The 57,671-nt window shown below is 60.1% G+C and carries 52 protein-coding genes (1 of these 52 running past the window's edge); 17 read left to right on the plus strand and 35 right to left on the minus strand.

What is annotated here, in order from left to right; translation table 11 throughout:
* The first annotated feature begins 631 nt into the window (after positions 1-631).
* Entirely contained in the window at positions 632-3,025 is a 2,394-nt protein-coding gene (locus tag FB598_RS18515; protein WP_183405896.1) for a P-loop NTPase fold protein, read from the plus strand.
* Between the two features lie 203 nt (positions 3,026-3,228).
* On the opposite strand, the gene FB598_RS18520 is transcribed toward FB598_RS18515, so the two are convergent.
* From FB598_RS18520 to FB598_RS18530, 3 genes are read right to left on the minus strand one after another with little or no spacing between them, the layout of a single operon-like run.
* Complete coding sequence (locus FB598_RS18520; RefSeq protein WP_141917488.1) at positions 3,229-3,819, minus strand: dihydrofolate reductase family protein; 591 nt, start codon at positions 3,817-3,819, stop codon at positions 3,229-3,231.
* A gap of 29 nt (positions 3,820-3,848) precedes the next feature.
* Positions 3,849-4,325, minus strand: a complete 477-nt coding sequence (locus tag FB598_RS18525) for an SRPBCC domain-containing protein (RefSeq protein ID WP_141917490.1) — start codon at positions 4,323-4,325, stop codon at positions 3,849-3,851.
* On the minus strand, positions 4,315-4,683 hold the full coding sequence (locus FB598_RS18530; RefSeq protein ID WP_141917492.1) for a helix-turn-helix transcriptional regulator: 369 nt from the start codon (positions 4,681-4,683) through the stop codon (positions 4,315-4,317). The genes FB598_RS18525 and FB598_RS18530 overlap by 11 nt, the downstream gene beginning before the upstream one ends.
* Before the next feature lie 295 nt (positions 4,684-4,978).
* On the opposite strand from FB598_RS18530, the gene ribA reads away from it, so the two are divergent.
* The 3 genes from ribA to FB598_RS18545 all read left to right on the plus strand — a co-directional run bounded on the left by ribA (position 4,979) and on the right by FB598_RS18545 (position 9,920).
* Positions 4,979-5,662, plus strand: a complete 684-nt coding sequence (gene ribA, locus FB598_RS18535) for a GTP cyclohydrolase II (protein WP_141917495.1) — start codon at positions 4,979-4,981, stop codon at positions 5,660-5,662.
* Positions 5,663-5,794: 132 nt separating this feature from the next.
* Positions 5,795-6,958, plus strand: a complete 1,164-nt coding sequence (locus FB598_RS18540) for a GTP-binding protein (protein WP_141917498.1) — start codon at positions 5,795-5,797, stop codon at positions 6,956-6,958.
* A gap of 127 nt (positions 6,959-7,085) precedes the next feature.
* Positions 7,086-9,920 carry an EAL domain-containing protein gene (locus FB598_RS18545; protein WP_141917501.1) on the plus strand — a complete coding sequence of 945 codons (2,835 nt, stop codon included), beginning with the start codon at positions 7,086-7,088 and terminating at the stop codon, positions 9,918-9,920.
* A 47-nt stretch (positions 9,921-9,967) separates the two neighbouring features.
* On the opposite strand, the gene FB598_RS18550 is transcribed toward FB598_RS18545, so the two are convergent.
* Together FB598_RS18550 and FB598_RS18555 are read right to left on the minus strand one after the other, a co-directional pair.
* A complete protein-coding gene (locus FB598_RS18550; RefSeq protein WP_141917504.1) occupies positions 9,968-10,903 on the minus strand; it encodes an AEC family transporter in 936 nt (311 codons plus the stop codon).
* Between the two features lie 88 nt (positions 10,904-10,991).
* A complete protein-coding gene (locus FB598_RS18555) occupies positions 10,992-11,696 on the minus strand; it encodes a GntR family transcriptional regulator (RefSeq protein WP_141917506.1) in 705 nt (234 codons plus the stop codon).
* A 230-nt stretch (positions 11,697-11,926) separates the two neighbouring features.
* On the opposite strand from FB598_RS18555, the gene mnmC reads away from it, so the two are divergent.
* Both mnmC and FB598_RS18565 read left to right on the plus strand, forming a co-directional pair.
* Positions 11,927-13,900 (plus strand): FAD-dependent 5-carboxymethylaminomethyl-2-thiouridine(34) oxidoreductase MnmC, encoded by a 1,974-nt coding sequence (gene mnmC / locus FB598_RS18560; protein WP_141917509.1) that lies wholly within the window; start codon positions 11,927-11,929, stop codon positions 13,898-13,900.
* Between the two features lie 229 nt (positions 13,901-14,129).
* Positions 14,130-15,737, plus strand: a complete 1,608-nt coding sequence (locus FB598_RS18565; RefSeq protein WP_141917512.1) for an NAD(P)/FAD-dependent oxidoreductase — start codon at positions 14,130-14,132, stop codon at positions 15,735-15,737.
* A gap of 129 nt (positions 15,738-15,866) precedes the next feature.
* On the opposite strand, the gene phaP is transcribed toward FB598_RS18565, so the two are convergent.
* From phaP to FB598_RS18590, 6 genes are all read right to left on the minus strand, one after another.
* Complete coding sequence (gene phaP / locus FB598_RS18570) at positions 15,867-16,436, minus strand: TIGR01841 family phasin (RefSeq protein WP_141917514.1); 570 nt, start codon at positions 16,434-16,436, stop codon at positions 15,867-15,869.
* Between the two features lie 244 nt (positions 16,437-16,680).
* Positions 16,681-17,907: a patatin-like phospholipase family protein gene (locus FB598_RS18575; protein WP_141917517.1), complete on the minus strand. Its 1,227-nt coding sequence runs from the start codon at positions 17,905-17,907 to the stop codon at positions 16,681-16,683.
* A gap of 156 nt (positions 17,908-18,063) precedes the next feature.
* On the minus strand, positions 18,064-18,276 hold the full coding sequence (locus tag FB598_RS18580; RefSeq protein WP_050468602.1) for a DUF3717 domain-containing protein: 213 nt from the start codon (positions 18,274-18,276) through the stop codon (positions 18,064-18,066).
* 70 nt (positions 18,277-18,346) lie between these two features.
* Positions 18,347-18,499 carry a hypothetical protein gene (locus FB598_RS20810; RefSeq protein ID WP_183405900.1) on the minus strand — a complete coding sequence of 51 codons (153 nt, stop codon included), beginning with the start codon at positions 18,497-18,499 and terminating at the stop codon, positions 18,347-18,349.
* A 15-nt stretch (positions 18,500-18,514) separates the two neighbouring features.
* Positions 18,515-19,726, minus strand: coding sequence for an MFS transporter (locus FB598_RS18585; RefSeq protein WP_141917519.1), 1,212 nt, complete (start codon positions 19,724-19,726; stop codon positions 18,515-18,517).
* A gap of 84 nt (positions 19,727-19,810) precedes the next feature.
* A complete protein-coding gene (locus FB598_RS18590) occupies positions 19,811-21,583 on the minus strand; it encodes a hybrid sensor histidine kinase/response regulator (protein WP_141917522.1) in 1,773 nt (590 codons plus the stop codon).
* A 114-nt stretch (positions 21,584-21,697) separates the two neighbouring features.
* On the opposite strand from FB598_RS18590, the gene FB598_RS18595 reads away from it, so the two are divergent.
* From FB598_RS18595 to FB598_RS18625, 7 genes are all read left to right on the plus strand, one after another.
* Complete coding sequence (locus FB598_RS18595; protein WP_141917524.1) at positions 21,698-22,318, plus strand: response regulator transcription factor; 621 nt, start codon at positions 21,698-21,700, stop codon at positions 22,316-22,318.
* 114 nt (positions 22,319-22,432) lie between these two features.
* Positions 22,433-23,806: a hypothetical protein gene (locus FB598_RS18600; RefSeq protein ID WP_141917527.1), complete on the plus strand. Its 1,374-nt coding sequence runs from the start codon at positions 22,433-22,435 to the stop codon at positions 23,804-23,806.
* A 92-nt stretch (positions 23,807-23,898) separates the two neighbouring features.
* Positions 23,899-25,299: a surface lipoprotein assembly modifier gene (locus tag FB598_RS18605; RefSeq protein WP_141917530.1), complete on the plus strand. Its 1,401-nt coding sequence runs from the start codon at positions 23,899-23,901 to the stop codon at positions 25,297-25,299.
* Between the two features lie 185 nt (positions 25,300-25,484).
* Entirely contained in the window at positions 25,485-26,732 is a 1,248-nt protein-coding gene (locus FB598_RS18610) for an SfnB family sulfur acquisition oxidoreductase (RefSeq protein WP_141917532.1), read from the plus strand.
* A gap of 50 nt (positions 26,733-26,782) precedes the next feature.
* Positions 26,783-28,051: an SfnB family sulfur acquisition oxidoreductase gene (locus tag FB598_RS18615; RefSeq protein ID WP_141917535.1), complete on the plus strand. Its 1,269-nt coding sequence runs from the start codon at positions 26,783-26,785 to the stop codon at positions 28,049-28,051.
* Positions 28,052-28,127: 76 nt separating this feature from the next.
* Entirely contained in the window at positions 28,128-29,498 is a 1,371-nt protein-coding gene (locus FB598_RS18620) for an LLM class flavin-dependent oxidoreductase (protein ID WP_141917537.1), read from the plus strand.
* Positions 29,499-29,733: 235 nt separating this feature from the next.
* Positions 29,734-30,573 (plus strand): MetQ/NlpA family ABC transporter substrate-binding protein, encoded by an 840-nt coding sequence (locus FB598_RS18625; RefSeq protein WP_141917540.1) that lies wholly within the window; start codon positions 29,734-29,736, stop codon positions 30,571-30,573.
* A 13-nt stretch (positions 30,574-30,586) separates the two neighbouring features.
* Here the strand turns inward: FB598_RS18625 and FB598_RS18630 are convergent, their stop codons facing one another.
* The 4 genes from FB598_RS18630 to FB598_RS18640 all read right to left on the minus strand — a co-directional run bounded on the left by FB598_RS18630 (position 30,587) and on the right by FB598_RS18640 (position 34,787).
* A complete protein-coding gene (locus tag FB598_RS18630) occupies positions 30,587-32,041 on the minus strand; it encodes an aspartate/glutamate racemase family protein (RefSeq protein ID WP_141917542.1) in 1,455 nt (484 codons plus the stop codon).
* A 203-nt stretch (positions 32,042-32,244) separates the two neighbouring features.
* Positions 32,245-32,385 carry a hypothetical protein gene (locus tag FB598_RS20815; protein WP_183405895.1) on the minus strand — a complete coding sequence of 47 codons (141 nt, stop codon included), beginning with the start codon at positions 32,383-32,385 and terminating at the stop codon, positions 32,245-32,247.
* Positions 32,386-32,400: 15 nt separating this feature from the next.
* A complete protein-coding gene (locus FB598_RS18635; protein ID WP_141917545.1) occupies positions 32,401-34,221 on the minus strand; it encodes a TonB-dependent receptor domain-containing protein in 1,821 nt (606 codons plus the stop codon).
* Positions 34,222-34,250: 29 nt separating this feature from the next.
* On the minus strand, positions 34,251-34,787 hold the full coding sequence (locus FB598_RS18640; protein WP_183405894.1) for a TonB-dependent receptor plug domain-containing protein: 537 nt from the start codon (positions 34,785-34,787) through the stop codon (positions 34,251-34,253).
* 466 nt (positions 34,788-35,253) lie between these two features.
* Between FB598_RS18640 and FB598_RS18645 the strand changes: the two genes are divergently transcribed.
* Positions 35,254-36,183, plus strand: a complete 930-nt coding sequence (locus FB598_RS18645) for a DMT family transporter (RefSeq protein ID WP_141917549.1) — start codon at positions 35,254-35,256, stop codon at positions 36,181-36,183.
* Positions 36,180-37,490 carry a DUF2863 family protein gene (locus FB598_RS18650; RefSeq protein ID WP_141917552.1) on the plus strand — a complete coding sequence of 437 codons (1,311 nt, stop codon included), beginning with the start codon at positions 36,180-36,182 and terminating at the stop codon, positions 37,488-37,490. Before FB598_RS18645 ends, FB598_RS18650 begins: the two co-directional genes overlap by 4 nt.
* A 26-nt stretch (positions 37,491-37,516) precedes the next feature.
* Here the strand turns inward: FB598_RS18650 and FB598_RS18655 are convergent, their stop codons facing one another.
* From FB598_RS18655 to FB598_RS18670, 4 genes are all read right to left on the minus strand, one after another.
* Positions 37,517-37,846 (minus strand): hypothetical protein, encoded by a 330-nt coding sequence (locus FB598_RS18655; RefSeq protein ID WP_141917554.1) that lies wholly within the window; start codon positions 37,844-37,846, stop codon positions 37,517-37,519.
* Between the two features lie 200 nt (positions 37,847-38,046).
* Positions 38,047-39,579, minus strand: a complete 1,533-nt coding sequence (locus tag FB598_RS18660) for an aldehyde dehydrogenase family protein (protein WP_141917557.1) — start codon at positions 39,577-39,579, stop codon at positions 38,047-38,049.
* Positions 39,580-39,598: 19 nt separating this feature from the next.
* A complete protein-coding gene (locus FB598_RS18665; protein WP_183405899.1) occupies positions 39,599-40,636 on the minus strand; it encodes a DUF1338 domain-containing protein in 1,038 nt (345 codons plus the stop codon).
* Between the two features lie 7 nt (positions 40,637-40,643).
* Positions 40,644-41,825, minus strand: a complete 1,182-nt coding sequence (locus FB598_RS18670) for a saccharopine dehydrogenase C-terminal domain-containing protein (RefSeq protein WP_141917561.1) — start codon at positions 41,823-41,825, stop codon at positions 40,644-40,646.
* Between the two features lie 395 nt (positions 41,826-42,220).
* Between FB598_RS18670 and FB598_RS18675 the strand changes: the two genes are divergently transcribed.
* Positions 42,221-43,063 (plus strand): transporter substrate-binding domain-containing protein, encoded by an 843-nt coding sequence (locus FB598_RS18675; protein WP_141917563.1) that lies wholly within the window; start codon positions 42,221-42,223, stop codon positions 43,061-43,063.
* A 61-nt stretch (positions 43,064-43,124) separates the two neighbouring features.
* On the opposite strand, the gene FB598_RS18680 is transcribed toward FB598_RS18675, so the two are convergent.
* The 14 genes from FB598_RS18680 to istA form a co-directional block, all read right to left on the minus strand.
* The gene (locus FB598_RS18680) at positions 43,125-44,258 is read right to left on the minus strand and encodes a hypothetical protein (protein ID WP_141917565.1); all 1,134 of its coding nucleotides are present in this window, start codon (positions 44,256-44,258) and stop codon (positions 43,125-43,127) included.
* A 67-nt stretch (positions 44,259-44,325) separates the two neighbouring features.
* Entirely contained in the window at positions 44,326-45,081 is a 756-nt protein-coding gene (locus FB598_RS18685) for an outer membrane lipoprotein-sorting protein (protein ID WP_141917567.1), read from the minus strand.
* Positions 45,078-46,298, minus strand: a complete 1,221-nt coding sequence (locus FB598_RS18690; protein ID WP_141917569.1) for an ABC transporter permease — start codon at positions 46,296-46,298, stop codon at positions 45,078-45,080. Before FB598_RS18690 ends, FB598_RS18685 begins: the two co-directional genes overlap by 4 nt.
* Before the next feature lie 4 nt (positions 46,299-46,302).
* Positions 46,303-46,959: an ABC transporter ATP-binding protein gene (locus tag FB598_RS18695; RefSeq protein ID WP_221292531.1), complete on the minus strand. Its 657-nt coding sequence runs from the start codon at positions 46,957-46,959 to the stop codon at positions 46,303-46,305.
* Positions 46,956-47,654 (minus strand): tetratricopeptide repeat protein, encoded by a 699-nt coding sequence (locus tag FB598_RS18700; RefSeq protein ID WP_141917572.1) that lies wholly within the window; start codon positions 47,652-47,654, stop codon positions 46,956-46,958. Before FB598_RS18700 ends, FB598_RS18695 begins: the two co-directional genes overlap by 4 nt.
* A 24-nt stretch (positions 47,655-47,678) precedes the next feature.
* Entirely contained in the window at positions 47,679-48,986 is a 1,308-nt protein-coding gene (locus FB598_RS18705) for a GNAT family N-acetyltransferase (RefSeq protein ID WP_141917575.1), read from the minus strand.
* Entirely contained in the window at positions 48,973-49,821 is an 849-nt protein-coding gene (locus FB598_RS18710; RefSeq protein ID WP_141917577.1) for a carbohydrate kinase family protein, read from the minus strand. The genes FB598_RS18705 and FB598_RS18710 overlap by 14 nt, the downstream gene beginning before the upstream one ends.
* Positions 49,822-49,849: 28 nt before the next feature.
* The gene (locus FB598_RS18715) at positions 49,850-50,800 is read right to left on the minus strand and encodes a hypothetical protein (protein ID WP_141917580.1); all 951 of its coding nucleotides are present in this window, start codon (positions 50,798-50,800) and stop codon (positions 49,850-49,852) included.
* Positions 50,797-52,008: a beta-ketoacyl synthase N-terminal-like domain-containing protein gene (locus tag FB598_RS18720; RefSeq protein WP_141917582.1), complete on the minus strand. Its 1,212-nt coding sequence runs from the start codon at positions 52,006-52,008 to the stop codon at positions 50,797-50,799. Before FB598_RS18720 ends, FB598_RS18715 begins: the two co-directional genes overlap by 4 nt.
* Before the next feature lie 12 nt (positions 52,009-52,020).
* On the minus strand, positions 52,021-52,509 hold the full coding sequence (locus FB598_RS18725) for a 3-hydroxyacyl-ACP dehydratase FabZ family protein (RefSeq protein WP_141917585.1): 489 nt from the start codon (positions 52,507-52,509) through the stop codon (positions 52,021-52,023).
* Positions 52,510-52,523: 14 nt separating this feature from the next.
* The gene (locus tag FB598_RS18730) at positions 52,524-52,772 is read right to left on the minus strand and encodes an acyl carrier protein (protein ID WP_141917587.1); all 249 of its coding nucleotides are present in this window, start codon (positions 52,770-52,772) and stop codon (positions 52,524-52,526) included.
* Positions 52,773-52,790: 18 nt separating this feature from the next.
* The gene (locus FB598_RS18735) at positions 52,791-53,129 is read right to left on the minus strand and encodes an SDR family oxidoreductase (RefSeq protein ID WP_141917590.1); all 339 of its coding nucleotides are present in this window, start codon (positions 53,127-53,129) and stop codon (positions 52,791-52,793) included.
* Positions 53,130-53,286: 157 nt separating this feature from the next.
* Positions 53,287-54,039: an IS21-like element helper ATPase IstB gene (istB, locus tag FB598_RS18740; protein ID WP_141917593.1), complete on the minus strand. Its 753-nt coding sequence runs from the start codon at positions 54,037-54,039 to the stop codon at positions 53,287-53,289.
* 2 nt (positions 54,040-54,041) lie between these two features.
* Complete coding sequence (gene istA / locus FB598_RS18745; protein WP_183405893.1) at positions 54,042-55,574, minus strand: IS21 family transposase; 1,533 nt, start codon at positions 55,572-55,574, stop codon at positions 54,042-54,044.
* 392 nt (positions 55,575-55,966) lie between these two features.
* On the opposite strand from istA, the gene FB598_RS18750 reads away from it, so the two are divergent.
* Positions 55,967-56,908 (plus strand): hypothetical protein, encoded by a 942-nt coding sequence (locus tag FB598_RS18750; protein ID WP_144770342.1) that lies wholly within the window; start codon positions 55,967-55,969, stop codon positions 56,906-56,908.
* A gap of 28 nt (positions 56,909-56,936) precedes the next feature.
* Here FB598_RS18750 and FB598_RS18755 read toward each other — a convergent pair whose 3' ends face one another.
* Positions 56,937-57,191 carry a type II toxin-antitoxin system Phd/YefM family antitoxin gene (locus FB598_RS18755; RefSeq protein ID WP_141917601.1) on the minus strand — a complete coding sequence of 85 codons (255 nt, stop codon included), beginning with the start codon at positions 57,189-57,191 and terminating at the stop codon, positions 56,937-56,939.
* A gap of 182 nt (positions 57,192-57,373) precedes the next feature.
* On the minus strand, positions 57,374-57,671 hold the 3' portion of the coding sequence (locus FB598_RS18760) for a hypothetical protein (RefSeq protein WP_141917604.1). Its footprint extends 308 nt past the window's final position; 298 of the gene's 606 nt are visible here — the last part of the coding sequence; the start codon falls outside the window, past its right edge; it ends in the stop codon at positions 57,374-57,376.

Below are 57,671 nucleotides of genomic sequence, written 5' to 3' on the forward strand. Positions count from 1 at the left end.
CACCGCAGGCTACGCTGCCGGCAACAACCCCAGCACCACTGCGGCTTGCCGCTTAGACTAACTTTAAGTCTGGACCAGTTGTTTCAGGCCGGTCAACGATGCGAAGCCAGGCACAAGAGACGGGCGGACTCTGAGAGATTCGTCTCGTGCATGGCTCTTTAGCGCCTTGCTTTGGTGTGACGCAGAGAATGCGGAAACTCGAAAACTCGCGATCTTTCACGTCTCGGAGAATCAAGAGTCTTACTATGCAGTTCGATATTGGATAGTCGTTGCATGTTATCGGCAACGAGTTACATATCTTTCAGAGATTCTTGATCTCGCAAGAGATGATTCGACGGCAACAGTTCGGTTATTAGTACAAGTCATTCTTGAGCAGCGGAGTCGTGATTTTATTCGTGAATGGACGGAATATTTCGAATCTAAAGATTACGAGATCATAGACGCGATGTTGTGGGCGCTGCGGATAGTGCCTGTTTTTGATCTGATTCCCGCCATTTGCACCGTGATTGAAGTCCGATCATTTCGCGACGACGCAATTAGGAATGCCTTCTTTGCCTTGTCGTATCCAAGATCTCCACAGATTGCTATACCAATACTTTTACAGTCCCATACCCTCTCTGAAATTTTGCGCTTGGCCATCAACTCCCTTGCGAAGCCAGAGCCTCGATCCGTAGAACATCTTTCCTATTTTCTAAGCCATCTAGATCAGAAAGAATTGCTCTCAGCGCTTCGTGATTATAAGAATAATGGCACCCATAGCAATATCACGGAGCTTCTTCTCGCACGCATCTTCCCAGAAGTTAACGGCGAGCGCGATCTTGTTGCTGGTTACGCATCAGATTCGATCAATGTTAGTTCTGACAGGCTTGGCATTTCGATGGAGGTTGGTGTGTTGACAGCCATCATGATGGCAAAAGCTGTCAAGCCTCCGCTAGCAATTGGCCTATTTGGGAATTGGGGAACGGGGAAAAGCTTCTTCATGCAGTCGATGAAGCTACGTGCTAAGCAGCTGGAAGCAAAAGCAAAGAAAAATGAGAGTTCAAATTTTTGCTCAAAGATTGTGCAAGTCGAATTTAACGCATGGCACTATGTTGATACCAATCTATGGGCAAGCTTAGCGACCTTTATTTTGGATAGCTTAGCTCGAGAAGTAAAGGAGCCGGGAACGGAAGAGGACAGCGAGGCGACGTTGTTCTCTAGTTTAGAGCTGGCAAAAAGTGATAAAGATATTGCTCAAAAAGAAAGCGATGTGGCTACTAAGCGGTTAGAGGAAAATGAAAAAAGCCTGCTATCACTTCGAAATGAGAAAATGGCTAAAGAACTGAGCCTGGCTGACATACAGATAAAGGATTTCATAGATCAAGTTGCAAAAGATGAATCTGCTCAAAAAATTAAATCTGCACTAACTGACCTTGGCATTTTTACTACTTGGAAAAATGTCGAAGAGTTCGAATCCGCTATTGCGAATGCGCGAAGCACTGGTGGAAGAATTTGGGCATTGGGGAGTGCATTGACTGTACGTCCCAACTTTTTCTCGCGTACTACATTCATCTTACTGTTGATCTTTGTCATCCCCGCTCTACTCTACTTCGGTCTACAGTTCGTATCGATCGACGTATTTGCAAAAAAGGTTTCTGCTATTGCAGCGCAGGTTAGTACTATATTTATTGGCCTAACACTTTGGTTGAAAAAAGGCATAGATTTCGTCAAGGGAAATCTTAAAAAAATTGAAGAGGCGAAGGAGAAATTTGATAAGCAGGTCGTTAAGTTTAGGGAAAAATTAACGCAAGAGGAGCAGATCCTCTTAAATGAGATCGATACGCTCAAAGCTCATGAACAGGTTGCTCTAGCCAGGGTTGGCGCTGCCACCAGTAAAGTATTAGAAATTGAGACACGACTATTAGAGTTGGAAAAACAGAAGAGCTTGACTCATTTTCTTAAAGAGAGAACAGAATCTGAAGACTATAGGAAGCATCTCGGGTTGGTTTCGACCGTCAGAAAAGACTTCGAGGCATTGGCAACAAAATTAAGCATGGAGAATGCCGTAGTCAAAGTTGATCGCATAATTCTTTATATTGATGATCTTGATCGGTGCCCAGCAGATAAAGTCGTAGATGTATTGCAAGCTGTACATTTGCTGTTGGCCTATCCGTTGTTCGTGGTGGTGGTAGGTGTAGATTCACGTTGGCTACTTCGTTCACTTAGACTTCATTTCCAAGAACTAGGATTTGAAGAAAAGAAGAACGAGTGGGCTGCTACGCCGCAGCACTATCTCGAGAAGATATTTCAGATTCCTTATTCACTTCAGCAGATGAGTAATAAAGGATATGTTTCGTTAATTGAGCAATTAATGGCAAATCCGAATAACGTAGATTCCACGCAAAATGAACGAGAATCGAATTTGCACCACGCCCCTGGCGTTAAAGAAAACGGTGCACCGAATAAAGCAGAGACTAAAAATATTGGCAGAGATCCTACAGGCGAATTATCTGACCATACATCAAACGATCGTGATTTTGCCGCGCAAGATGAAGCGGAGGATGACTTTGTGGTTGAGGAAAATGCATTGATCATCAGGGAATGGGAGATGTCATTTGCACAACAGCTAGGAAATTTTATCCCGTCGCCGCGTGCTGCTAAGCGGCTGTCGAATCTTTATCGAATTCTAAAAGCTCGGGTATCCTTGGCAGATCTAGGCAAGTTCGAAGGGAGTGCTGAGACCAAAGGTGAATTTCAGATCCCGATGTTATTGCTGGCTATTCTCATCAAGGATTCATACGCTGCCGCAATGTGGTTCCCTATGCTGGAAAAGAAAGCAAGAAGAGTTGAATCCATGCGGGAGGTTTTTTCTGAGGTAGCGGGTGAATTTCAGCTTATCTCCGCAACATTGCGAGACGATGTGCTAGATATCATCGATTCTTCTGACGTGTCGGATAGTCCAGACCTCTTGACGGAATGGATCCCTTTTGTCAAAAGATTCTCTTTTGATCAATATGATGCAATGGGCAACATATTCGAAAGATAGATACTCCATATGGCGATGAAGTCCTTGAAGAGCTTCTTTCCAGTTTTCGAAAGCAATTGGAGGCTACGCGCTCGCAAAACAAGTCTCATCATCTTGTATAAGAAATCTCAGTTACTTACAGAAATTTTCTTTCTCGGTACGTAGAAAATCTCAACATCTTCTTTTCTTCACAAGCGGCGATCCCATCGCCGGACGCGGCCGGGCTATTCCGGCCGCGCGTAATGCAGCAGGACCACGCCGCATGAGAATGGCCTGGCATCGACCAGCCGCAGTGGAATGGCGCCGCCGATGTCCTTGAGCATGCCGCGGCCGTTGCCGAGCACGGCCGGATTGACCAGGAAGTGAAATTCGTCGATCAGTCCGGCAGCCGCCAGCGCCGAAGCGAAAGCCGGCCCGCCGTAGGCGAGCATGTCCTTGCCCGGCTGGCGCTTGAGGTGCATCACTTCTTCCACCAGATCCCCTTTTGCCAGCACCGTATCCGGCCAGCGCGACTGCGGCAGCGTATGCGTGAACACGACCTTGCGCATGGCGACAATCTGCCGGGCGAACGCATTGCGCGCGTCGCCGGGCTGCTCTGCGACTTGCTGCCAGTGCGCGTAGAAGCCTTCTTCCGCCATCACCCGGCTGAGCAGGAGCGTATCGGCCGATGCGGTCAGCTCTTCGTGATGCCGGCGCAGCGCCTCGTCCCAGCGCCAGGGTTCGCCCCAGTTCCACGTCATCCAGCCGGTGTCGCCGTTGGCGTCGGCGGTGAAGCCGTCGATTGAAACCTGCATTTCCAGTTTGAGCTTTCTCATTCGAGTCTCCTTGTCGCAACCGCAGCGGTTTATCGGGCGCTCCGTCCGCCGAGTTCGCCGAGCAGCGCGCCCAGCCGCTCGAAGCCCTGGCTCCAGCCGCCTTCATGCCCGTCGCGCGAGGCATCGGATGTGAAACCTTCCTGGCGGAAAGTCATTTCAGTCTTGCCATCGAGATCCTTCAACACCACCGTGACCAGGGTTGGCGGCCCGGGTTGGCCATCCTGGTCGTCCCAGGCATGGGTGAACACGAGTTTCTCTCCGTGCACGATCTCGCGGTAGACGCCGCCCAACCACAATTCGGCGCCGTCCGGCGCGATCATGCATGCGCGCCAGGCGCCGCCGGGGCGCAGCTCGCCGCTGCTGTGGCTGATGTGGAAACCATGCGGCGCCGACCAGCGTTTCAGGTGTCCGGGATCGGTCCAAGCCGCGAACACGAGATCGCGCGGCGCATCGAATACGCGCGTGATGGTCAGCACGCGGCTGGCGGGGGCGGTTTCATTTTCCATGCGGTTTTCTCCGTTGCGGCAGGTGTCCTTTCTGGTCCTGTTGCAATTGCTCCAGGTATGCGTCGAGATTGTCGAAGCGCTGTTCCCAGTAGAGGCGATATTGTTCGATCCAGTCGCAGGCTTCTTGTAGCGGCTGCGCCGCCAGCCGGCACGGCCGCCGCTGCGCGTCGCGCCCGCGCGTGATCAGGCCGGCGCCTTCGAGCACCTTGAGATGCTTGGTGACGGCCGGCAGGGTCATGTCGAACGGCGCCGCCAGTTCGTTGACCGTCGTTTCCCCCAAGGCGAGCCGGGCGAGGATGGCGCGCCGCGTCGGATCGGCGAGCGCTGCGAACGTGGCGCTGAGCTGGTCGGTAATCATGTTTTATACTAATTGGTTAATTTACCAAAAGGTAAAATAAAAAAGAGCGGTCGTCAACCGCAACCGTACCGGTTTCCGGCTCCCGCATATTGCAAAACCGCAGAGCTGCCTTCATGTGCATGCTTTCAGGCATTCCCGGCCGCAAGCGCGGCGGGGGACTTTTGTCCGCCACCCGTTCCATTTCCTTGCATATGCCCTTTTGCACCCCCTCAACGACCGTCGGGCCGCGCTGAAATAAACCCGGCAGCAGGGTAAGATACGCGGTTCACCGCATCCGTATTGAAAGCAGGTTGTCATGTCGTCACCGATTGAGCCCGGCGCCGTGCCGGAAGAAAAACTCGAATTCGTCAGCTCGTGCAAGTTGCCCACGCCGTGGGCGACGTTTGAACTGCATGCTTTCTACGATGAGGTTTCCGACAAGGAACACCTGGCGCTGGTCTTGGGCGATGTCGGCAACGGCGAGCCGGTGCTGGGCCGGGTGCATTCCGAATGCCTGACCGGCGACGGGTTGTTCTCGCAGCGCTGCGATTGCGGCGCCCAGCTGGAAGCGGCATTGAAGAAGATCGCCAAGGAAGGCCGCGGCGTATTGTTCTACCTGCGCCAGGAAGGGCGCGGCATCGGCTTGTTGAACAAGATCCGCGCCTACCATCTGCAGGACCAGGGCGCCGACACTGTCGAGGCCAATGAGCGCCTGGGTTTCCCGGCCGACATGCGCCGCTACACCATCGTGCTGCCGATGCTGGCGCACCTGAAGGTCACCAGCCTGCGCCTGATGACCAACAACCCGCGCAAGGTGAAGGCGCTGGAAGACAACGGCATCCCGGTGGCCGAGCGCATCCCGCTGATCGCCAACCACAATCCGTTCAACATCGGCTACCTCGGCACCAAGGCGCGCAAGCTGGGCCACCTGCTGCCCGGCGTGGGCAAGGCCGGAGAAGCGCCCGCCAAGGTGCCGCTGGACGCGCACGACAACGAGTAGGAGCGCCGCAAGACGGACCGCGCGCGGTCCGTTTTTCATGGCGCGCAGTCCTCCGCAGTCTTCTTGACGCATCGGTTAGCATGGAGGTTCTCGCGCCGATTCCGCCCCCTATTTCTTCCCGAGCATGCCATCATGAACCCATCCGTACCCGCCGGCGATGCGCCGATTCCCGTTTCCCTGCTGACCGGTTTTCTCGGCAGCGGCAAGACCACGCTGCTCAATCACCTGATCGCCCAGCCGGAGATGAAGGACACCCTGGTCATCATCAACGAGTTCGGCGAGATCGGCCTGGATCACCTGCTGGTGGCCCACAGCCAGGAAGACACCGTGGTCGAGATGAGCAGCGGCTGCCTGTGCTGCACCATCCGCGGCGACCTCAAGAAGACGCTCAAGGACATCACCTGGCGTTTTGCCGAAGGGGGCCAGCGCAAGTTCAACCGCGTGGTGATCGAGACCACCGGCCTGGCGTCGCCGGTGCCTATCCTGCATACGCTGATGACCGATGTCTTCATCGCTTCGCGCTACCGGCTGGACGGCGTGATCGTCACGGTCGACGCCGTCAATGGCATGGCCACGCTGGATAACCACGTTGAAGCGGTGCAGCAGGCCGCCGTTGCCGACCGCCTGCTGCTGACCAAGAGCGACCTGGCCGACGCCGCCCAACTGGCGCAATTGCGCGAGCGCCTGCGCGCGCTCAACCCGGGGGCGCGGCAACTGCTGCCGCAGCATGGAAAGATTTCGCCGTCCGAACTGCTGGATGCGGGTTTGTTCAAGCCGGGCGAGAAGATGCCCGATGTGGCGCGCTGGCTCAACGAGGAGGCCTTTGCCGGGAAGACGGCGCACGATCATCATCACCATGATCATGGGCACGCCCATGGTCATGACCATCATGATCACGGCCACGACCACCATGACCATGCGCACGACGTGAACCGCCACGACGACCACATCCGCGCCTTCTGCTTCACTTTCGACGAGCCGATCGATCCGGCCCTGTTCGACGAATGGCTGAGCTTGCTGGTCGGTTTCAAGGGCCCCAACATCCTGCGCATCAAGGGCATCCTCAACCTCAAGGGGGACGACAAGCCGACCGTGATCCACGGCGTGCAGCACATCTTCCATCCGACCGCGACGCTGCCCGAATGGCCGTCCGGGGATCGCCGCAGCCGCATCGTCTTCATCACCCGCGATATCGAACGCGCCACCATCGAACGCTCTTTCGATGCCTTCATGCAGGCGCAGGCGATCGAGCAGGAAGAACGCAAAAAACAACAATCGGCGCCATACGGCTACTGAACCGGGACGGCGGCGGGCCGGCCGTTCATTCCGGCATCGGCCGCCGATAAAAATAAATCTGGTGTTTTTAATAATTTGACGAAGACCAGATTATTATCGGTATCGTTAAAAAGATAACGATTCGGTTATGCGGCGTGTGATCAACAAGCTGGGGGCAACGTTGTCGGCATCGCTTACGCTGATGCTGGGACTGTGCGCAACCACGTTGGTGTTCATCGCCACCAGCCACCTGGAAGACGACGCCGTCAGCCTGGATTTCGACCGCCGGGCGGCCTTGCGCACCTTCACCGTGCAGCGCGGCCTGGAAGAGGCCGTGCAGGTGTTGTCGACGATCAACCATTTCTACGCCACCGTCGGCGATCCCACCCGCCAGCAATTCCGCAACTTCACCGAGCCGCTGCTGGAGCGCTATCCGTATGTGCGCGCCTTCGCCGTCCACCGCTTCGTCGCCGACGACGACCGGCAGGTGTTCGAAGCCTTGCGCCAGGGCATTGCCCCCGATTTCCAGATCACCACCCTGGCCGACGGCAAGCAGGAGCGGGCGCCCCAGCGTCCGTTCTACCTGGTGGTCGATTACATCGAGCCGGTCAGCAGCAACCGGTCCGCGCTGGGCCTGGACATGAGCGCCAACCAGACCTTCAGGCAGGCATTGGAAACGGCGCTGGCCAGCGGCCGTCCGGCATCGACGCTGCCGATCCGCCTGGTCCAGCTGGGGGCCGACGAACGCGGCCTGCTGTTGTTGCAGCCGGTCTACCGCGGCGGCATCCAGCCCAACAATGTCGATGAGCGGCGCGCCATCATGATCGGCGACACCGCCGCCGTGCTGCAGGTGACCGAATTGGTGAGCAAGATCCTGGACGGCGCCGGTTTGCTGGGCGACGAGCAGATCGGCCTGCGTATCTTCGTCGGCCCGCAAGCCGATGAGTCCAGCCTGGTGTACCGCCATGACAGCGCGATGGTGCAAAGCCATGCGCAACTGGCGGCGCTGGGCAACCTGTTCCGTGAACCGTCCAGCATCATGACCAGCTTCGACATCGCCGGCCAGACCTGGCATGTGGAAATCAGCACGCCCCCGCGTTCGGTGTTTTCCGACCATTACGGCTCGCTGCTGATCTTGCTGGCCGGCATCATTTCCTCCCTGCTGGGCGCGGCCTACCTGCGCGCGCTGGCGCTGCGTTCGGATCGCGTGCAGCGCCTGGTCGAGGAAAAGACCGCCGAGCTGCGCCACACCAATGCGCTGCTGTCCGACGATATCAAGGCGCGCCGCCTGGCCGAGCGCGCCCTGCAACTGCGCCACCAGGCCATCGAAGCCAGCGCCAACGCCATCATCATCCTCTCCGCCCAGGAACCGGATTACCCGATCGAATACGTCAACCCGGCGTTCGGCCGCATCACCGGCTACAGCCCGGCCGAAGCCATGGGCCGCAGCATCCGCTTCCTGGAAGGACGCGACAGCGACCCCGGCGGCTTCGAAGCCGTGTGGAACGCCATGCGCGAGCAGCGCGAGTACAACGTGGTGCTGCGCAACTACCACAAGGACGGCTCGGAGCTGTGGAACGATTTCTACATCGCGCCGGTGAGGGACGACAACGGCGCCGCGACGCACTTCGTGGCGGCGCTCTACGACATCACCTCCATGAAACGCTACGAGGCCGAACTGGAATTCCAGGCCAGCCGCGATACGCTCACCGGCCTGATCAACCGCCACATGCTGCGCCACCACCTGGACCAGGCCATCGGCAACGCCGAACGGCAGAAGCAGGCGCTGTGGCTGGTGTTCGTCGACCTCGACCGTTTCAAGTTCGTCAACGACACGTTGGGCCACAAGGCCGGCGACACCCTGCTGCGCACCGTGGCCGGGCGCCTGCGCGCGGCGGTGCGCGAGGCCGACACGGTGGCGCGCCTGGGCGGCGACGAATTCATCATGATCCTGCCCGAGCAGGACGAGCTCACGCTCGACACCCGCAGCCTGCAACGCATCATGGATGCGGTGGCCGCGCCCATCGCGCTGGGCGGCCATACGCTGTTCATGACCTGCAGCATCGGCGTGGCCTGCTACCCGGCCGACGGCATCGACGGCGAGACCCTGATCAGGCACGCCGACATCGCCATGTACCGCGGCAAGCAGACCGGGCGCAACAACTTCCAGTTCTACACGCCGGCCATGAACGAGCAGGCGCTGGAACGCCTGCGCATCGAAGCCGACCTGCGCGGCGCGCTGGAGAACAATGAGTTCCTGCTGCATTACCAGCCCAAGGTCGACCTCGCCAGCGGCCGCGTCGTCGGCAGCGAGGCGCTGATCCGCTGGCAGCATCCGCAACTGGGCATGGTCTCGCCGGCGCGTTTCATCGGCCTGGCCGAAGAGACCGGGCTGATCCTGCCGATCGGCGCCTGGGTGCTGCGCACGGCCTGCGTCCAGTGCCGCCGCTGGCAGCTCGGCGGGCATGACGACATCAGCGTCTCGGTCAACCTGTCGGTGGGGCAATTCCTGCAGAAGGACTTGGTGACCTCGATTGCCGAGGTGCTGGAAGACACCGGCCTGCCGCCGGCCTCGCTGGAACTGGAATTGACGGAAAGCCTGATGATGACCGATGTCGAGCACGCCATCGGCATCCTGGGGGGCCTCAAGGAGCTGGGCGTGCGCCTGTCGATCGACGACTTCGGCACCGGCTATTCCTCGCTGGCCTATCTCAAGCGCTTCCCCATCGACGTGCTCAAGATCGACCGCTCCTTCGTGCGCGACATCACCATCGATGCCGACGATGCCGCCATCACCGCCTCCATCATCTCGCTGGCGCGCCACCTGAAGCTGCGCGTAATCGCCGAAGGCGTGGAAACCGACGAGCAGCTGGATTACTTGCGCCACTACGGCTGCGACGAGATCCAGGGCTACCTGTTCAGCCCGCCGGTGCCGGCCGAGAAATTCGAGCAGCTATTGAGGCAGGAGCGGGCCGTGGTCTGAGCGGCGCGGGCAATGGCCCGCCGGCCTTTTGCCTTGGACGGCCCGCTTCAATGGCGACCGATCCACGCCAGGATCAAGGCCACGGTCGGCAATGACAAGGTAGTGGATACCAGGATCGCGCGCGACATCCCGGCCACCTCGCGCTGATATAACTCGGCCAGCATGAAGGGGCCGGTGCCGATCGGCATGGCCGCCAGCAGTACCGCGCTGTCGGCCCACAGGCGCGGCAGCGGAAACACCCAGTACGCCAGCACCGCCGTCACCGCCGGCTGCAGCAGCAGCTTGAACACCACCAGCAGCGACACCGAAACGCCTTCGTCGTGGCGCACCGGCTGGGCCAGGAACAAGCCCAGCGACACCAGCGCGCAAGGGCTGGCCGCGCCGCCCAGGATCTTGAACAGCTGCTGCACGCCGCTGGGAATGGCCAGGCCCGACAGCGCCACCGCGATCCCGGCGACCGGCGCGATCATGATCGGGTTGCGCACCAGCGAACGGCCCACCTTGAACACCGTTTGCCCCAGGCCGGCCCCGGCATGCAGGCAGGTTTCCAGCAGCACGATGGCGACTGCGAACAGCAGGCAGGCGGTCATCACCATGGCGATCACCGACGGCGGCAGGCCATCGTGACCGAACGCCAGGTAACACAAGGGAATGCCGATGAAGCCGACATTGGCGTAGGACGCGCCCAGGCTGTCGATGATGAGATCGGCCGCGGGGGCTTTCTGGCGTGCGCGTATCCAGCCGGTCAGCAAGAATACGATGGCCACCCCGGCGGCGAACACGCCGATGAAGCGCACATTGGCGAAGTCGGCCGGCGTGAGCCGCGACATCGAATCGAACAGCAACGCCGGCAGGCCCAGGTAGATCACGAAGCGGTTCAGCTCGCTGGCCGCGCCCGCCGAGAGGATATGGCGCTTGCGACAGGCCCAGCCGAGAAAGATCAGCGCGAAGATCGGGAAGACGATATTGAAGATGGCGAGCATGGCGGCGCGCAGCCATGCTGCGCAGGAGGTGATGGTGATTGTCTGTATGGGATAAGCGGCGCCGGTCGGCCCGAGGGCGCAGGCGGGATCAGGCCTGCTTCCTCTTCGATGCGTACTCTTCGCTGGTCAGCACCCGCGCCAGGTGTTCGGCCGCGCTTTCGGCATGCTGGCGCGCCAGCTTGTCGGCCACCGCTGCGCGGCCATCGATGATGGCCTGCAGGATGGCTTCATGCTCGTCCCACACGGCGATGTGGGAGCGCACGTCCGACGAGAGGATGGCGCCCATGGCGCGGCGGATGTGGTGCCAGTGGAGGGCGGTGGTCTCGCCCACCATCGGGTTGCCGCAGCTGCGGTAGATGAACTGGTGGAAGTTCATGTCGGCCACGATGCGCGCCGACAGGTCGCCCATGTCCGAGACGGCGCGTCCGGCGGCGATCAGGGCGCGGCCCTCGCGCTCGCCGGCGCTGCGTTCATCGCCGTCCCGCTTCCAGCGCTCGGCGGCCTCGCGCGCGGCCAGGCCGTCCAGCACCGAGCGCACCTGGTAGAGCTGCATCAGCCTGGTCGGATCGAGTGCCGTCACCATCACGCCTTTGCGCCCGGCATCTTCGATGAAACCCTGGCGCTTGAGCAGCTGGAAAGCCTGCAGGATGGGTTGGCGCGATACGCCCAGCTGTTCGGCCAGGCCTTCCTGCGTGATTTTTTCGTTGGGCGCCAGCGTGCCGGAGCAGATCGCATCCAGGATGGCATCGTAGACCTGCTCGATCAGTTGCGCCGGAGCGTCGATTTTGTACATGGAGCTGCCGCTAAAAAGGAATCGGAATGGTAAGGCAAAGAACGGCGCAAGATGGAAAAACCGGATATCGGGAAAATGTCGGCCCCGGCCGGTTTCCCACAAAACGCCATTTTCGTGTTCTGTATGCAGATTATTGCTGCGCCGCAGCTTTGTCAAGCCGCAGCGTCCGGCGCCAGGCGAGGGCGTAGAATGGCGGCCTTCCAACTGGCCGAACCTGACACCGAAACGCCATGCCCGCCCGTCCCGTCATCCCAGCCTCTGCCAACCTGCTTGCCGCCTGGCGCGCCGACCCGCATAGCGGCGACGCCGGCCATATGGCGCAACTGCTGGCGATGCCGCAAGCCGGATTGGATGCCTGCCTGCAAGAGCAACACAGCCCGGCCATCCTGGATCTGCATTTCGGCGCCGGGCTGGCCTTCCTTTCCAGTTGGCGGCGTTTCGACCGGATGCGCGCGCAGGGCGGGGCGCAGCGTCTGCATTATGTGGCGATCCAGCCGCACCCTTGTACCGTCGAGCAGTTGCTGGCGCTGCATGTTGGTTGGCAAGAACTGGCGCCTTACGCCGACCGGTTGCGCGCGGCATGGCCGCTGTTGCTGCCCGGCACGCACCGGTTGCTGCTGGATGACGGCTGTGTGGCGCTGACCCTGGTGTTCGGCCCGCTCGACGAAGAATTGGCGCGCCTGGAAGCGCCGTGCGACTTGTTCTACCTGCACGGGCGGCAACAGGATTTCGACGCCGCCGCATCCGATTGGAACCCGCATGCCTGCAAGCGCCTCGCGCGCCTGGCCTGGACCGGCGCACGCGCGCTGGTGTTCGACGGCGCGGCCACGGCTGGCGCCATGCGCCAGGTCGGCTTCGCCGGCGCGCCGGCTTTGCCGCCGTTATTACCGCTGTCATTACATTACGCGCCGGCATGGCCGCGGCCGCCCTCGCATGTGGCCGCGGCCGCGACCCCCTTGCGGCGCCAACCGGAACATGCGCGCCATGCGCTGGTGATCGGCGCCGGCCTGGCCGGTTGCGCCATCGCCGAACGCCTGGCAGCGCGCGGCTGGCGCATCGACCTGGTGGAGGCCGGCAACGGGCCGGCCACCCAGGCTTCCGGCAACCACGGCGGGCTGTTCATGCCGGCGCTGGCGCGCGACGACAGCCCGCTGGCGCGCCTGACGCGGGCCGCCTTCCTGTTCGCCGGGCGCCACTGGGAGCGGCTGGGCGGCGTCGGTACGGCGGCGGATGCGGCCATTGCCGGCGAGCGCTGCGGCATCCTGCAGTTCGGCCGCGACGCCAGGCAGGCGCTGTCTTTCGAACAGGGCGCGCAAGACTGGAACTACCCCCCCGAATACGCCCGCTGGATGGACGCGGAACAGGCGCGCGCGCTGCTGGGCATGCCGGTCATGGGCGGCGGCTATTTCTTCCCGCAGGCCGGCTGGCTGAATCCGCCGTCGGTATGCCGTCGCCTGCTGGCCGTGGCGCAGCAGGGCGGGGCGCTGGCCACCCATTTCGGCCGGCAGGCGGCGGCCTTGCGTCGCGACGACGGGCATTGGCAGGCGCTGGATCCGGCGGGGCACATCATCGCGCAAGCGCCGGTGGTGATCCTTGCCGCCGGCGCCCAGGCGCGCGCGCTGGCGCAGAGCGCATCGCTGCCGCTGAACGCGGTGCGCGGACAGGTCACGCACCTGCCGGCGGCAGGGTTTCCCGAGCTGCCGGTGGCTTTGTGCGGCGACGGCTACCTGACCCGTCCCTATGGCGGCAGCGTATGCATGGGCGCCAGCTACGACCGCGACGGCGACACCGGCCTGCGCGCCGGCAGCCATGCCGAGAACCTGCAGCGCCTGCGCAATATGCTGCCGGGGATCGATCAACATTACGCTGTGCCGGATGCGCAAGCGGCCAATCTGCCGGGCCGCGTCGGCTTCCGCTGCATCGCCCCTGACCGCCTGCCGCTGGCGGGCGCCTTGCCCGACATGGAGGCTGCCGCCGCGCTGGCGCCCACGCGGCCGGAAGCGGTGCCGCGCCATGCTGGTTTGTACGGTTTGCTGGGCTACGCTTCGCGCGGGCTGATCTGGGCGCCGCTCATGGCCGAACTCCTGGCGGCGATGCTGGAGCGCGAGCCGCTGCCGCTGCCCCGCGACTTGCTGGCCGCGCTCGATCCGGCACGCTTCGTCTGGAAAGCCGACGCCGGGATCGCGGGGGCCGACGATTGCTGAAGCCGGCCGGGCACGCCGCGGGTTGTTGGCATGCCTGGGGTGCGGCCGTCCCAAAGCGCGGCAGCCCGCCCACTGGGCCGGCCAGCCCCGGCTGGAGTAGAATGTCGCCTTTCGCGCAGCCCGCCTTGCGCCCTGTCCGCCGGGGCCCGCGCCGGGTTCGTCCGCCGGGACGACGCCCTCGGCTGCGCCGCTCCCATGCATTTCAAGCCACACTGGAAAGTCCCCGCACATGTTGCGCATCAATGAGCTATTCCTTCCGCTGGACCATACGGAAGACGACCTGAACGCCGCGATCCTGGAACGCCTGGGCATCGCCGCCGACGAGCTGGTCGGCTTCACGCTGTTTCGCCGCAGCTACGACGCGCGCAAGAAGAGCGCCGTGATCCTCACCTACACCATCGATGTGGAAGTGAAGGACGAAGCGCAGGTGCTGGCGCGCAACAAGAACAAAACCAATGTCGGCCCCACGCCCGATACCGGCTACCACTTCGTCGGCCGGGCGCCGGCCGGCCTGAAGCAGCGTCCGGTGGTGATCGGCTTCGGCCCGTGCGGGCTGTTCGCCGCGCTGGTCCTGGCCGAGATGGGCTTCAACCCGATCATCCTGGAGCGCGGCAAGACCGTGCGCGAACGCACCAAGGACACCTGGGGCCTGTGGCGCCAGCGCGAACTCAAGCCCGAGTCCAACGTCCAGTTCGGCGAGGGCGGCGCCGGCACCTTCTCCGACGGCAAGCTCTACAGCCAGGTCAAGGACCCCAAGCATTACGGCCGCAAGGTGCTCAAGGAATTCGTCGCCGCCGACGCGCCGCCCGAGATCATGTACGTCAGCAAGCCGCACATCGGCACCTTCCGCCTGGTGAAGATGATCCAGCTGATGCGCGAGAAGATCGAGCAGCTGGGCGGCGAATTCCGCTTCGAGCAGCGCGTCGAGGATGTGCTGATCGAAGACGGCCAGATCCGCGGCCTGACCCTGGCCTCGGGCGAACAGATCGCGGCCGACCATGTGGTATTGGCCATCGGCCACAGCGCGCGCGACACCTTCGAGATGCTGTACAAGCGCGGCGTCTACATCGAGGCCAAGCCGTTCTCGATCGGTTTCCGCGCCGAACATCCGCAGTCGCTGATCGACAAGTGCCGCTTCGGCCCCAGCGCCGGCCATCCCATCCTCGGCGCGGCCGACTACAAGCTGGTGCACCACGCCTCCAACGGCCGTTCGGTCTACAGTTTCTGCATGTGCCCGGGCGGCACCGTGGTGGCGGCCACCTCGGAGCCGGGCCGTGTGGTCACCAACGGCATGAGCCAGTATTCGCGCAACGAGCGCAACGCCAACAGCGGCATCGTGGTCGGCATCACTCCGGCCGACTATCCCGGCCACCCGCTGGCCGGCATCGCCTTCCAGCGCGAATGGGAAAGCCGCGCCTATGAACTGGGCGGCGGCAACTACGACGCGCCGGCGCAACTGGTGGGCGACTTCATCGCCAACCGTCCCTCCACGGCGCTGGGCAGCGTGGAGCCGTCCTACAAGCCGGGCGTCAAGCTGGGCGACCTCAACCCGTCGTTGCCCAAGTACGCCATCGACGCCATCCGCGAGGCGCTGCCGGCCTTCGACAAGCAGATCCGCGGCTATTCGATGCATGACGCCGTGCTGACCGGCATCGAGACCCGCACCTCTTCCCCGATCCGCATCAAGCGCGACGACCATACGCTGCAAAGCTTGAATACCAAGGGGCTGTATCCGGCCGGCGAAGGCGCCGGTTATGCCGGCGGCATCATGTCGGCCGCCATCGACGGCATCCGCGTGGCCGAGGCGCTGGCGCTGGATATCATCGGCCGGCAGTAAGGGACTAAGCATCCGGCAGACAAGACAAAGGCCGCTCCGGTTTCCCGGAGCGGCCTTTGTCGTTTGCCTGCAGCTTTTGACTGCTGCGTGTCTGCGTGTTGTTGCTTGTCGCTGTCGCTTGCCTGCCGATTACTTCTTGGAGCGGGTAGTCGCAGCCGTTTTTTCCGCAACCGCGGTGAATTGCTTGGCGGCGTTGCTCAGGTTGGCTTCCAGCGTTTCGACGGCTTGCTTGGTGCTCTTGGTCAGCTGTTCGTAGCCGGCGTTGGCGTTGGACAGGGTCGCCTTGAGCAGCGAAATCGCCTGTTCCGAACCCGGGGGCGCGTTCTTGCTGATCTCGTCGATCAGGGCGCCGACCTTGCGGCTGGTTTCGGCGACCTGGGCTTCGGCAGCCTTGGTGAATTCAGCTTGCGTGGCCGAAACGATGCCGGCCAGGTGGCGGCCGTAAGCGGCAGCCTTTTCAGCGCCCGGCTGGGCTTGCGCGGCGGCCAGCGCCAGCAGTTCCTGAGGGTCCTTGGCAGCGGCCAGTTGCTTGGCGGCGGCGGCGGATTCTTCCAGCGAAGCCTTGGTGGCCGACAGGTTCAGCTCGACGATCTTTTCCACGCCTTCGAAAGCCTTGGCGGTCAGGGTGTTGATCAGATCCAGCTGGGCTTGCAGGTTGGATTTGGTGGCGGCGGAAAACTGATCTTGGTACGAAAACATGTTCATCTCCTTGATGTTAATGACGATTTGATGCACTAAACGAACAGCCGGTATGGATAAACAAACGGCCTTCCACAGCGGCTTTCGACCAGAATCAACCAACAATCATGATTTGTGCGCCGCAACAATTCCTATTTTATGCACTTCTTTGGGGAGGTCAAGTGAATTTTGTGCGCCGCACAAAATAATTTGTAACATCGTCGAAAATATGCGACGCCCAATCCCGGCGCGGCTTTGCGGCCAATCAAGACGAACGTTCGGACACTTTCACCCGGGTTTCGCCGGTCGGAAGCTCATGCACCACAATGCCCGCCTCGGAAGACTCAAACTGGCAGCCGGCGCTGACTTCGATACCGCGCAGGCCATCCTGGTAACCCTGGTCCCAGCGCCACAGCAGCGATCCGCGCCCGAAATTGACATCCTTGGACGCCATGTTCCAGTCGCGCCCGGCATAGGGCAGGCGCACGATGTGGATGGTGGTGTCGGCGCCCAGCTCGGCCATCATCTTGCGGTCGGCGGCGGTGAGCATGACCGGCGGCAGGCGCTGGTAAAGGTCGTGCGCGGCGCGGCGCAACTGGTATTGCTTGAGATAGGCATCGATATGGCGCTGCGAGCGCGAGGCGAAGGTCACATCCTTTTCGCGCGTCTGCACTTCTTCCAGCGTTGTGGGCTCGGGGCCGTCGGCATGCCACAGGTCGACCATCATGCACAGCGTATTCATGCGCGGCTCATCGTTGAGGACCGCTTCCAGCGGGGTGTTGGAATACAAGCCGCCATCCCAGTACAGCTCGCCGTCGATGCGCACCGGCGCGAAGCCCGGCGGCAGCGCGCCGCTGGCCATGATGTGCTCGGGACCGATGGGGCGGGTGGCGGAGTCGAACTTGACCAGCGTGCCGCACGTCACCTTGACGGCGCTGACCGTCATGCGGATGCCGGCCTTGCGGTTGAGGTACTCGAAGTCGACCAGCCGCGCCAGCGTCTCCCGCAGCTCGGCGGTGCTATAGAAGCTGGCGTCCTCGGGCGGCACCGGCAGGCCCAGGGCGAACGGGTTGGGCGGGCGCGGCCGGAAGAAGCCCGGCGCGCCGCGCATGAAGGTATCGAGCGTGGTCAGCCGGGTGGACAGCAGGCGCAGGTTGTCGGGCAGATGCTGCAGGTCGAACAGGTCGGGATGGGCCACCGTTTCCCAGAACTCGCGCAGGCGCGCGATGCGCGTCTCGCGCGGGTTGCCGGCGATGATGGCGGCATTGATGGCGCCGATCGAGGTGCCGACCACCCAGTCCGGCGTCAGGCCGTTCTCATGCAAGGCCTGGTAGACCCCGGCCTGGTAGGCGCCCAGCGCGCCGCCGCCTTGCAGCACCAGAGCCACCCGGGGCTTGCCGGGTTCGGCTTGGTCGCGGGAGCGCGCGGCGGGCCTGGCCGGCACCGCCTTGCGGCGGCCGGCAGGGGCTGTCTGCTCGGGGATCTTGCGCATGTTCCTTCCTTTTGAAATCTCTCAGGAAAAGATCGGGCGGAAACGGAAACGTTCAGTAGACATCCGCGCTGCCAATCCGCCAGCGGGGTTCTAGCATAGCGCGGTTACAGAGGGAGGATGTGCGGCGGAGTGAAAGAAATATGGGGCAGGGCAAGCTCAGGCGCGCGTGCCTTGCCAGGACTCCACCAGCTGGCGCGCCTGGGTGCCCATTTCGTCCAGCGCCACTTCATGGCGGTGGTCGTAGATCATCATCGCGTACAGGTCGGCCAGCGCGTTCACCTCGGGCGACAGCGCGCATTCCTCGCCGGTGGCGGGGCGCTGCTGGCGCCAGTAGTTGATGGCTTGTTCGAGGTCGGTGAGGGAGAGCATGGGTTTCTTGTTGGTGACGGCGCATGGGAGCGGATCGGCCCATTCTAGCGCAATTCGGCTGCACTACTGTCTAAAAACACAGGTAAATCCGGTTCGCCAGGTCGACGATGAATGCCGGTTGCAGGTAGGCAAGAAATATCGCCGCCAGCACGCCCGCGCCGGCCAGCGCCAGCGACAGGCGTCGCCAGCGTCCGGCGCGAACATGCTCAGAGCGTCTGGCCACGGCAAAGTTCTCCACTCAGTTCACCGCCAGCGGGCGGGCAATCGCCTGCTCGCGCACCGGCAAGTTGATCAGCGTGGCGAAGATGCCCAGCGCCAGCGTGATGGCCCACACCGTGTCATAGCTGCCTTCACGGGTAAACAGCCAGCCGCCCAGCCACACGCCCAGAAAGCTGCCGACCTGGTGCGAGAAGAACACGAAGCCTGACAGCATCGACAGGTGCTTCACGCCGAAAATGCCGGCCACGATGCCGTTGGTCAGCGGCACGGTCGACAGCCACAGGAGCCCCATCGCCGCCGCGAAGACATACACCGACCAGGCCGACAGCGGCGCGGCCAGGAACAGCGCGATCGCCACCGTGCGCGAGAAATAGATGCCCGCCAGCAGGAAGCGCTTGGGCAGCAGGCCGCCCAGCTTGCCGGCGTAGTAGGAGCCGAAGATGTTGAACAGGCCGATCAGCGCCAGCGCCACCACCGCCACATTCGGATCCATGATGCCCTTGTCCTTCAGGTAGGAGGGCAGGTGCGCGCCGATGAACACCACCTGGAAGCCGCACACGAAGTAGCCCGCCACCAGCAGCTGGAAGGGACGGTAGGCGAACGCCTCGCGCACCGCCTCGGCGATGCTTTGCTCTTGCGCCGCCTTCACCAGCGGCGGCTCCCGCAGGCGCATCGCCATCGGCAGCATCGCCACCAGCACCAGCGCGGCCAGCCAGAAGAACGCCTGTTGCCAGCCGGCCAGCGAGATCAGTTGCTGCTCCACCGGCATCATCATGAACTGGCCGAAGGAGCCGGCCGCGGAAGAAATGCCGAAGGCCCAGGAGCGTTTTTCCGGCGGCGCGCTGCGGCCGACGATGCCGCTCACCGCGCCGAAGGCGGTACAGGCCAGCGCCGCGCCGATCAGCACGCCCGAGCCCACCACGAACAGCGCCGGTTGCGCCACCAGCGCCATCCACATCAGTCCGGCCGCGTACAGGAACGCGCCCAGCACGATCACGCGCGCCGTGCCGAAACGGTCGCAGGCCATGCCGGCGAAGGGACCGATAGCGCCCCACATCAGGTTTTGCATGGCGATGGCCAGCGAGAAGGTCTCGCGCGTCCAGCCATGCGCCTGCGACATCGGCTGCAGCCAGAAGCCCAACCCATGGCGCACGCCCATGGCCAGCGTGAGCACCACGCCGCTGGCCAGCAGCACGGTCTTGAAATCGGGGGTACGGTCGGTTTGGAACATGTGTCTCTTCCCTTGAGGTTTTTTATCGTATTTTTGATCCCGGGGAGTTTACTGCAAAGGCGCCGGCGGTGCCGGCGGCCCCTTTCAGGCCAGGCGGTATGGCTGCGTACCTAACTGGGTGGCGATGGCGGCTTGCAGTGCGGCCGGGTCCAGCGGCTTGTGCAGCACCGGGAAGCCGCTGGCGCTGGCCAGGCCGATGCCTTGCGGCGAAGTGTCGCCGGTGACGATGATGGCCGGCACCTCGCTTCCCAGCGCCATCGATACGGCGCGGATCACGTCGATGCCGGTGACGCCCGCGGCCAGCCGGAAGTCGGTCAGCACCAGCTCCGGCGTGCCATCGGCCAGCACGCCCACCGCCTGTTCGCGCGAGCGCGCGGCCAGCACGGCATACCCCCAGCTGGCTAGCAGGATCGACATGCCGTCGAGCACTTGCTTGTCGTCGTCGACCACCAGCACCGTGCGCCGGGCTATGTCCGGCCGGTGCGGCGCGGCCGGCGCGCTGGCCTGACCGGCGGCCGGTTCATGTCGGCATGGCAGGCTCACCGAAAAGCAGGAGCCTTGGCCGACCGCCGAACGCAGCGCGATGCGGGCGCCGATCAGGTCGGCGGTGCGCTGCACGATCGCCAAGCCCAGCCCCAGGCCCTGTTCGCGATCGCGCGCGATGTTCTCGACCTGGTAGAACTCGCGGAAGATGCTGTCGAAATGGTCGGCGGCAATGCCGATGCCGGTATCCATCACGCATATCTCCAGCAGGCCGCGGCGGCGTCGGCAAGCCAGCAGGATGCGGCCCCGTTCGGTATAGCGCACCGCATTGGAAAGGAGATTGGCCAGGACGTTCTGCAGCAGTACCGGGTCGGTGTCGATCCAGGCCGGGGTCGGGCGCACTTTCAGGCGCAGGCCTTTGGCGGCGGCGGCCTGGGCGAACTGGTTTTCCAGGGCGTCGAATGTCTCCTGCAGGCGCAGGCGGCGCGGTTCGACCTGGATGACGCCGGCGTCAAGGCGCGAAATATCCAGCAGCACATTCAGTAGCTGCGACATGCCCAGCAGTGCCGACTGCAGCCGTTCGGCCAGGGTTTCGATCGTGGCGCGTTCGATCTGCGAGGCCTGTGCTGCCATACGCAAGGCGGCGATGTACAGGCCCAGCGCATGCGTGGGCTGGCGCAGATCGTGGCTGGCGGCGGCCAGGAATTGCGACTTGCTGCGGTTGGCCAGTTCGGCGCGCTCCTTTTCCTCGGTCAGTTGGCGGATCAGCGCCGTGTTCTCGAAGCGCAGCGCGATGGCGTCGCGCACGGTGCGCTGGATCACCCGGCTATAGGCCAGGTTGACGCCCAGCAGGAACAGCGAAAGCACGCCCAGTACCGAAAACAGCGGCGTGTCATGGGCGAACGAACGTAGCGCGAACGGCAGCACGGTCGGCAACGCATAGGCATAGTAGGCCGGCCAGAACGACGACAACGAAGCGACCGAGCCGCCGGTCATGCCGGCCAGCACGATGCAGGTATAGACGGTGATGACGGTATTGTCCGGCGCGAAGAAGAGCGGCCCCATCGCGCCCCACAGGCAGCCCGAGATGCCGGCCCATGCCACGTAGCGCCAGCAGCGCGCCGATGTCGTCGCCGGCAGGTGCGCGCCGCCGCGCAGGTCGCGCCAGACCATGGCGATGCGGATCGCCGTGACCAGGCAGATCGCTCCCGCCCAGCCGAGCAGCAATGCATGCGGCACCTGGCCCCACAGCAGGAAGACCGTCAGGCTGGCCACCGCGATATTGCCCAGGAAGATCGGCGGCGACTGCCGATACAGGGTGTTGACCAGTTCGAGATAGACAGCGCGGTCCGAGGTCGGGAGCAGGGTTGTCATTGTTCTTATGCAATGGTGGCGGCGGCAATGCCAGGGTATTTTCCCGCGGGCAAGGCATCGGGTTTATTGTAATATCGGCGCACACAAAGGGGCTGCGTCGACCGGGGAGCAACAATGAAAACCATCGTACTGGCGGAAGACCACGCGATCATTCGCGATGGCTTGAAACTGCTCATTTCCACCAGGCCCGATCTGCGGGTGGCGGCCGATACCGGCCACGGCGACGAGGTCGAACGCCTGGTGCGGGAAAATCGGCCCGACCTGTTGCTGCTCGATCTCGACCTGCCGGGTTGCCACGGCGTGGAACTGACCCGCAAGATCAAGGCCGGGCACGGCGGCACGCGGGTGCTGATCCTCACCGCCAGTCCCAGCGCGGCATCGGTCGAGGCGGCCTTCGAGGCCGGCGCCGACGGCTACGTGCTCAAGCACGAGAATGCAGAGGAACTGCTATATGCGATCGCTCTGGTGCTGTCGGGCATCGTCTATCTCAGCAAGGGCCTGGCGCAACGGTCGGCACTGCCGCCCGCCCCCGAAGAGGCGCCGATTACGGCGCGCGAACAGCAGATCCTGGCGATGATCGCGCGCGGCCAGTCCAGCAGCGATATCGCCGAGAAACTCAATCTCTCCGTGCTGACGGTGCGCAAGCACCGCCAGAATCTGATGGGGAAACTGTCCCTGCACAATGTCGCCGAAGTGACGGCCTATGTGTTGCGTTCCAGTGCGCTGCCTCGATAGTAAGGCGTTGGCGGCGCGCACAAAATACTGCATATGCAGTATTTACCGGGAGATGGCCGGCTCTTAGCATGGGGGCTCTCCAACATTGGCCGAAAGCTTGTTCGGCATTGTGCCATGCCCGTACCGCATCGTTTCCCTTTGCCGCGTGCCGTGCATGGCCGGCCGGCCGCCTGCGCCGCCGGCATGCTCGCCTTGCTGGCCAGTACCCTCGCACAGGCACAGTCGCTCAACGAAGCGTCGCTGCAAGCTGTCTACAGCCAGATCGAAGCCTTGCGGCAGCAGCTTGTGCAGGAGCAGTTCGCCGCTCCTGCAGCGACGCCGCCGCCATCGGTGTCGCCGCTATCGCTGCCGACGATCCAGCCCGTCAAGCCGGGCGCGCTCCAGCCGGAAACCGAACGCCCCGCCGCAGAACTGCAGAAGGAATTGGCGCAGCGGCAGCTGGAACTGGGCCAGCTCCAGAAACAGGAGTCGGAGAAAAGCCGGCAGGAACTGCTGCACAAGCTGATGCTGCAAACCAAGCAGAAACAGCAAGAGCTGGCGCTGGTCCAGAAGCAGCCGGCGCAAATCAAGGAACAACAGCAGACCCAGAAGCAGCAGGAATCGGAAAAAACCAAGCTGATGCAGCAAGAGTTGACCGAAAAGGAAAAGGAGTTGACGCAGAAGCTGCTGGAGAAAACCCGGCAGCAACAGGAAGAACCGGTTGGGAAGCAGTTCGAACAAGCCGAGCAGCAACCGCAGGAAGCGATCCAGAAACAGCCGGAACAGGCTGCTGAGCACCTGCCGGATCGCCGCACCCTGGCGGCCTATCTCAGCGCCGGACAGGGCGACCAGCAGGCACAGGCGCAATTGGCGGAGGCGCCCGATGCGGGGATAGCGGTCACCACCGGCGCGATAGCGGTCACGGGCACCGTCGCCAATACGCAAACGCTCATTGCCGCTGCCGCAGCGACGATAGCCAGCGCGTCTTCCCATGCCAGCGCGCTATCTTCCTCCATGCAAGATGCCTTGCAGCGAGCCGGGCAACTTTCGGCCGTCGCCGCCGCACAATCGCAACAGTCGTCGCAACAGTCGCAACAGCTGAGCTATGAATATGTCACGGCGGGCCTGGTGACGCCGATGGCCAGTTGGCCGACCAACCTGGTGGCGACCTATAACGGCAACGTCAGCGGCACGCTCAACAATGGCGCGGCAGTCAGCGGCACATTCCAGGCCATGGTCGACTTCTCGACGATACACAGCATGGCGCCCAGCATTCCCGGCAGCATGACGTTTGCCGGCGGCCAGGGCAGCACCAGTTTCACCCTCACGCAAATGGGCGGCTACATCGGCGGCTCCATGTCCGGCACCTATGGCGGCCAGGCCGTGAGCGGCTATGTGATGAATGGCGTGCTTTACGGCCCGGCGGCCGAGCAGATGGCGGGGCAGTGGAGCATGCAAAATGCCGCCGCCACGCTGACCGGCAACGGCAACTTCCAGGCGCGGCGATGAGCGCCGCTGCCCGGCGTCGCCGCGATTGGCCCCGTTTTCCTTTCTCTTTCGTTGCCATGCCTTTGCTTCGTTCCCGCTTCTTTGGCCGCGCGTTGAGCGCGCTTCCGGTTGCCGCGGTGTTGGCGGCCTGCCAGCCGGCCCAGGCCCAGGTCCCCGGGCCGGCCGCCGATGCCGCGACAGCGCGCCAACGGGAGATCGGCCAGCAGGCGCTGCTGGAAATCGCCTTCGCGCGCAAACTGCTGTCTGAACGACAGCCGGAGATGGCGTGCCGCCTGCTCAAGGGCAGCCTTCCCGATGCCGATACCGAGGCCGAGCGGGTGCGCCTGCTGGCGCGTTGCTCATCGGCCCTGCGCGAGCGCGAGGCGGCCGAGGGCTACTACCGCCGGGCCATCGCATTGGCGCCTGATGATCCGACGGTCAAGGTCGAGCTGGCCGGGCTGTACCTGGCCATGGGGCGCAGCCAGGATTCATCGGCCATGCTGAGCGCCGCCGCCGGGCAAAGTGCCGGTGCGCAGCGCGACCAGCTTGAAACCGCCGCCGCGCAGTTGCGCGCCAACGACCCGGCGGCGCTGGCCGCCAATGTCGTCAATGCCGCCAACAAGGCCAAGCCCTGGTCGCTGCAGGTCTACATGGGGCTGACCTGGGACGACAACATCAACGCCGGGCCGGTCTCGCGCAGTGTGCCGGCCATCATCGGCGGCATTCCGGTTACCTTCGATCTGGTCGAGGACGCCATGCCGCACAAGTCGGCGGGCGCGGCGATGGGGCTCAATGCCAGCTACGGCATACCGCTGGACGGCCGCTTTTCCCTGCTGTTCCAGGGCGCCTGGTTCGGCACCGGCTATGTCGAGCGGCAGGACTACAACAACGACACCACCACGCTGGCGGCCGCCCTGGTCTATACCGGCAAGGCGTGGGCCGCCAGCCTCCAGCCCAATGTGCGCTACACGCGGCTCGACGGCCGTTTGCAGGAGAGCGCGCCGGGCGTGACCGGGCGCATGGCGCGCAGCGTGACCGATACCGTATCGCTGACCGCCACCGGCGGCTACGCCAAACGTACCGTGCACACCGACGCCAACCGCAATGCCGATGCCTGGCAAGGCGGGTTCGGCGCGCTGGCGCAATTGACGCCGCAACTGCAGGTCGGCGGGGAGTACCTGTGGCAGCGCGAGCAAGCCAGCGCGGCGGTCTATTCGCGCCGGCTGTCGGGGCCGAGCGCTTACCTGCAGTACCGCATCGCCCCGGATCTGCTGCTGGGCGCCAACCTCAGCTATACCGACGTGCATTACGACCAGACCATGGCGCTGTTCGCCGAACCGCGCACCGACCGCCAGACGGTGGTTTCGCTGTCGGCGCTGTGGGATATCAGCCGCTACGTCGGGCGCAACATGGTGGTGCGCGCCCAGTACACCAATATCGACAATCCTTCCAACATCGCCTACAGCGATTTCCGCCGCAACATGTTCAGCCTGGGCGTGCAGATGCAGTTCTGACGGCGGGGGCGCGCCGGCCGATGCGCCGCGCATATGCTTGCGCGGAAAACGCAGCATGAGAAAACCAAGCAAGCACATGCGAAATGCTTCGTTCTGCTCAACGCCGCGCTTTGCTTTAATGATCCTCCGCCCTGGTGCGCCCACATCGGGGCCGCACCGGCCATTTCAGGAAGGATCATTGTTTCATGTCAGCGGCCATCGACGCCTTGCGCGCACCCAGCGTGCGGCGCTTCTCCCAACGCACCGCCCAGCGCATCGCCAGCCAGGCCCAGGCGCTGCAAGTCGCCCATGCGCTGGCGCAGGAATTCGCCCAGGGCGCCGCCGGGCGCGACCGCGAACGCCGCCTGCCGTTCGAGGAGATCGAGCGCTTCTCGCATAGCGGGCTGTGGGCCATTTCGGTGCCGCGCGCCTATGGCGGCATCGGCGCCTCGTGGGCCACGGTGGCCGAGGTCTTCAAGATCGTCTCCGCCGCCGATCCGTCGATCGGCCAGATTCCGCAAAACCATTTCGGCAATCTCAACGTCATCGCCAATGCTGGCAGCGAAGAGCAGAAACGCTTTTTCTTCGGCGAGGCCCTGGACGGCGCCCGCTTCGGCAACGCCGGGCCGGAACGCAACAGCAAGAACGTGCTCGACGTACGCACCCGCGCCGTGCCTGACGACGAGGCCGGCGATGGCAGCTACCTGCTGACGGGCACGCGCTTTTATTCCACCGGCGCCTTGTATGCGCACTGGATTCCCAGCCGCGCCATCGACGGGCGCGGCGATCCGCTGTTCGTCTACAACCGTGCCGACGCGCCGGGTTTGTGCGTGGTCGACGATTGGTCCAGCTTCGGCCAGCGCACCACCGCCAGCGGCAGCGTGGTGTTCGACCGCGTGCGGGTGCCGGCATCGCAGGTGCTGCATGTAAAGGATTTGCTCAAGCAACCTAACAACATTGGCCCGGTATCGCAACTGATCCAGGCCGCCATCGACGCCGGCATCGCCCATGCGGCGGTGCGCGACGCCATCGAATTCGTGACCACGCGCTCGCGCCCCTACGCCGACAGCGACTTCGAGCGCGCCTCCGACGATCCCTACATCATCCGCGACATCGGCAACCTGAAGCTGCGCCTGCACGCCAGCGACGCACTGCTGGAACGCGCCGCCGGCGTGCTGGACGCTTTGCCCGAGGCCATCAGCTTCGAGCAGATGGCCGCAGCCTCGGTGGCCGTGGCCGAAGCCAAGGTGCTCTCCACCGAGCTGGCGCTGCTGGCGTCCGAAAAATTGTTCGAACTGGCCGGCTCGGCGTCCACGCTGGCTGCCCACAATCTCGACCGCCACTGGCGCAATGCGCGCGTGCACACGCTGCACGACCCGGTGCGCTGGAAATATCACGCAGTCGGCAACTACGCCCTGAACGGCACGCCGCCGCCGCGCCATTCGTGGAGCTGAAGCGCTCCGCCGTCACCAACCGCCTATTGACCATTGTCCGAAGAAACGCCATGACCCAGACCGCAGCTCCCACTGCCCCCACCGCCACCGCGCCCGATTCCTTGCCGTCGTCCCCGGCTTCCGCCACCCCGCGCATCGTCGCCCGCATCCGCGACGACGCCGAGGCGCTGGCCGTGGCGCGCAAGCTGGCCGAAGACTTCGCGCGCGAATCCGCCCTGCGCGACCGTGAGCGCAAGCTGCCCTGGGACGAACTGGAGCGCTACGTGCGTTCCGGCCTGTGGGGTATCACCGTGCCCAGGGAATACGGCGGCGCCGGCGTCTCCTACGGCACGCTGGCCGAAGTGATCGCCACCATTTCCTCGGGCGACGGCTCCATCGGCCAGATCCCGCAGAACCATTTCTATGCGGTCGAGCTGATCCGCGTCAACGGCAACGAATCGCAGAAGCGCTTCTTCTTCGAGCGCGTGCTGCAAGGCGACCGCTTCGGCAACGCGCTGGCCGAGCTGGGCACCAAGACTTCGCACGACCGCAAGACCAGCCTCACGCGCGATCCGAACGGCCCCGGCTACCGCATCAACGGCCGCAAGTTCTACGCCACCGACGCGCTGTATGCCGACTGGGTGCCGACCTCGGTGATTGATGAAGCCGGCGTGCAGCAACTGGCCATCGTGCCGCGCCACGCGCCGGGCCTGACCATCATCGACGACTGGTCCGGTTTCGGCCAGCGCACCACCGGCAGCGGCAGCGCCGTGTTCGACAACGTGCACGTGCCGGCCGATGCCGTGATCGGCTTCGCCGCCGCCTTCACGCGCCCGACCCAGATCGGCCCGATGGCGCAGATCCAGCACGCCGCCATCGACCTGGGCATCGCGCGCGCCGCCTACCGCGACCTGATCGCCTTCGTGCAGACGCGTTCGCGCCCCTGGATCGACAGCGGCGTCGAACGCGCCGGCGACGATCCGCTCACCATTCGCGAAGTGGGCGGCCTGACCATCCAGCTGCATGCCGCCGAAGCGCTGGTGCAGCGCGCCGGGCACAAGGTGGACGCGGCTGCCGCCGCGCCTACCGAAGACAGCGTGGCCGAAGCCTCCATTGCCGTGGCCGAAGCGCGCGTGCTGACCACCGAAGTCTCGCTGGCGGCCGGCAGCAAGCTGTTCGAACTGGCCGGATCGCAATCGACGCTGGCCGAACACAACCTCGACCGCCACTGGCGCAATGCGCGTACCCACACGCTGCACGACCCGGTGCGCTGGAAGTACCACGCCATCGGCAATTTCTACCTGAACGGCAAGAAGCCGCCACGCCACGGCGCGCTGTGAGAGACGCCAGGCCGACTATCGGCGGCCGGCGGCGATGTCGCCATTGAGCTGACGCCTGCGCGGCAGGAGAGGGAACATGAGCAAGAAGGAAATCCGGCTCAACGCATTCAACATGAACTGCGTGAACCACATCAACCACGGCCTGTGGACGCACCCGCGCGACCGCTCGCAGGACTACACCGACATCGGCTACTGGACGCACCTGGCGCAACTGCTGGAGCGCGGCAAGTTCGACGGCCTGTTCCTGGCCGATATCGTCGGCGTCTACGATGTCTACCAGCAGTCGGCCGACATCACGCTGCGCGAATCGATCCAGTTGCCGGTGAACGATCCGCTGCTGCTGGTCCCGGCCATGGCCGCAGTGACCGAACACCTCGGCTTCGGCATCACCGCCAACCTGACCTACGAGGCGCCGTTCCTGTTCGCGCGCCGCATGTCCACGCTCGACCATCTCACCAAGGGGCGGGTCGGCTGGAACATCGTCACCGGCTACCTCGACAGCGCTGCGCGCGCCATGGGCCTGACCGAGCAGCTGGAACACGACCAGCGCTACGACCGCGCCGACGAGTTCATGGAGGTGGTCTATAAGCTGTGGGAAGGCAGCTGGGAAGACGGCGCCGTGGTGCGCGACCGCGCCAACCGCGTCTATGCCGACCCGTCCAGGGTGCACAAGATCAGGCACAGCGGCGACTTCTACCGCGTCGAGGGCATCCACCTGTCGGAACCGTCGCGCCAGCGTACGCCGGTGCTGTACCAGGCCGGCTCGTCGGGGCGCGGCCAGGCCTTCGGCGCCCGCCATGCCGAATGCGTGTTCATCTCCAGCCAGACGCGCGATGCCGCCCGCAAGCTGGTGCAGGGCATCCGCGCAGGCGCCGCGCGCGAAGGGCGCAACCCGGACGACGTGAAAATCTTCATGGGCCTGACCGTGGTCACCGCCGCCACCGAACAGGCCGCGCGCGACAAGTACCGCGAATACGCCAGCTATGCCAGTCCGGAAGCCGGGCTGGCACATTTCTCGGCCGGCACCGGGATCGATTTCTCGCAATATGAACTGGATGAGCCGATCCGCGCGGCCAAGACCAATTCCATCGAATCGCTGGTCAAGACCGTGACCAACCCCGAACTCAACTGGACCAAGCGCAAGCTGCTGCAACAGCTTGAGCTGGGCGGGCGCTACGCCACCATGGTCGGCTCGCCCACCCAGGTGGCCGATGAGCTGGAGGCCTGGATGGCCGATACCGGCGTCGACGGCTTCAACCTCACGCGCACGGTCACGCCCGAGAGCTTCGAGGATTTCGTCGATCTGGTGATCCCGGTGCTGCAGGAGCGCGGTTCCTACAAGCGCGACTACGCTGCCGGCACGCTGCGCGAGAAACTGTTTCGCGGCGCCCCGACCTTGCCCGCGCGCCATGTCGGCGCCGGCTACCGCACCGGTGTGACCGCCTGAGGGCGCGTTGCGCCAACGAGGGGAATGCCATGCCCTTGCTCGACATCGGCGGCCTGAAAGCATCCTTCTCCGGCCGCGATGCCGTGCGCTGATCGCGGGAGCGGCGGCATCGCGGGAACCGCAGGCGGATCTGCTGCGCGCTTAGTCGCTGCGGACATAAACAAGCGGGAAAAGATTCGTTCCACTGCCACGGGGCCGTCGTTACATTGGCTGTTTTTCTTGCCGGGGACAAAGGATGAAACACGCAGTGGCGACATGGATCAGGAGATGGACGGGCGCCGTATTGACGGCGGCATTGGCGGCGGCACTGGCGATGCATGCGCCGGCCCGGGCGCAGGACAAGGTGCTGAAGGTCGGCGTGACCAGCGGCCCGCATGCGCAGATCTTCGAAGCGGTCAAGCGCGTGTTCGAGCGCGACAATCCGGGTTACAAGATCAGGATCATCGAATTCAACGACTACATCCAGCCCAATGCGGCGCTCGATGCCGGCGAACTCGACGCCAACAGCTACCAGCACCGTCCGTTCCTGAATGCGCAGATCAAGGCGCGCGGCTACAAGCTGTATGCCGAGGGCAAGACCATGATCGGGCCGATGGCGGTCTATTCCAAGAAGTACCGCAAGCTGGAAGACATTCCCGCCGGTGCCAAGATCGGCATCCCCAACGACCCGGCCAATGAAAGCCGCGTGCTGCTGCTGTTGCAAAAGCATGGCGCGCTCAAGCTGCGCGCCGGCATCGATGCCCTGACCGGCACCAATGCCACGCCCATCGACATCGTCGAGAATCCGAAGAAGTGGAAATTCGTCGAAATCGATGCCGGGCAATTGCCGCGCACGCTGGACGATCTGGATGCCTCCGCGATCAACGCCGACTTCGCCGCCAAGGCCGGTTTGAATCCCGCCAGGGACAGCCTGGTGGTGGAGAACGGGGACAGCCCCTATGCCTGCCTGATCGCCGTGCGCGAGAAGGACAAGGCGCAGCCCTGGTTGCCCAGGCTGGTGCAGGCCTACCAGTCGGATGAAGTGAAGCGGTTCATCGAAACCGAATTCAAGGGCGGCATCCTGGCCGCCTGGTAATGCCGATTTCGTTTTATTCCGTTGCTGTCCCCGCATACGCCACGCAGCGCCGCGCCAGCGTATCGGTGGGATCCACCAGGACGACGGTCTTGCCGCTGCCGTGCTCCAGTTGCGGGTACGGCAGCAGCAGCGGCAGTTCGGTACATCCCAAAATGACCACGTCGGCGCCTTGCCGCACCAGGTCATCCAGGCCGGCGCGGATGTCGTCCTGGCACTGGCCTTCGGTATAACCGGCCTTGACCCCTTCGCGGCCGTAGATGGCGTTCATCACGCGCTCTTGCATGGCCGGCGAGGGCGTCAGCTGTTCCAGTCCCTGTTCTTCCAGCGCGCGGCGGTAGACGCCGCTGCCGACGGTGCCCGAGGTCGCCAGCAGGCCGACCTGCTTCAGCTCAGGAAAACGCGCGCGGATGCTTTCCACCGTCACCGTCAGCATGTTGACGATAGGGATGGAGAGGCTGGGCTGGATGCGCTCGACGTAGGCGTGCGCAGTGTTGCAGGGAATCGCGATGAGGTCGGCGCCGCCTTCCTCCAGTTTCTTGCAGGTGGCGTACAGCGCGATGGTCGGGTCGGGCCCCTGGCCGACCAGGTTCTCGGTGCGGTCGGGGATCTGCGGGTTCTGTTCCACATGCACCTTGATATGGTCCTGGTCGCGTTCGGCCGGCGTATTGCGCACGATCTTTTGCATGAAATCCACCGTGGCCGCCGGCCCCACGCCACCCACCACGCCGATCTTGAACGGCTTGGCCGACGTCTCGCGCCGGCCATCGGCCACGCATTGCGCATAGACCTGGTTGGCATCGACGATCGGCACCGGCAGCGTGCCGATGGCATGCGCCACCAGCGCCACTTCGGTGAGGCCGGGCAGGATCAGGTCCGCGCCTTGCGCCACCAGATCCTGCGCCGCCTCAGTCAGTAACTGCAACGGCTTGCCGGTGAGCGAACCTTGCTTGATGCCGCCTTCGCCATAGACCGCCTCGGTCACCGCGTCGCGGCCCTGCGGCATGCGGGGATAGATCACATCGAAGGCCGGCGCGGGAAAGTAGCGTTCGAACAGGCCGCTGGCGCGCGTGTAGTCCGAGGTCAGCACGCCGATGCGGGCGGCCTGCGGGTGGATGCGGCGCACGTGGCTGCGCAGCGCCTCCATCAGGTCGACGATGGGCAGCGTGGTGTTGGCCTTGAGTTCGTCGAGGAAGGTATGGCTGAGGAAGCAGGGCAGCACCACCGCGCCGACGCCGCGCCGTTCGAAATCGCGGATCATGTCGAACACATACAGCTTGCGCTCGGTGGTGGCGGCGCTGGTCGAACCGCTGCCGCGAAACGGATGCTGCTCGAACACGACATCGGCCTGTTCGATATTGCCGTGCGCCGCCATGGCTTTCATCAGCTTGAAGAAAACGTCGGCGCTGGCCAGCGGGCCGAGCCCGCCGATGATGCCGAACGAGCGGGTGCCTTCGATGAGGGGAACCATGGTGTTTCCTTTGCGTTGGTGGGCCGGACATGTCGTCCGATACCTGCCAGTATGCGCTCCGGGAAGGGCGGCGTTCATGCTTAGCGTGCATGGAAGGGCGGCGCCGAGCGCGGCAGGTTTTTGCGGCCTATGCAGATAAGGCATGACGGGAGACGGATTCCCCCATGTGCTTGGATTATTGTCTCCTGCCTTTGCCCGCCATCTCAATTGGCGGATGCGAACATGTAGTGGCTGGCGAACGGCTGGCCCTTTTCCATCGGGGGCGGCATCAGTCTGCGCAGGCCAGCCGTCCCGATGTTGAAACGGAAGGAGAGCAGAGCGGTGCGTTCAATGATGGCGTTCATGGGAACGTCTTGTGATCAATAGGTATACCGCAAGGTCAACTGCAGGCTGCGAGGCGGGGCCGTGGCGTAACGGATTGCGTTGGTGCTTTGGCTATTGTTGGAAGTCGCATCCTCCGGGCCGATATCGGACCAGCGCGCATAATAGGCATTGAAGACGTTCTCCACATTGAGCCTGACGGTAAAACCGGGAAAAGGCGCCATCCAAGCACCGGCATTGATCACCGAATAAGGCTGCGCCATCTTGGCGGTGCTGTTGGAGGCATCGCCAGCGATGCGACTCCTTGCCTTGCCCCAGGCATGCTCCAGGTTGGCATGCGCACCCCAGCCGGCCTGCCGGTAGCGCGCGCCGATGATGGCGCGCATCGGCTGGATCGAGTTCATTGGCACCCAGCGCTTGCCGACAACGGGAATGGATTGCCCCCAGGCCGTTGGCCGGCCGAATATCGATTCTTCTACATCGCCGCGTGCATAAGCGATGGCGGCATTGGTTCGCCATGCGGCATTGATATCCCATTCGCTTCTGGCCTCAAATCCTCGGATATGCGCCCGGTTTTCATTGACGCTCTTCCATTCCTGGAGCGCGCCCACATCAATCCTGTCGCCGACGACCCGGTTCTGAATGAAATCGCGATAGCGGCTTGTAAATGACGCCAGCGAGTAGCGAAATCCTTTGCTGGCACCGCGTACGCCAAGCTCTATACCGGTTACCTTTTCTGGTTTTAAATGGGGATTGCCCGAGTACATGTAAGTGAAAAACGGCAACTGATGGAAGTAGTTGGCGTTCAGTTGTTCCGGCGTGGGGGCGCGAAATCCCCGGGCATAATTAAAATAGGGCGCAAAGGCCGGCGCAAGCTCCCAGATCAGCCCCAGGCGCGGCGTGAAGGCATAGTCGCTGCGCGTTGCAAACGAGGCTTTTCTGGTTGCAAGTTCTTTCTTGTCGAGGGCCGATAAGGAAGACTCGTCCGGCACCAGACGGAAAAAATCGTAACGCAATCCCGGAATAATCTTGAACTGTGAGATGGATATCTCATCCTGAACAAAGCCGCCTGCCAGCAGATAGCTGCTGTCCGGGGAGACTTTTTGCGGAAAGTGCAGTCCGCTTCCCGGAACGGTTCCTCCAAGCGTCATCGCGATGTTGGAATAGCTGACATCCAAGCCGTGGCGCAGGGCATGGCTGGTCTGCCCGACCCGAAAATGGGTATCGGCCACGATATTAAAACCGATGGTCTTGTCGCTATATCGATTGTCGCGCAGGCGCTGAACTGTGCGCGGTGGCGCAACGGCGCCGAGGAAGGCGCCTTGTTTTTCAAAAAACCAATTATTAAGAAAATCCGTCAAGAACGAACCAGTAGGAACGGGCCCAAACACGCTTTCCTTCGTCAATTGCCGAATACTCGAATCCTGCCAATACAGATGCGCATGCAGCCGACTCAGCCAGTCTGTCTCGCTCCCATCGTGGAAATATTCGAGCGACAGGCGTTTGCGCTTGGTCGTGTCATAGGCATGCATCGAGCGCGTGGCCCGGAAAACCGGTGTCGGCGAGACTTGGTTTAAGGCATTGGTATCGACTTGCAGGTTCAGGTTCTCCAGCGTGGCTTGCAGGCGATTGGCGGGATTCATCTTGAACCCCAGCTTGGACAGGTAGTAGCGGCTTTCCATATTGACCGGATTGGGCGCGGTGCGGTTGCTATTGGGGCTCTGGTTATTTTCCTGTGACCAGGTCTCGTGACCGCTGCGCAGGCTGCCCATGAACATGCCCTGCCAGCGATCGTCGTCAAAGGCGACACCGGCTGAGTGGTTGAAGGAATTGTCTTGTTGTGCATAGGACGACTGCATGAAGCCGCCTGTGCTTTTGCCCGTGCCGATCAGGTCGCGCGCCCCAGTGTGGTGACGCTGACCACCCCGGCCAGGCTATCGGCGCCGTATTGGGTTGAATTGGCGCCGCGCAAAATTTCGATCTTGCGGAAGCTGTCGATCTCCCAATAGTCGCCGCGCCCGGTCTGAAATGCGGGCCCGAATGAAAAACTGTTGGGCAGGCGGATGCCATCCTGCACGATCAGCACCCGGTTGCCTTCAATGCCGCGAATGTTGATGGCTTCATTGCGGGCGCGGCCGGTCGCTGAACGCGTCGCTGAAAAGTTCGAAGGTCGGGTGCGCACCATCACGTCCACCTCGTCCCTGAGTGCGTCCTTGATGTTACGGGCGCTTTTTTCCTGGAGGTCTTCGCGCGTGACGACAGTGACGGTAGCCGCGATGTCATCGGGAACATGGTCGTCATGGACGGTAATATCGTCGAGTCGGCCACGGGTATCCGGGACGCCTTCGCTGCCAGTCGCGCCAGCGGTTAAACACCAGCCCTGGCAACAAGCCAATGCAATGGCCAGGGGGATCTTTCTCAGCATCGGGTCAGCCTTTCTTCTTGAAGGTGTTGGCTGACGTGACGCTGGCGTAACACGAATGGTTGGGAGGAGAGAGCCAGCGCAAGGAGGCGGGTTGGGCCGCTTGCGCCGGCTGGTTTCTTCCATCGCTTCCCTGGCCGGTTGATGCGGCGGGAATAAACGGGAAACGGCCTCGCACAGGAGAATGCTTGGAAACGTGCGACAGCCGAGGCGAATGCATGCTCGTGACTGGATTCGCGCAAACCGGAGCCGCCATTCTTATTGAGAACGATTCCTATGTATGTAGAAGAAATCGGATATTTCCTGGCAGCCGGGCTTCGCTTCATCTGATCACCGTCGCATGGAGGAGCAATGCCAGCGGTTCCGACCGGAAATAAATTCGTCTGCGGTTAAAATGCAAGGCCGATCCACTGGCAGGCATAAGGGTGTGCAGACGTTCTAAGCCTCGCCGCCAACCACAACGAACAACATGAGCTATACCCCGAGCCGGGCCATGGGCTACGGCTGCCTGATGCTGAGTATGTCGATGGTCGGCGCCTATGTCGCGCTGACCAAACCGCTGGCGGCGGCGCTGCCGATCTTTTTGCTCGCATGGCTGCGTTTCGGCATCGGCGCCGTCGCCATGCTGCGCTGGATGAAGAAGCCCGCGGATGAAAAGCCGTTGTCGCCACAGTCGCGCCGGCTGGTGTTCCTGGAGTCCTTCCTCGGCAATTTCCTGTTCACGATCTGCATGATCACCGGCGTGTCGATGACCAGCGCGGTGTCGGCCGGGGTGATCATGTCGGCCATTCCCGCCGCGGTGGCGCTGATGAGCTGGATCTTCCTGAAAGAGAAGATCACGCCGCGCGTGTGGGGAGCGGTGGCCTGCGGGGCGCTGGGCATCGGCATGCTGTCGTTCGCCAAGAGCAGCCACGGCGCCGGCGAGGCTCACGGCCAATATGCCTGGCTGGGCAACCTGCTGGTGTTCGGCGCGGTGCTGTGCGAAGCCTCGTATGCGGTGATCGGCAAGAAGCTGACCGCGGTGCTCACGCCCAAGCGCATCAGCGCCATCATCAACCTGTGGGGCCTGCTGCTGATGACGCCCATGGGGCTCTATACTGCGTTGCGTTTCGATTTTGGCGCCGTATCGGCCAATATCTGGCTGCTGCTGGTGTTCTACGCGCTGGCCGCCAGCGTGTGGACGGTATGGCTGTGGATGACCGGCCTGAAGGTGGTGCCGGCCGGGCGCGCAGGCGTGTTCACCGTGATGCTGCCGGTCAGTGCCGCGCTGGTGGGCGTGGCGGCATTGGGCGAGAGCCTGAGCGCGTTGCAGGGCGCGGCCTTCGCCGTGGCGTTGGCCGGCATGCTGCTGGCGACCTTGCCGGGCGGCGCCCAGACTGAATTTCAGGAAAAACCATGAACAAACCGAACCGCCCGCAAGGCAAGCAGCAAGTTAAACCCAACGGCAAGGCGGCCGCCAAGCCGCAAGGCCCGGCCAGGGACAAGCCCAAGGCCAAGACCCACGTCGCCACCGATGCCTCGCGCCGTCGCCAGCATAATGCCCATGCCGCATCGCAGGTGCTGGACGAGGGCGAGGAGCAGGTCTTGCAACTGGCCGCGCTGGCCGCCGCCGTGGCCGTTGGCGAGCCGGATGCGGCCGGACGCCGCGTGGGCCAGGACGAACTGGAGCGCATGATCCGCAAGTGCCTGCGCCAGCGCGATGACGAAACCTTGTATGAAGCGCTGGAGCACCTGCGCTTTGAAGACAGCCGCGGCCATGCCTTGCTGCGCGCGGTGGCGGAAGAGACCGCCGATATCGTGTTCATGCGCCGCGGCGAGAAGGAAATGGAAATCAACGCCTTCCTGATCCCGTTCCTGGCGCGTACCCAGGGCGGCTTGCAGGCCGGACGCGTGTTTACCGATGGCGATGCCTTCGACACGCTGCGCGCCAGCTTGCAGGAAGCCGGACTGGAGAGCCCGCAAGCCCGCGTGGTGCTGGTGCATCACCTGTACCACCCGGACGAGATCGGCGCGCTGACCTACAGCGATGTCGATGCCATGAACCGCGACGCGTTCGCCTCGCTGACCGACAAGAAGGTGATGAGCGTGCCGGCCATCGAGCGCAGCATGCGCGGCTGGCCGGCCAATGATTTTGCGGCCGACGATGAGGCGCTGGAGCTGCGCTTTTTGCTGGGCTTTGCCCTGAAGGACCTGGACGATCCCTTCTACGCGGTGCCGCAGGACGAGGCCGCCGCCGACGCTTACTTCGAACGGCGCGCCGAACGCTTTCGCACCTGGGCCGACAAGCACACGCCGCTGATGCAGCACTGCCTGACCGGCAAATCCGGCGACGAGGCGCGCTGCCAGCTGCACTTCATGTACCAGGACCTGTTCCACGGCGCCAAGCAGACCGGCAATGCCGAATACGGCACGCTGCAGATGATGTCGGAGCTGGAGCACGGCCTGGCGCAGTCAGGCGCGGCCGCCGCCGATGCCACCGCGATCTTCGCGCTGGCCGATGAAGACGGCGAGAGCGTATTGCAGGTGCAACTGCGCGCGGCCGGGCAAGTGCTGGCGCAAGCGGCGCGGGTGCTGGAAGGCGACCCGCATGAGCAACTGGCCGATGCCGCCGATGCGGTCGCCACGCTGGGCGTGGCGCAATTCAGGCTGGCCGACGGCTTTGCCGCCGATGGCAGCGTGCAGCGCGAGCGCGACTTTCCGGCCTGAGCGCGCGGCCGCGGCCGACTATCAGCTCAATCGAGCAGCGCCTGCAGGCTGAGGCCTTTGGGCTGGCAGCGGAAATACAGGTCGACCTGCATCGGCCGCCAGCCGCGCACCAGTTGCCGCAGGTCGGCATTCATCTGCTGCTTGCCGCAGAAGTCATGGGCTTTTTCCTTGGCGGCGGCGGTCAGCGCGGGTATCGACATGGTGTAGCTCACGCCGGTGGCGGTGACCATGAACATGTCGCGTTGCTCGGATTGCACTTCGCTGAAATTGGCACAGCCGGCCAGCGTGCCGGCGCCGATGCAGGCAGCCAGCCAGCCGCTGGCGCGGCGGCGCCGGGATGGATGTGGTGTGCGCATGAGATTCCCCCTCTTGCTATGCGTAGCGCCGCAGCATTGTTGCCGCAGAGAACGAGACGCAGGAATCACAGCGTAAGCGTGGGCGGGTCGGGGCAGGGGGCTTCTTACCCGGATTTACGCGGATGGCGTTGCTGTTAAAAAAGCGCCGGGATGTTGCAAGGATGCAGTCGTACCGCTGCACTGCCGCCGCCGCGCCGGCCTCACCCGATATCGAACTTCACCCCTTGCGCCAGCGGCAAGGCGCCGCTGTAGTTGATGGTGTTGGTGGCGCGCCGCATGTAGTTCTTCCATGCGTCCGAACCCGACTCGCGGCCGCCGCCGGTTTCCTTCTCGCCTCCGAAGGCGCCGCCGATTTCGGCGCCGCTGGTGCCGATGTTGACGTTGGCCAGCCCGCAGTCGCTGCCCAGCGCCGACATGAACAGCTCCGTCTCGCGCACGTCATTGCTGAAGATGGCGGAAGACAATCCCTGCGGTACCGCGTTGTTCAAACCGATGGCTTCTTCGATGCCGTCGTACTCGACCAGGTAGAGGATGGGCGCGAAGGTCTCGGCATGCATGACCTCGCTCTGGTGCGGCATGAGCACCAGCGCCGGTTGCACATACCAACTGGAAGACGCCGCCTGCGCCGTGCCGACCGGCACGCGTTCACCACCAGTGACCGTGCCGCCTTGCGCCTGCGCGTTGCGCAGCGCGTCTTGCATCGCTTCATAGGCGCGGCGGTCGATCAACGGGCCGACCAGGGTGCCTTCCTGGCGCGGGTCGCCGACGGCCAGGCGCGCATAGACCTGGGACAGGCGCTGATGCAGGCGGTCGGCGATGCTGCGGTGGACGATCAGGCGGCGCAATGTGGTGCAGCGCTGCCCGGCGGTGCCCACCGCGGAAAAGACGATGGCGCGCAGCGCCAGTTCGAGGTCGGCGCTGGGCGTGACGACCATGGCGTTGTTGCCGCCCAGCTCCAGCAGGCTGCGGCCCAGGCGCTGCGCCACGGCGACGGCCACCTTGCGCCCCATGGCGACGCTGCCGGTGGCACTCACCAGCGCCACTTGCGGCGATTGCGACAGCGCTTCGCCTAACGCCGCGCCGCCCAGCAGCAGGCCGCACAGTCCTGGCGGCAATAATCCGGGGTGGCCGCGTTCGAAGCGCGCCGCGGCTTCATCGAAAGCGCGCATCACGGCCAGGGCTGTCAGCGGCGTTTTCTCCGACGGCTTCCAGACCACGCTGTCGCCGCATACCAACGCCAATGCCGCATTCCACGCCCACACCGCGACCGGAAAATTGAACGCGGTAATCACGCCGCATACGCCCAGCGGGTGCCAGGTTTCCATCATGCGGTGGCCGGCGCGTTCGCTGGCGATGGTCAGGCCGTGCAGCTGGCGCGACAGGCCGGTGGCGAAGTCGCAGATGTCGATCATCTCCTGCACCTCGCCGATGCCTTCGGACTTGATCTTGCCGGCTTCCAGCGTCACCAGCGCGCCCAGCGCGGTACGCCGCTCGCGCAAGACCTCGCCCAGCAGGCGCACCAGCTCGCCGCGCAGCGGCGCCGGCGTCTGCCGCCATTGCAAAAAGGCGGCATGGGCTTGCCCGATAGTGCGTTGCGCATCGTCGTCGTTGTGTTCGCGCAGCCGCGCCAGCAGGCTGCCGTCGCAGGGGGAATGGACGGCGAGCGTGCAGTCTGCATGATCGAGCGCAGCGGCGTCGAGGTCGCAGGCGTTGAGGATGTCGGCGCTGGTCATGATGGTTTCCCGGTCGTTGTTACATGCCGCCGCTGGCGGTCATCTTGAAGATGCCTTGCGCATTGCCGCTGTCGAAGCTGAGGTCCAGGCGTTGCACGCCCTGTTCGTCGATGTAACGGTCGCGCGAGATGAATTCGTAGAAAGAACCCGGCACCGCTTTCTGCACCACCGCGCCATGCTTATCGCGCATCGGGCGCAGTACGGTGCAGGCGCGATAGGCGGTCTGGCGCACGCGGCCGTTGCGCGAGACTTCGATCTTGTCTTTCATCGGCCGCCCCAGCGCGCGTTGCCGTTCGGCCACCGCTTCCACGTCCGGCACGCGGTCGGTGGCGTGGTTGAAGACATTGCCCTCGGTGGCGATCCAGGCCATCTCGGCGGACTCCGTGCGCAGCCTTTCATACTCGGCCAGGCTGGGCAGTTCGTGCTGGCGTTCGAAGCATGACAGCAGCACCGGCAGCAAGGCCTGCGCGGCCGCCAACGGCAGTTCGCCGTCGGCTTCCAGCTGCGCCAGCAAGGCCTTGGTATCGTCGCCGAGCGGGTCGCGCGAGGTGCCGATGACGCGGCTGACAATGGCCTGGAACTCCGGCGAAAATCGCTCCGCATGCAATTCGCTGACGAAGAACTGGGCGATTTCTTCGGGCGCATCGGCGTGGCCGTAGGTGCGGCCGGTCATGCCGATGCGTTCCAGCGGGTAGAGGCCGTTCTGCACATAGCCCAGCGGACGCAGGATGCGGGTGATGGCGGTTTCGCCCGGCGGCAGCAGGCCGGTGTTGGCGCCCTGCACCGTGCGCAGCGCGCCGTGGTCGAAGTGCATACGCTCGCCTGCGGCCATGGCGTCGGCGACGTAGGCGGCGGCGTCCGGCACTTCCTGCAGCAGCTTTTCGAACAGCAGCATGTTGAGCGCCTGCGCCAGTTCCAGCCGGCTCACTTCCGCGCGCGCGGGCTTGACGGTACAGGCCGGCACATGCAGCGCGCGCAGCAGGAAATCGATCTGCTGCGAGGCGCGTTGCGTGTGCAACAGGCCGATGAGCTGCGCATCGGCGATGGCGACATCCATGGCGGAATCATGCTGCAAGCGGTCGGCGGCTGGGGTGGTCATGCGGTTCTCCCTGGGATGCGATAGGGGCAGTGTAACTCCGTCGCGCCGGATGTTCAGGCGCCGCTTCGCCCGTATCCTGGCCGGCATAAGCGCGGCCGAAGCGGTTGTCCAGCAGGTCCGGCAAGGCGATCTGCTCCTGGCGGATGAAGCCGCGCTGCGGCAGCCGGCCGGCGGCGAACAGGTCGAGCGCGGCACACACGCCGGCGGCGGTGGTGATCTGGATCGCGCTCTCATGTATGCCATCGGCTTCGCGCGCGAATACCTTGCGGCTGAACACGCGCTGCAGGTATTGGCCGTTGCGGTGGCCGCTGACGGTGACGAACACCAGCACCACATCCTGCATGGTGGCCGGCACGGCATTGCGCAATATGTCTTTCAACAACGCCGGCCGCTCCTTCAGACGCAGCCCTTCCAGCAGGAAGCGCAGCAGGTCGCGGTGGCCGGGGTAGCGCACCGACTTGTAGTCGAGGTTGGCGGCGCGCCCGGCCAGCGTCGCGCACAGCGTGCCCAGGCCGCCCGAGGTGTTGAAGGCCTCGTACTCGACGCCGTCCAGCGAGAAGTGTTCCAGGCCTTCCAGCGGCTGCACTTCCTGCAGGCGGCCGTCGCGGATCGCCTCGCACGGGTGGCAGTACTCGTTGACCAGCCCGTCCACGCTCCAGGTCAGGTTGTACTTGATCTCGTTGGTGGGGAACTCCGGCAGCGCGCCGACCCGCATCTTGATTTCGTCGATGTCGTCGAACGCCTGCGCCAGATGGTGCGCGGCGATGCCGATGAAGCCCGGCGCCAGCCCGCATTGCGGCATGAAGGCGGTATTGGCGTCCTGCGCCAGCTGCATGATGCGGCGCGTGGCCTGCACATCCTCGGTCAGGTCGAAGTAATGCACGCCGGCCGCGCGCGCGGCCTCGGCCACGGTGACGGCCATGTGCCAGGGCAGGGCGTTGATGACGGCGTCGCCGCGCGCCAGCAGGGCCTGCAGGCCGGCGGCATCGCTGAAGTCGGCGCATTCTGTGACGACGCCCAGTTGCGCCAGCGGCGCCAGCGCCGCCGCGTCGCGGTCGGCGGCCAGCACCTCATAGTCGCCGCAGCCGTGCAGGCGGCGTGCGATGGCCAGGCCGATGTGGCCGGCGCCGAGCAATACGATCTTCATGGCGGTTCCTTTTTTCGATGTTCCCTGTAGCGCATTCTAGGCAAGGGTTCATACGATAAAAAGATGAAGATTGATGTTGAAATGGTGGTTTTTAAGACGTTTTGTTCTGTAAGAAGATGCAAAACGTCGAATTATCCGACATCGTCGCGGCCAAGGCCGGGGCCCCGGCTTTGGTCCGGACGACGATCTGCCGGATGTGGATTGTTCCTGCTTTCCCATTGGTTGGGAGGGCGGCGCCGGCGGATCTCCGAAGGATGACGCAACAACAAATTTCATCCGGCAATTGCCCACGCACCCGCCTGCGCCTGGGCTAAAATCGACGGCGCTGTCCGGCTGCTTGCCGGACATATTTTTGACGCGCACAGTCGCCGCCATCCGCCAAACAGGGAGAATCCATGACCAACCGCCGCAGTTTCATCGCCAACGTCGCCGGCCTCGCCGCCGCGTCGTACCTGCCCAATGCCTTCGCGCAAGCCGCCGCGCCGGCTTCCACCGAAGCCACCTTCGCGCGCATCCAGCGCACCAAGACCCTGCGCATCGGTGCGGTGCGCGGCGCGGCGCCGTACTACAACAAGGACCTGGCCAGCGGCGAATGGGGCGGTTTCATGATCGACTTCGCCAAGAGCCTGGCGGCCAGCCTGAACGTCAAGCTGGACATCACCGAAACCACCTGGGGCAACTCGGTGCTGGACCTGCAGACGCGCAAGATCGACATCTTCTTCGGCATGAACCCGACCCCGGCGCGGCGTGAAGTGATCGGCTTTTCCGAGCCGCTGTTCCTGAACGCCTTCACCATCGTCTCCAAGAAGGAATACAAGACCTGGGCCGACCTGAACAAGCCGGAAGTGAAGATCGCCGTGGACATCGGTTCCTCGCACGACCAGATGATCTCGCGCGTGTGCCCCAACGCCACCATCGTGCGCCTGGAAAAGGCCGACGACGCCACCCTGGCGCTGCAGACCGGCCGCGTCGATGCGCAGGTGCTGGTGTGGCTGTTGTCGCTCAACATCCTCAAGAAGAACCCGTCGCTGGGCAAGATGTACGTGCCGCTGCCGCTGGAAGCCACTTCCACCAACATCGGCGTGCCCAAGGAAGACGACAAGGCCTGGGTCGAGGCCATCAACAAGTGGATCGTGGCCGAACGCAATGCCGGCAAGATCAAGCCGACCGTGCTGGGCAACCTGCAGAAGTTCTCCGGCGTGAAGCCGGAAGACGTGCCGCCGCAGATTCCGCTGTAAGGATCTGTTCAAGATTGGTTTGGGGGCCGGCGGATGGTTTTCTGCCGGAACACTTCTTTTTTTAGTAATTTCTTTTGTAGATCAAAAAAAACCGGTTATTGATCTTACTCGCGCCATATTCGCTCAATCGAGCACCGGATAACTTATCAAACCCAAGCCGCAAGCTATCGATCTGGTTGATATCCCAACTGATAGCACACCGGATGTAGTTGCTGGCGTCATCCAGATTCCGAATCCACGTGATCTCGCCTTTTTGTGCCTCAAGCAAGGGAATGTCACCGATACGGATAAATACAGAATTTCTTCGTAACCCAGGTGTACTTAACAAACTTCCTGCCAAACGCGGGTTTCCCGTGTCAGATGTCAAGGTATGAGTAATACCCGCATATTCTTGATTGGAAAAGCCGTTATCGTTGCGCCAATATTCAGTTGTCAACGTGATTCCTCGGTCGGTGGTGTATTGTCTGCCGATGACAATATCGGCAATCCAGCGCTTGGAATCATCCATGGTGCCAGTTACGGTACCGTTGGCGGATAGTACGAGAGACTGGCGGTCACGTCCTTTACGCATGGCAGCCTCGGCGTAGACGATGGTTTTCTCTCCTAATACCGCGGAAAGGTTCACGCCCAGTGCGGGACGATCAGCGTAATAGGCGATCAATGAAACATCCGTGGCGAGTGCATTCCAATTACTGTTTAACTGCAGCATTGCGCGTATGCGCTGGCTGTTCCTGAACGGTGTGGCCAAGAGCGACTGTAGGCTATAGGATGAGCCGAAATAGGACCATCCTGCCATTTCATCTCCTTCTTTTTCGGCCCGGCGATCTTGGTCGGCCAATGTGCGGTCTTCGGTTTTACCTTGGTTAAAGAAATCGGATGGATTTCTGCCAGTGGCTACACCGTTGACAATTTTTCGCTTACCCAGAAAGACAAACGAAACCGGCGAAAATTGATGTTCCCAAAAAAGCTCATCCACATGGATGTTCGTCTCGCTAACGTCGGAATTGATTTGCCACGCCTGCAGAGGACGTAATTGAAGCGTCAGCAGATCGCGCTCAAGTTTCATACGTGACTTGATCAATCCGAGTACTGACAGCCGATCGGCACGCTCGTTGTCGTTGCCTGTGCTATGTAACTGGCGCAGACTGAGATAACCGGAACTCTCAAGCGGAGATGCATCGGTGGTTGCGATCAAGTCAGTGGCCAGAGCGATGTTTGCATACAGACAGAGTAAGGAAAACGCCCAGCGAGGCGTGTATTTTCTAATTTGCTAGCCTCCCTAAATAGGACGGCTGGTAATGCTCGGGCGGCGTATCTTGGATTTTGAAGTTGGAATAGGTCAGCGTTGCCTTCACGGTTGGATTGATGGCATCGACAATTTTGAGAATGGTGGGACGTTGTTGCCCGAGTACGTTTCGATACCCCTCATAGCGAATGGTACGGATCAGTTTTTTGGACAACGAAAAGAAATCCGCCTTCAAGGGACGTAGATCCTTCTGTGTGATCCATAGCTGCACATACTGATAGGGGACGCTGTTTTGCCGTGCGCGCAGTTCAAGTCTTAACGCAGGCAGGTCATCTATGTGCTGTTTTTCAACGAGCTCTACACAATAGTCGAGACTGAAGACGACCCGAGCAACATCGGCATTCGATACCGCACCAGTGAGTTGCTGTTGCGGTGAGATGCGAACCGGGCGATTGGTGCCAGGAATGTAGATCCACATGTTAGGGCCATCCAGAAGCAGCGCCCGGCCACGTTGCCTGATGGGTTGGCGGTACAGAACCAAGCTTTTAGTGCGATTGTGTACTGATACTTCGAATTCGCTTTCGCCCTCCAAGGTGGATGTCAGGGAATTCACCTTTACGGTGAAGACGAAATTCTCCGAAGGAGAACGAATGGCATCAACCTTTTCCAGAATGGATGCTGCATCTACCGTATCGATTTCTTGCGCAAGCACAATCAGCGGTATCGTGGCAAGTAGTGCCGCAGCAGACAAGATAAATTTGATGACATTCATGTGTGGTGTAGTGCTCGGATAATGTCGATACGCGATGCCAACCAGGCCGGATAGAACGATGACAGCATAGACGCCAGAAGTGCCGTGAAAAAGGCGTACAGGAAGGCGAATGAGTTCAGCTTGATGAACGCGGTATAACCCGTGGACATGCCTGGTGGAGCAGGTACCGCGATGCCGCCAGTCAGGTTGATGCCCCATGCCAGAAGCGCGCCCGCCGACAGGCCTAGCAAGCTGCCAATAAGGCCGATCAGCGCACCTTCGCAGACAAACATGTTGACAATGCCTGTCCGTGTCTGGCCGATGGCGCGCAGTGCACCGATTTCATTGAAACGTTCAAAGGCGGACATGCTCATGGTATTGGCGATGCTCAGAAATATCACTATCCCCAATACGATGGAAGCAAGTTTAAAGATACTGGTATAGAGGTTAACTACACCACGATAAAATTCGGCCAATTCGAACCAGGACTTGTATTCAAGAGTCGGATCGCCAGCAATGCTCTGTGCCACCAGTTTTTCAACGGATGGCATCTGATCTGTGTCGTTGGCAAGCACCAAAATTTTCTCTACCTTGGTCGTGTCGAAAAGGCGTTGTAGCAGTGGCAATGGTACTTTCACGTACACGTTGTCATAGTCTTTCGACGCGGTTCTGACGATGCCAACCACGGTGCAATCTAGGGCATTGATCATCCCGCTCAGGGTAGTGGCGAGAATGGTCAAGGTCGTTTTTTCCGTTGCGTTCAATCCCTTCGCCAGCCCTGTGCCGATGACGCAGCCTTCTGGTGTATCGCTATCCAAGTGCGTACCGGCGATGATCGTTTCGAATGCCGAGAAATCCTCTTCCCGCTCGGGGATGATGCCTACCAGACGTGCAGAGAGCGAAGTTTCGCCGGAGCTGATCAAGCCAGAGCCGGTCAGGCGCCAAGTGGTGGTGTTGATTAGCGGTGATTGTCTGATGTCGCGCTCAATATGAGCTGGGTCGGCAATGAGAAAGCTTTCGGACAGGCCTGCGCCTTGATCGAAATAGCCTTTCTTGGCAATCTGTAGATGCCCGAGCTGAGTGCGAATGGTGGTTTCTCTCAAACCTTCGAAAGAGAAGGCAATGAAACCACCGAAAACAATGATCGCGGCGGAGGCCGCAATGATGGACATAAAGGTGAGGGCGGTGCGTCGTTTATTGCGGAAAATATTTCTGAACGCGAGCTGGAAGGTATTCATCGGATCAGCGTTCCATCTTCAAGATGAAGCTGCCGATGGGAAAAAGCTGAACCTTGGGATCGTGGGTGGAAAAAATGAATGCTGTATTCAGCTCTTTATTCAGATCCGACATTAATGCCAGGAGGTCGGCTGCAGTATGACTGTCAAGATTGGCCGTGGGTTCATCCGCCAAGACGAAATCGGGCTCGGCTATTAGCGCACGGGCAATGGCAACGCGTTGTTTTTGGCCGCCAGAGAGTTGATTCGGGCGTTTTTTCATTTGCTGCTGCAATCCCACAGTTGCCAACATCCGTTCGGCACGCTGCTTTCTTTCTCTGCTATCGATACCGCACAAGATCAAGGGATACTCTACGTTCTCCATGGCATTAAGTACCGGAATCAGATTGAAGGATTGGAAAATGAAACCTAAATGATTGCGCCGCAAGGCAGCTTTCTCCGCGTCGTCAAGCGTATCCAGGTTATTGCCCATTACACTGACAGTGCCATCGCTCGGCTTAAGCAGGCAACCCATGATGCTCAACAGTGTCGATTTGCCGCTGCCGGAAGGGCCGGTAATGGAAATAATTTCTCCTGGTTCGGCACTGAACTCCAGATGGTGTAGCGCATGGGTCACCTGGTCGCCAATGTGATAGCGATGTGAGACATCCGTGAGCTTGATCATTTCATCGCTTTGTCTGCTTGCTGCGCCCAATCCGACTGTGGCGAGGCCTTTTTCGCTTGTGTATAGAAAGTCTCGGCCGCGCTCTTCCGTTTCTGTTCTTCTGCTATTTTCCCCAGTTTGTAATAGGCCTCGGCCAGCCTGTTGGGATCGACCTGTGCTCCTGATTCGGCTTCGTTGGTGAAGAAGAGATAATCGTTCTCGGCCGTAGTTTTGCGCGAAAACATGGCGGGCAGGTTGTAGGAAACACTGCCGCGGATAAAGCGCACGGTTAAGTTGCTCGGATCTTTCTTGACCGCTTTATCAAGTGCCGCCAGCCCTTTATTTACATTGCTGACCTTATTGACGACAAAGCTGCTATCGCGACCTGCCATGGCATAGGCACTACCCAGATAGGCCAGCATCTCAGCATTGTCTGGCTCTAGTTCGGTGGCTTTTTTCAGATAACCTACTGCATTATCGCTAGCCCCAGCGACCTTCATACTGGCAAGTTGATGGCTTGCGATGCCTGCAGTCTTTAACCACTCTACGTCATTTTCATGCGTCAATAAGTGTGATTTGGCATTGTGTAGGATGGTGTCGAGTTTATGTCTATCGGTGACTCCATTGGGGATCTCTTGTGCCGTCGTGCAGGTGATGGGAGTGAGTGTAGTAATCAAGATCATCGCCACTTTGACGGGATATTGATAAATATTCATATTGTTCAGTGATGAGTGATTGAGTTAAAGCATTGTCTGAATTTGTTGCAAACTGAAACGCCAAGGCCAATGAGATGATGGTTTGAACAACCACCATAAAGCGATGCGCTTATACCAGCGCTCCGCAAGATATTTATTAATAAATTCAGAAAATTGATATTTATCCAAATTGGATTCATTTCGATAAACAATAAGTCTAGAAAAATTAAGGAAGACGGGGTGGCAAATATGATTTTCTGACATATAGGCATGGTGTTTCTTGGAACGCTCAAACAGTATTTCGAAACCTAATTTGAGGTAAGTTGGCAACCGGGACGCGAAGCTCTCGGCAACAACAAACGATATGTCTTTGCTGAGAGCTAGTTCGGCGAAGCATTTAAATAATCCGTTTAATACATCTGGTCGGTCTCGATAAATAGGATCAACAGCTAATCGCCCTACATAAAGTATTTTTCCAATACGACGTAAAGGATCAAAAGAGACTTGCATATCTTTTTCCATTGAAAAAGAGGACTTTCTCCTATCTACGATGCAACGAATGCAACCAATAATTTTCTTTTTATGTTCGGCTATGAATATATGTGAGGCTTTTCCTAGTTGACGCTCATGTTTAGCGAGGTCGTCAGCGATTTCTCTTTCTGTTTTTCCACTTCCATCATCAATCGAATGATGGGTTTGTTGTGCATAAAAATGACAGAATCGGTTGAAATCAGCGGAATGAGTAGTGACTCTACGAAACGATAGATCACCCATTACAAAATGTTGTTGCAGTTCGTTTCTTTTACCGAACCAAACGAAATTAAAGAAAATCGTAAGTAAGCCGCAGCCAATACAAAGGAGATAGGGGATAATCAAGAAGGAGACATGTGGCATTAACAATGTGCTCGCCAGCAATGAAGAGGTGTAAACGACACACCAGAGAGTAGAAATGGCGTAATGTAGTTGTCTTATTCCTCTGCCCTTGGAATAGAAAGCCGTGAAGGGCATTCTCCATAGAAGTAATAAACCGCTAAGTAGACTTAGCCACGCGAAAATAATAAACCCGGCGTATCCTTCATATTGTTCGGTGAAATAGTCGAGGGCAGTTAATCCAACATACAGTCCTAACATAGAAACCGAGATCGGGGATTTGATCTGAAAATGGAGTTCGGCAGTAATAAGGACTGCATATAGCAGTGCGCATAACATATAGGCGACGGAATGTTGGACAAACATTACGAGGCCCAAGCACACAATCATGTTTGCGAGGGAAAAAAATACAAAGAGGACGGGGAATAATTTTTCCACATCGTCTCTAGGTGTCGGTTCGCAAGCTGCACTATTGAACTTCATTTGCACTTTGCCTTGACTGAAGTTGAGTAATACAGTGGCCAATGAAAGTACGAGGGCTATCGGATTCGATTAGTTTGGTCAATGGAGTGATCGAATCCAGATAGGCCTGAGTTAGACGATCAATCAGCGTCTGCGGTGCTTCTGTAGATGACGAAGTTAAAAAATGGCCTGCTAATGAACCAACAAGTAGGTCACCACAACCAACATCGGTACGAGTCACCATAGGTTTTGGCGGAGGGAGTTCTCGGCGCTGATTTCCAGCTATGATGGTGACGCCTTGTGAGCCGCGTTTTATGATCAATGCTTTGTCATTACCACCAAATGACACTCCCGATCGCACTGAGAGTGGTAGCGCTTTGTATTCGGTTTCGGTAATGGTGACAACATGTGCTTTTTGCAGACAAGCGTTGAGCGATTTTTCTCTTATTCGTAGCCATTCAATGTGCGCATCCATAAAAATTAAAGATGGCGTACATGCAGTCAGTAAAGTTTGATACCAATCGGGATCGCCATTGGCGAGGATAAGCGCATGCCCACTCATGTTGTAATTCTTCGGGGGCATAGCGCGCCAAAGACTCGGATTATCAGATAAGGTGCCTTTCCCCGTCGCGCCAAGTATTGCTGGGCCGCTCCAGGTGATCATTGAGCGTGGTAACTTTGTTCTCAGCGGAATACATTCATCATCAATAGAAATGGCGATAGCATTGTCGACATCGGTAAGATCTCTCCCGACTGCGGTTAGCAACGCGGTGCTGATACCGGCATAACGTACGCCAAGTGCCGCATAAATAGCCGGTCCACCGATAGTTGTGGTATTGCCTGCGATCATTTTCATAGATAGGCCAGCAACTATCGCAGGTGATTTAGGATTGACTATTACGCTGCGTAAATCCGAGGACATAATTTCCTTTTCCAGGCAGTCGATAATTCAAAACAGCCTTGGATGCCGCACTCATAAAGAGATGATGCAAGGCATAGGGGACAAGAGGAGAGGTGAACAGCGTAGCGCTGCTTTTAATTTCTATTTTAAGTATCGCGGCATCTGTCCAGTCTTCTGGCAATGTATACGCGGTGCCTTCAGCTAAGTTGCCACAAAACGCCAATTGCCAATCATTCTCCGAGTTCGGAACTCTAGCTAACATCAATCCAGCGGCGCCGTCTAACCATGGGCGTTGATCATCCAATGCCGCTAGCGCATTGCATTGAACCGGGCAAATTTCCTCGGCGCCAATGATTAGAAAGTAATCCGAACGTTGATGTATGAACGACAAATGGGCATACTCAATTGCCGCACAGACGCCGAATGCTCCATCCTGAAAGGAGATGGCGGCAGCATGCGTGTCAAGAGTTGCCGAGATCTGGGTAGTGATAGAGCTGGGAATTGAGCTAGGCAGCAATAGGGTATCGGTTTTATCCCAGCCTTTAATCAGTCCAACGGTTTCGAATTCCCATGCTATCGGAGTAATGGCCGAGTTTGACGCAACAGCCATGCCAACACGATTACCGTGATAGTTTTCTTTGTCAGAAACAGTTTCAAGTAATTGCTTACCCAATAATGCCGCGAACACTGTTCCCTTGGCAGCAGAACGTGCACGCGCCACGCCGCTGCTGCGCATTACGGACAATGGAATGTCGGTTGAGCAGGTAGTCGTTGCAATGTCTTTAATTCGATAGTCGCCAGTGTCACTGAAATCGATGGGATTTTCCAAGTCAGCCCACTTGGAATGGGAGGCAACACGTACGGAGTGATCTTGTTTATGGATCCAACCAATGGCTCGAACATAAGGTCCGTTGTCAAGAGTATTGATGCTCATTGAAATCCCTTGGGTGGCAATATCGTCATAGCGGCATTTATTCCTCCGAACCCAAGTGCCGTAACAAGTATTGGGCCTGATGTAATAGGATGAGGAGTATTTAGTGTCAGATGAAGATTGTCATATTCAGGATCATGAGTACCAACTATATGGGGTAAGATTTTCTGACGGATCGCCTCACAAGCGGCCAGTACATTGAATGCACCCGAGGCACCCATAGTGTGTCCCAGTGAACCCTTGGTAGACGTGCATAATGGGGATCTATTTCCAAAGACAATCTGCGCAGCAGAAGCTTCGGTTTTGTCGTTCTGGCGAGTACCCGTGCCGTGCCAGAAGATTCCATGAATATCGGACGGCTGCAATTGCGCTTGTTGTAACGCGCTTTGTATGACGATAGCGATGCCGCTGGAATTAGGTTCAACCATATGGGTGGCATCACAGAATATAGAGGTTCCGGCGATCAACCCATATACGTCTTGTTCTGGAAGTAGATTTTCCCTGGATAAAAACATAGCAACCGCACCTTCACCCACGGTGGTGCCATCACGTTGCTTGTCATAAGGGCGGCAGCCCTGTTGCGACATAGCGCCGATATTATTGAATCCAACCGATGCCACGCGTGAGAGAGTGTCGATGGCAACAACAAGAACCGCATCGCAAAGATTGGCGTTTATGCGGTCTGAAGCATAAGAGATTGCTACCAGCGAAGAGGCGCAAGCAGCAGATATGGTAACGCCAGGAAGTTCTCTGCCTAGACTTGTATTTATCTCCTTAATTAAATTGTCTTCCACAATACCTTTCCATGTTGATGAATCAATCATGGACATCTCACCACCAGCGCAATGTACGTTCGCTATTTCGGAAAGGGGTCCTGGGTTGCCATGCGAAGTTGCAACTAGTAATGACAGTGTGGCGGAGGGGTGTGTGGTCAGAAATTGGTCAATAGTTGCCCGCATTTGTTGGCCCACGATGCGCGCGAGTATATCGGTGCGCTGAGAAAAAGGTGGTTGCTCGTCCAACCCGGGGAAATTCAAAATAGCGGACAGAGGAGGGCTATCGGGCCAGCCAGGAATGATTGCGGAACCTTGTGAAAATATTCGCCGACCGGCCAGCAATGCTTCCCAACATTCAGCCCAAGTGTTACCTATATTGGCAATGGCACAGCATTGCTGTGAAATGGCAATTGATTGCTGATAATTTTTAATCAATGGAATCTCCGTTTAGGCAGAGATTGATATGGTTGGTTTATTTATAATTGCACCGATACCAGAAACTCGACACACAAGGCGATTTCCGGCACGTACGACCCCTTCATAAATGGTTTTATCAGCAATCTGATCGCTGACGGTAACTTCGGCGGTGATGGTCTCTCCTATAAAGGCTGGAGAAATGAACTCTCCTTTGCAGCGCCCCAGAACGGCTGTGTTTTCTCGCTTGTTTTTTTCAGCAGTTCCACCACTCAACACGCTATGCAACATTGTCGCTTGGCCAACCAATTCGATATAAAGAACACCCGGCATAATTGAGGGGCCGTTGGCGAGATGTGCTGCCATCATAGGGTCTGAGCCAGATATTGATTTTTGAACAGTGATATTTCGGTTATCCCAAGCAATCACTCGATCGAGCAATAACCAAGGTGAGCGATACGGCACTAATCTGACGATTTGGTGATAGTCCAGCTGTTGTGGAAAGAGAGCTTCAGCAGTCATATAGAAATCCCAACTTAGTCTTTAACCTTGAGCAGTTCTTTTACTATTGCCTTGAGTTGGTCTCCTGTACATACATCGGGCATACGTTCATCAGGGATTCTCACGTCGTAACGTTTCTGTATCTCTACGACTAAAGCTACGGCACCCAGTGAATCCATGTCATAAGCCTCATAAAAGTTAGCGGCCATCGAGAATTCGTTAATTTCACGATCCAAAGCGATTTCCATGATTTCTTTTATTTCACTGTCCTGAATTTCTATCACGTTGGTTTTCCTTCGTTGTCAAAGAGCCGTCATACCGCCGTCAACCTGAATAACTTGGCCGGTGATATGTCGGCCATCCTCACCTAACAAAAAAACCACCATTCCGGCCACGTCTGTTGGCTGCCCAAATTGACGCAAAGGGGTATTCTTGAGCAGGCGCTCTATCGCTGGCATGGGAGTATTCCTAACCATGTTGCTTTCTATTGCACCGGGGGAAACCACATTGCATGTGACGCCAAATCTTCCGAGTTCGACCGCAATTACCCGGCACATGGATTCAATCCCTCCTTTGGCGGCCGCATAGCTCAGTTGACCGGGATTACCCTTGATGGCAGATACCGAACCAATGAGTACGATGCGTGCATATTTCGGTCACTACTGGACACCTGGTTCAGTCTGAACTGGACACTCAGATCGGAACCAGGTGGACACTGTGACGGAAGTCTGGACAAGCAGCCGGCAACACAAGCATTGAAACGGCCACATGGACAGTTCTTCGGCAACGTGGACTTATTTAGACTTCAGCAAGTGACTTCTTGCCGCGCAGTTTTCTCATTGACTCTCCTTTCAGCTGGATCTTGTAAGCCTGATGGACAACACGGTCCAAGACCGCATCCGCTATTGTCGGGTCCGGGAAGAAACCATGCCAATTTTCCACTGGATACTGGCTGGTAATGAGTACTGATCCCGTACGTGAACGCCTGTCGACCACATCCAGCAGCACTTGCGCTGCTGCGGGCGTCATCTCTCCCATTCCGAAGTCATCCAAGATGAGGAGTGCCGGCTTATAGAGTTGATCCTTAAGTGAAAAGAGAGAGCCATCGAGCTGGGCTTCGGTCACCGCGGTGTACAGATCTGATACACGACGGAAAGCCACTGACATCGCCAACCGGCACGCCTGCTGTCCAAAAGCCGAGCCAAGCCATGTCTTTCCGACGCCTGTGGCGCCGAGAATGATCAGATTCTGATGCCGAGAGATCCAGCTGCAAGTCGACAGGGCGGCAACAAGTGTTTTATCAAGTCCGCGGGCTGTACGTCCGTCCAGATCTTCTAGAGAAGCAGCTTCCGGGAAGTTAGCGATCTTGATCAACCGATTTAGCTTGCGTGATTTCCTTGATGCGGTCTCGGCCTCAAGGAGCATTCCCAGGCGATCATCGAAGGCAATGTTCTGCAGTTTGGGTTGCTGGCTTTGGAGTTCATATGCCTCGGCCATAGCTTGGAGCTTCAATTCGCGGAGCTGGATGGTGTTCTGTGGTTGGCTACTCATGTTTATTCTCCGAAGTATTCAGGCCCGCGCACGTTGCCATGAGTGGGACGTGGCTCACTGTTTTGGGGCTTGGCAGGACGTAAATCGGCGTTCGTCTTGAAAATCGACTCAACATTGCGAAGGCTCGTGATGTTCGATTTCAATGCATAAGTACAAACGGCCTCGAAGCGTTCATCTCCGTATGTTCGTGCCAGGCTTCTCATCCGCTGAGCGGCGCGAAGTCCGTTCGTCGGATCCCGTCGATCATGGAGGTGATAGGCAATCATCTTGTTAGCACTAGGACCAATACCTTCCGCCCAGCGAATTAGGTCTGCTGGTTCAGACTCAGTGACAGCTATATGCGAAAGTGGCCTGTGCTCCCGTTCGGTCACCGTGGCACCTTGCTTAGCCTGAACGAGGTGCATTGCGATGCGACGGCCGGCCAGGAAGATTTCAAGGATGGTCTGTGTGAATCTCAGGTCAACGCGATTTCCCGCGAGGTAATAAGGAACGGAGTAAAAAGCACCTTGGTGCTCGACGTGGTAATCCTGGCCAATTCGGACCTGATATTTCCAGTCGCACAGCTCAAACGGGCGCTCCGGCAATGGGCGCAGTTTTTCCCTCTCCGTATCTTCCATCCATTGATGCCGGCATCCATCCAGTTTCTTAAAGCGATGATGGTTGAGCTTTTCGCTCAGGGCATAAAGCTCAGTATTCAGCTCGTCGAAACTAAAGAACTTTCGGTTCCGCAGCCGGAAGAAAAGGCGCTGAGCGATCTGGACACCAACTTCAGCCTTCGGCTTGTCCTTTGGTTTGCGACTCCTGGTCGGCCGGGCAGCGGTACCGTAGTGGGCGAGGCAGTCCCTGTAGCTTGGATTGACGACGATACGATCACGCTCCCTTCTCCACACCGCGGCTTTTAGGTTGTCGCTGACAACCCAAGCTGGGGCACCACCCATGTATTCAAAACATTTAATGTGGCAGTCCACCCAATCAGCCGTTTTTTGACTAGGTACCGCATAGATAAACGTGTAATTGGAATAGCCAAGAACGCCAATAAAGATCTGCGCCTCTTCGATGGCGCCAGTTTCGGCATCGTGGACATCGATCGTTCGACCAGCGAAATCAACAAACAGCTTATCGCCCGGAAGATGGACGCGCCGCATGACGATATGTAATTTCTTGATGTACTTGCGATACCCCGAGGTGAACTGCGTGTAGCCAATACCGGTGGGCTCGGATTCGCGCCATTCCTGCCAGATATGCTCCAGGGTGGCGTCTTCTGCCTGCATCTCTTGATGCACCCATTCCCAATTTGGTGCCGGCTTCGGGGCGGCAACGCTACGGTCGTGAGTACCAATCAGGGTGCGCCACTGAGCATCATCGAGATCTTGGATGTCACTCCAATTAAGTGTTGTTGCTCTCAGTTTATTGCGCAAGACACCCACAGTCGTGGGAGAAATGCCAACAGTGTCGGCGATGGTTCTATCTGAGCTAGATAGCTCATAGAAGTGCAGCCGCGCTATTTCACGCTGCAAATAGATTTCTAGCCTCATAGGCATCTTCCAAGCAGCGCAGGAGTCGCGCCGCAAAAGGGTGTGCATTCCCCTTACGCTCTCCTTGACAGGAAAGACGTTGCAGCCGATACTCCTCCGCGAGATCTGAGATCTTTTCGGTTACGGCCGACGATAAAGCCCGAGTCTGGTCACTCGGGCTTTTCGCTTTTTTAGGGGGGATTTTTGTTCTTAGTTACGGACTAGGTGAGAATCTCCTCAAATTGATGGCTGCGATGCCAAACATCGCCCACAGCAGCATTAAATTGCTGTCCACGTTGCCGAAACGCCGTCCATTTTGCCGAAACGGTGCTGTTGGAGAGCATCCAAACAATCGGTGGCTCATCCTACGCAGAACATGTCGCGAAAACTACTAGGCTATCTGGACATTTGAAATGCCTTTTCACTTGGACGATCTAGATCTCGACAGCATCCCAGCCCCCTATCATTCAGTGCTGAGGCGCATGGCCGCAGCGGTCGAAGACCGGGCTGTCACACCAGCTGTTGCGATCAAAGTAATTCGAGAGCATTTGGTGCCGCTTCTTTCCGATGTGCACCGCCCTCTGATCTCTATTCAGGGCCAGCCATCCTGGGACAAGATTCGGACCCTCTATCCCGCATTGGTATTTGCTTCTGAATCGCAGCAGGAGCAACTGTTGGCCGCGATTGGTCGGATGATTGAGTTGTTTGTCCGACATACGGACAGGCCGCCGCGGGAAATTGAATTCCCACCTTTTATCGAGGTTTTCTCGTTCAGCCGACTGTGTGGCTACCTCGGAGTCCCTATTGCCAAGCCGCTTTTAGAAATCGATGAGGGCACAGGGGATCTCTACCGCTTCTGCAAATATTGCTGGCTTCCCGTAAGGCGAAAGGACGTGTGCGCTTTCCATACGACCATTGTTATCGGTGCTGTAGACGCCAGTAGTCAGCCGGCTTGTGCACATATTTCTTTGAAACAGGCACAACGCCTAAGAGCAGTCTTTGAGCAGAAAGTGCTGGCGCTAGCTACTAGGGATGAGATGGAGTTTCACCAGTCAGGCTTCGGCCTACCTGCGCTCTTACCGCCATCTGGGTTGACTCAGTGGCTGGACGCGCGGCGCCCTCACTTGGCTAGGCTAGTGAGGAACCAGGCTGGCGCGTCGGCTAACGGTCTTCGTATCCTGTCCACCGTTCTTTACGGAGAAGAACTTGGCGCCAGGGTCGTTGAGGCAATAGGAGGGGCGGTTTACTTGTGGACGCCGATCACGACTAGAGCGGAGGGATGGCTGGCTGCCTGGGCGGCTAAATCACCGAGAGGTGGAGCTCGCAGGCGCGCGACCAAGCTTCTGGAGGAATAGACGCGATGTATGCCAATTTTTTGCTTGGTTACAGAAAGTCCGCTGGTCGGAGGTAGATATCGACACGTGGTGCTTCGAACTCGACGTCTGAATCGCCAGGCATAGCTAAGCTGCTGGAGATGCTGCGTTTCAGCGCAAGTAGGCGTTGATATTCCGGATAGCTGATTAGAACATGGCTTGGTATGCCACGATCAGTAATAAAGACTGGCCCAGTCTCGGTCGCAGTAAACGCCTCGTGCACATCCTGAGCAAACTCTTGCGCGGGTAAGGAAGTAATTGCCACAACAAACTCCTTTGGTGCAGAAATACCGTGTACAGGGAAATGCCGGGGGAAATTCTAGGCTAGAAAACACACGCCCCGGGGTCTGCTTTGGCAGAGATCGCACCGGGGCTCGCAGTCCGATGATAGGGTGATTAGTACGATGTGACTACGCTCCCTGTAAAAGCTCACCTATCGACAGACATCTACTCCACAATTATAGCGACAGCGTTATATAAAATTTGTGCGATGGGGGCTGGGTGATATTGCAGGCCACCACCTCCCAAGGCTCCGCTCGAAAAGGTCATGCAAAGGCCAGCATTGGTTAATCGCTGGATCTCCGGGGGCTCAAGCCCTTCGATAAGAGCCTTGGCATCAAGAAATCGCTCCAAATCTCGGATGTAGGCCACATCAATGGCATGTGCCAGTAGAAAGAAGTCCGCTCTCGACAGCTCGTCATTCAAGTACGCCGCGAATACTCGAGCCAGTAACACCGGCTTTTGA

The organism is Herbaspirillum sp. SJZ106 (assembly GCF_006715495.1).
Taxonomy (GTDB): domain Bacteria; phylum Pseudomonadota; class Gammaproteobacteria; order Burkholderiales; family Burkholderiaceae_D; genus Herbaspirillum.

Bases quoted from the DNA above. Each gene is read 5' to 3' on its own strand.
- FB598_RS18520 (WP_141917488.1), bottom strand. From the start codon at position 3,819: ATGAGAAAGCTCAAACTGGAAATGCAGGTTTCAATCGACGGCTTCACC.
- FB598_RS18525 (WP_141917490.1), bottom strand. From the start codon at position 4,325: ATGGAAAATGAAACCGCCCCCGCCAGCCGCGTGCTGACCATCACGCGC.
- FB598_RS18530 (WP_141917492.1), bottom strand. From the start codon at position 4,683: ATGATTACCGACCAGCTCAGCGCCACGTTCGCAGCGCTCGCCGATCCG.
- ribA (WP_141917495.1), top strand. From the start codon at position 4,979: ATGTCGTCACCGATTGAGCCCGGCGCCGTGCCGGAAGAAAAACTCGAA.
- FB598_RS18540 (WP_141917498.1), top strand. From the start codon at position 5,795: ATGAACCCATCCGTACCCGCCGGCGATGCGCCGATTCCCGTTTCCCTG.
- FB598_RS18545 (WP_141917501.1), top strand. From the start codon at position 7,086: ATGCGGCGTGTGATCAACAAGCTGGGGGCAACGTTGTCGGCATCGCTT.
- FB598_RS18550 (WP_141917504.1), bottom strand. From the start codon at position 10,903: ATGCTCGCCATCTTCAATATCGTCTTCCCGATCTTCGCGCTGATCTTT.
- FB598_RS18555 (WP_141917506.1), bottom strand. From the start codon at position 11,696: ATGTACAAAATCGACGCTCCGGCGCAACTGATCGAGCAGGTCTACGAT.
- mnmC (WP_141917509.1), top strand. From the start codon at position 11,927: ATGCCCGCCCGTCCCGTCATCCCAGCCTCTGCCAACCTGCTTGCCGCC.
- FB598_RS18565 (WP_141917512.1), top strand. From the start codon at position 14,130: ATGTTGCGCATCAATGAGCTATTCCTTCCGCTGGACCATACGGAAGAC.
- phaP (WP_141917514.1), bottom strand. From the start codon at position 16,436: ATGTTTTCGTACCAAGATCAGTTTTCCGCCGCCACCAAATCCAACCTG.
- FB598_RS18575 (WP_141917517.1), bottom strand. From the start codon at position 17,907: ATGCGCAAGATCCCCGAGCAGACAGCCCCTGCCGGCCGCCGCAAGGCG.
- FB598_RS18580 (WP_050468602.1), bottom strand. From the start codon at position 18,276: ATGCTCTCCCTCACCGACCTCGAACAAGCCATCAACTACTGGCGCCAG.
- FB598_RS18585 (WP_141917519.1), bottom strand. From the start codon at position 19,726: ATGTTCCAAACCGACCGTACCCCCGATTTCAAGACCGTGCTGCTGGCC.
- FB598_RS18590 (WP_141917522.1), bottom strand. From the start codon at position 21,583: ATGACAACCCTGCTCCCGACCTCGGACCGCGCTGTCTATCTCGAACTG.
- FB598_RS18595 (WP_141917524.1), top strand. From the start codon at position 21,698: ATGAAAACCATCGTACTGGCGGAAGACCACGCGATCATTCGCGATGGC.
- FB598_RS18600 (WP_141917527.1), top strand. From the start codon at position 22,433: ATGCCCGTACCGCATCGTTTCCCTTTGCCGCGTGCCGTGCATGGCCGG.
- FB598_RS18610 (WP_141917532.1), top strand. From the start codon at position 25,485: ATGTCAGCGGCCATCGACGCCTTGCGCGCACCCAGCGTGCGGCGCTTC.
- FB598_RS18615 (WP_141917535.1), top strand. From the start codon at position 26,783: ATGACCCAGACCGCAGCTCCCACTGCCCCCACCGCCACCGCGCCCGAT.
- FB598_RS18620 (WP_141917537.1), top strand. From the start codon at position 28,128: ATGAGCAAGAAGGAAATCCGGCTCAACGCATTCAACATGAACTGCGTG.
- FB598_RS18625 (WP_141917540.1), top strand. From the start codon at position 29,734: ATGAAACACGCAGTGGCGACATGGATCAGGAGATGGACGGGCGCCGTA.
- FB598_RS18630 (WP_141917542.1), bottom strand. From the start codon at position 32,041: ATGGTTCCCCTCATCGAAGGCACCCGCTCGTTCGGCATCATCGGCGGG.
- FB598_RS20815 (WP_183405895.1), bottom strand. From the start codon at position 32,385: ATGAACGCCATCATTGAACGCACCGCTCTGCTCTCCTTCCGTTTCAAC.
- FB598_RS18635 (WP_141917545.1), bottom strand. From the start codon at position 34,221: ATGCAGTCGTCCTATGCACAACAAGACAATTCCTTCAACCACTCAGCC.
- FB598_RS18640 (WP_183405894.1), bottom strand. From the start codon at position 34,787: ATGCTGAGAAAGATCCCCCTGGCCATTGCATTGGCTTGTTGCCAGGGC.
- FB598_RS18645 (WP_141917549.1), top strand. From the start codon at position 35,254: ATGAGCTATACCCCGAGCCGGGCCATGGGCTACGGCTGCCTGATGCTG.
- FB598_RS18650 (WP_141917552.1), top strand. From the start codon at position 36,180: ATGAACAAACCGAACCGCCCGCAAGGCAAGCAGCAAGTTAAACCCAAC.
- FB598_RS18655 (WP_141917554.1), bottom strand. From the start codon at position 37,846: ATGCGCACACCACATCCATCCCGGCGCCGCCGCGCCAGCGGCTGGCTG.
- FB598_RS18660 (WP_141917557.1), bottom strand. From the start codon at position 39,579: ATGACCAGCGCCGACATCCTCAACGCCTGCGACCTCGACGCCGCTGCG.
- FB598_RS18665 (WP_183405899.1), bottom strand. From the start codon at position 40,636: ATGGATGTCGCCATCGCCGATGCGCAGCTCATCGGCCTGTTGCACACG.
- FB598_RS18670 (WP_141917561.1), bottom strand. From the start codon at position 41,825: ATGAAGATCGTATTGCTCGGCGCCGGCCACATCGGCCTGGCCATCGCA.
- FB598_RS18675 (WP_141917563.1), top strand. From the start codon at position 42,221: ATGACCAACCGCCGCAGTTTCATCGCCAACGTCGCCGGCCTCGCCGCC.
- FB598_RS18685 (WP_141917567.1), bottom strand. From the start codon at position 45,081: ATGAATGTCATCAAATTTATCTTGTCTGCTGCGGCACTACTTGCCACG.
- FB598_RS18690 (WP_141917569.1), bottom strand. From the start codon at position 46,298: ATGAATACCTTCCAGCTCGCGTTCAGAAATATTTTCCGCAATAAACGA.
- FB598_RS18695 (WP_221292531.1), bottom strand. From the start codon at position 46,959: ATGATCAAGCTCACGGATGTCTCACATCGCTATCACATTGGCGACCAG.
- FB598_RS18700 (WP_141917572.1), bottom strand. From the start codon at position 47,654: ATGAATATTTATCAATATCCCGTCAAAGTGGCGATGATCTTGATTACT.
- FB598_RS18705 (WP_141917575.1), bottom strand. From the start codon at position 48,986: ATGAAGTTCAATAGTGCAGCTTGCGAACCGACACCTAGAGACGATGTG.
- FB598_RS18710 (WP_141917577.1), bottom strand. From the start codon at position 49,821: ATGAAAATGATCGCAGGCAATACCACAACTATCGGTGGACCGGCTATT.
- FB598_RS18715 (WP_141917580.1), bottom strand. From the start codon at position 50,800: ATGAGCATCAATACTCTTGACAACGGACCTTATGTTCGAGCCATTGGT.
- FB598_RS18725 (WP_141917585.1), bottom strand. From the start codon at position 52,509: ATGACTGCTGAAGCTCTCTTTCCACAACAGCTGGACTATCACCAAATC.
- istB (WP_141917593.1), bottom strand. From the start codon at position 54,039: ATGAGTAGCCAACCACAGAACACCATCCAGCTCCGCGAATTGAAGCTC.
- istA (WP_183405893.1), bottom strand. From the start codon at position 55,574: ATGAGGCTAGAAATCTATTTGCAGCGTGAAATAGCGCGGCTGCACTTC.
- FB598_RS18750 (WP_144770342.1), top strand. From the start codon at position 55,967: ATGCCTTTTCACTTGGACGATCTAGATCTCGACAGCATCCCAGCCCCC.